Source organism: Pseudomonas frederiksbergensis (genome assembly GCF_900105495.1).
Lineage (GTDB): Bacteria > Pseudomonadota > Gammaproteobacteria > Pseudomonadales > Pseudomonadaceae > Aquipseudomonas > Aquipseudomonas frederiksbergensis.
The window spans coordinates 4,937,189-4,991,988 of the sequence record NZ_FNTF01000002.1 but is presented as its reverse complement, the minus strand read 5'-3'; the positions used below and the strand labels follow the sequence as shown (position 1 = coordinate 4,991,988).

General features: G+C 58.2%; 61 protein-coding genes (2 of these 61 running past the window's edge). 32 read left to right on the top strand and 29 right to left on the bottom strand.

Annotated elements, in window-relative coordinates; translation table 11 throughout:
* The 3 genes from BLW70_RS23365 to BLW70_RS23355 form a co-directional block, all read left to right on the top strand.
* Positions 1-88: the 3' end of a cupin domain-containing protein gene (locus tag BLW70_RS23365; RefSeq protein ID WP_074878040.1), read on the top strand. Its footprint begins 326 nt before the window's first position; 88 of the gene's 414 nt are visible here — the last part of the coding sequence; the start codon falls outside the window, past its left edge; its stop codon occupies positions 86-88.
* Between the two features lie 95 nt (positions 89-183).
* Entirely contained in the window at positions 184-1,281 is a 1,098-nt protein-coding gene (locus BLW70_RS23360; protein ID WP_074878038.1) for an HlyD family secretion protein, read from the top strand.
* Positions 1,278-2,873, top strand: a complete 1,596-nt coding sequence (locus BLW70_RS23355; protein ID WP_074878035.1) for an MFS transporter — start codon at positions 1,278-1,280, stop codon at positions 2,871-2,873. The genes BLW70_RS23360 and BLW70_RS23355 overlap by 4 nt, the downstream gene beginning before the upstream one ends.
* A gap of 45 nt (positions 2,874-2,918) precedes the next feature.
* On the opposite strand, the gene phnE is transcribed toward BLW70_RS23355, so the two are convergent.
* The 6 genes from phnE to BLW70_RS23325 all read right to left on the bottom strand — a co-directional run bounded on the left by phnE (position 2,919) and on the right by BLW70_RS23325 (position 7,980).
* Positions 2,919-3,686 carry a phosphonate ABC transporter, permease protein PhnE gene (gene phnE / locus BLW70_RS23350; protein ID WP_074878033.1) on the bottom strand — a complete coding sequence of 256 codons (768 nt, stop codon included), beginning with the start codon at positions 3,684-3,686 and terminating at the stop codon, positions 2,919-2,921.
* Positions 3,683-4,510, bottom strand: a complete 828-nt coding sequence (locus BLW70_RS23345; RefSeq protein ID WP_074878032.1) for a PhnE/PtxC family ABC transporter permease — start codon at positions 4,508-4,510, stop codon at positions 3,683-3,685. Before BLW70_RS23345 ends, phnE begins: the two co-directional genes overlap by 4 nt.
* Positions 4,504-5,301 (bottom strand): phosphonate ABC transporter ATP-binding protein, encoded by a 798-nt coding sequence (locus BLW70_RS23340; RefSeq protein WP_074878030.1) that lies wholly within the window; start codon positions 5,299-5,301, stop codon positions 4,504-4,506. The genes BLW70_RS23345 and BLW70_RS23340 overlap by 7 nt, the downstream gene beginning before the upstream one ends.
* Positions 5,298-6,149, bottom strand: a complete 852-nt coding sequence (locus BLW70_RS23335; protein ID WP_074878026.1) for a putative selenate ABC transporter substrate-binding protein — start codon at positions 6,147-6,149, stop codon at positions 5,298-5,300. Before BLW70_RS23335 ends, BLW70_RS23340 begins: the two co-directional genes overlap by 4 nt.
* Before the next feature lie 135 nt (positions 6,150-6,284).
* A complete protein-coding gene (locus BLW70_RS23330) occupies positions 6,285-7,088 on the bottom strand; it encodes a 2OG-Fe(II) oxygenase (RefSeq protein WP_074878024.1) in 804 nt (267 codons plus the stop codon).
* A gap of 82 nt (positions 7,089-7,170) precedes the next feature.
* A complete protein-coding gene (locus tag BLW70_RS23325; RefSeq protein WP_074878021.1) occupies positions 7,171-7,980 on the bottom strand; it encodes a glycosyltransferase in 810 nt (269 codons plus the stop codon).
* A 326-nt stretch (positions 7,981-8,306) separates the two neighbouring features.
* Between BLW70_RS23325 and BLW70_RS23320 the strand changes: the two genes are divergently transcribed.
* The gene (locus BLW70_RS23320) at positions 8,307-8,777 is read left to right on the top strand and encodes an anti-virulence regulator CigR family protein (RefSeq protein ID WP_074878018.1); all 471 of its coding nucleotides are present in this window, start codon (positions 8,307-8,309) and stop codon (positions 8,775-8,777) included.
* A 61-nt stretch (positions 8,778-8,838) separates the two neighbouring features.
* Here the strand turns inward: BLW70_RS23320 and BLW70_RS23315 are convergent, their stop codons facing one another.
* The gene (locus BLW70_RS23315) at positions 8,839-9,273 is read right to left on the bottom strand and encodes a GFA family protein (RefSeq protein WP_074878015.1); all 435 of its coding nucleotides are present in this window, start codon (positions 9,271-9,273) and stop codon (positions 8,839-8,841) included.
* Between the two features lie 42 nt (positions 9,274-9,315).
* Positions 9,316-10,257, bottom strand: a complete 942-nt coding sequence (locus BLW70_RS23310; RefSeq protein WP_074878013.1) for a carbon-nitrogen hydrolase family protein — start codon at positions 10,255-10,257, stop codon at positions 9,316-9,318.
* Between the two features lie 103 nt (positions 10,258-10,360).
* Between BLW70_RS23310 and BLW70_RS23305 the strand changes: the two genes are divergently transcribed.
* Complete coding sequence (locus BLW70_RS23305; protein WP_074878011.1) at positions 10,361-11,044, top strand: winged helix-turn-helix transcriptional regulator; 684 nt, start codon at positions 10,361-10,363, stop codon at positions 11,042-11,044.
* 89 nt (positions 11,045-11,133) lie between these two features.
* Entirely contained in the window at positions 11,134-11,646 is a 513-nt protein-coding gene (locus tag BLW70_RS30750) for a hypothetical protein (protein ID WP_074878010.1), read from the top strand.
* 96 nt (positions 11,647-11,742) lie between these two features.
* Here the strand turns inward: BLW70_RS30750 and BLW70_RS23295 are convergent, their stop codons facing one another.
* Together BLW70_RS23295 and arsN2 are read right to left on the bottom strand one after the other, a co-directional pair.
* Positions 11,743-12,756, bottom strand: a complete 1,014-nt coding sequence (locus BLW70_RS23295) for an acyltransferase family protein (protein ID WP_074878009.1) — start codon at positions 12,754-12,756, stop codon at positions 11,743-11,745.
* Positions 12,757-13,173: 417 nt separating this feature from the next.
* Positions 13,174-13,623 carry an arsenic resistance N-acetyltransferase ArsN2 gene (gene arsN2, locus BLW70_RS23290; protein WP_074878007.1) on the bottom strand — a complete coding sequence of 150 codons (450 nt, stop codon included), beginning with the start codon at positions 13,621-13,623 and terminating at the stop codon, positions 13,174-13,176.
* Between the two features lie 160 nt (positions 13,624-13,783).
* On the opposite strand from arsN2, the gene BLW70_RS23285 reads away from it, so the two are divergent.
* The 3 genes from BLW70_RS23285 (at position 13,784) to BLW70_RS23275 (ending at position 15,966) form a co-directional block, all read left to right on the top strand.
* Positions 13,784-14,134, top strand: coding sequence for an ArsR/SmtB family transcription factor (locus BLW70_RS23285; RefSeq protein WP_074878005.1), 351 nt, complete (start codon positions 13,784-13,786; stop codon positions 14,132-14,134).
* 37 nt (positions 14,135-14,171) lie between these two features.
* Positions 14,172-15,242 carry a flavin-containing monooxygenase gene (locus tag BLW70_RS23280; RefSeq protein WP_074878003.1) on the top strand — a complete coding sequence of 357 codons (1,071 nt, stop codon included), beginning with the start codon at positions 14,172-14,174 and terminating at the stop codon, positions 15,240-15,242.
* 379 nt (positions 15,243-15,621) lie between these two features.
* Positions 15,622-15,966, top strand: coding sequence for a cupin domain-containing protein (locus BLW70_RS23275; protein WP_074878000.1), 345 nt, complete (start codon positions 15,622-15,624; stop codon positions 15,964-15,966).
* Between the two features lie 59 nt (positions 15,967-16,025).
* Here BLW70_RS23275 and BLW70_RS23270 read toward each other — a convergent pair whose 3' ends face one another.
* Complete coding sequence (locus BLW70_RS23270) at positions 16,026-16,721, bottom strand: FMN-dependent NADH-azoreductase (protein ID WP_074877997.1); 696 nt, start codon at positions 16,719-16,721, stop codon at positions 16,026-16,028.
* 107 nt (positions 16,722-16,828) lie between these two features.
* Between BLW70_RS23270 and BLW70_RS23265 the strand changes: the two genes are divergently transcribed.
* Both BLW70_RS23265 and BLW70_RS23260 read left to right on the top strand, forming a co-directional pair.
* Positions 16,829-17,683 (top strand): LysR substrate-binding domain-containing protein, encoded by an 855-nt coding sequence (locus tag BLW70_RS23265; RefSeq protein ID WP_074877994.1) that lies wholly within the window; start codon positions 16,829-16,831, stop codon positions 17,681-17,683.
* A 48-nt stretch (positions 17,684-17,731) separates the two neighbouring features.
* Complete coding sequence (locus BLW70_RS23260; protein ID WP_074877992.1) at positions 17,732-17,974, top strand: hypothetical protein; 243 nt, start codon at positions 17,732-17,734, stop codon at positions 17,972-17,974.
* A gap of 67 nt (positions 17,975-18,041) precedes the next feature.
* On the opposite strand, the gene BLW70_RS23255 is transcribed toward BLW70_RS23260, so the two are convergent.
* Complete coding sequence (locus BLW70_RS23255; RefSeq protein ID WP_074877990.1) at positions 18,042-18,485, bottom strand: DUF6130 family protein; 444 nt, start codon at positions 18,483-18,485, stop codon at positions 18,042-18,044.
* A gap of 190 nt (positions 18,486-18,675) precedes the next feature.
* Complete coding sequence (locus tag BLW70_RS23250; protein ID WP_074877988.1) at positions 18,676-18,948, bottom strand: hypothetical protein; 273 nt, start codon at positions 18,946-18,948, stop codon at positions 18,676-18,678.
* A 632-nt stretch (positions 18,949-19,580) separates the two neighbouring features.
* Here BLW70_RS23250 and BLW70_RS30475 point away from each other — a divergent pair.
* From BLW70_RS30475 to BLW70_RS23240, 3 genes are read left to right on the top strand one after another with little or no spacing between them, the layout of a single operon-like run.
* Positions 19,581-20,255, top strand: coding sequence for a dual OB domain-containing protein (locus BLW70_RS30475; RefSeq protein ID WP_139273417.1), 675 nt, complete (start codon positions 19,581-19,583; stop codon positions 20,253-20,255).
* Between the two features lie 8 nt (positions 20,256-20,263).
* Positions 20,264-20,707: a DUF488 domain-containing protein gene (locus BLW70_RS23245; RefSeq protein ID WP_074877987.1), complete on the top strand. Its 444-nt coding sequence runs from the start codon at positions 20,264-20,266 to the stop codon at positions 20,705-20,707.
* Entirely contained in the window at positions 20,704-21,303 is a 600-nt protein-coding gene (locus BLW70_RS23240; RefSeq protein ID WP_074877985.1) for a DUF4326 domain-containing protein, read from the top strand. The genes BLW70_RS23245 and BLW70_RS23240 overlap by 4 nt, the downstream gene beginning before the upstream one ends.
* A 422-nt stretch (positions 21,304-21,725) precedes the next feature.
* Here BLW70_RS23240 and BLW70_RS23235 read toward each other — a convergent pair whose 3' ends face one another.
* Positions 21,726-23,525, bottom strand: a complete 1,800-nt coding sequence (locus tag BLW70_RS23235) for a hypothetical protein (protein ID WP_074877983.1) — start codon at positions 23,523-23,525, stop codon at positions 21,726-21,728.
* 417 nt (positions 23,526-23,942) lie between these two features.
* Here BLW70_RS23235 and BLW70_RS23230 point away from each other — a divergent pair, with 417 nt between their 5' ends.
* A complete protein-coding gene (locus BLW70_RS23230; protein WP_074877981.1) occupies positions 23,943-25,301 on the top strand; it encodes an MATE family efflux transporter in 1,359 nt (452 codons plus the stop codon).
* 38 nt (positions 25,302-25,339) lie between these two features.
* On the opposite strand, the gene BLW70_RS23225 is transcribed toward BLW70_RS23230, so the two are convergent.
* The 5 genes from BLW70_RS23225 to BLW70_RS23205 form a co-directional block, all read right to left on the bottom strand.
* On the bottom strand, positions 25,340-26,041 hold the full coding sequence (locus tag BLW70_RS23225) for a VIT1/CCC1 transporter family protein (protein ID WP_074877979.1): 702 nt from the start codon (positions 26,039-26,041) through the stop codon (positions 25,340-25,342).
* A 69-nt stretch (positions 26,042-26,110) separates the two neighbouring features.
* Positions 26,111-27,082 carry an FAD:protein FMN transferase gene (locus tag BLW70_RS23220; RefSeq protein WP_235865019.1) on the bottom strand — a complete coding sequence of 324 codons (972 nt, stop codon included), beginning with the start codon at positions 27,080-27,082 and terminating at the stop codon, positions 26,111-26,113.
* Positions 27,066-29,246 (bottom strand): PepSY domain-containing protein, encoded by a 2,181-nt coding sequence (locus tag BLW70_RS23215; protein WP_074877977.1) that lies wholly within the window; start codon positions 29,244-29,246, stop codon positions 27,066-27,068. Before BLW70_RS23215 ends, BLW70_RS23220 begins: the two co-directional genes overlap by 17 nt.
* A 25-nt stretch (positions 29,247-29,271) precedes the next feature.
* Positions 29,272-29,742: a DUF2271 domain-containing protein gene (locus BLW70_RS23210; RefSeq protein WP_074877975.1), complete on the bottom strand. Its 471-nt coding sequence runs from the start codon at positions 29,740-29,742 to the stop codon at positions 29,272-29,274.
* 92 nt (positions 29,743-29,834) lie between these two features.
* Positions 29,835-30,158: a PepSY domain-containing protein gene (locus tag BLW70_RS23205; protein ID WP_074877974.1), complete on the bottom strand. Its 324-nt coding sequence runs from the start codon at positions 30,156-30,158 to the stop codon at positions 29,835-29,837.
* A 132-nt stretch (positions 30,159-30,290) separates the two neighbouring features.
* Between BLW70_RS23205 and BLW70_RS23200 the strand changes: the two genes are divergently transcribed.
* Together BLW70_RS23200 and BLW70_RS23195 are read left to right on the top strand one after the other, a co-directional pair.
* A complete protein-coding gene (locus BLW70_RS23200) occupies positions 30,291-30,950 on the top strand; it encodes a response regulator transcription factor (protein WP_074877971.1) in 660 nt (219 codons plus the stop codon).
* A complete protein-coding gene (locus tag BLW70_RS23195) occupies positions 30,947-32,290 on the top strand; it encodes a sensor histidine kinase (protein ID WP_074877969.1) in 1,344 nt (447 codons plus the stop codon). The genes BLW70_RS23200 and BLW70_RS23195 overlap by 4 nt, the downstream gene beginning before the upstream one ends.
* Positions 32,291-32,326: 36 nt before the next feature.
* On the opposite strand, the gene BLW70_RS23190 is transcribed toward BLW70_RS23195, so the two are convergent.
* Positions 32,327-33,265, bottom strand: a complete 939-nt coding sequence (locus BLW70_RS23190; RefSeq protein ID WP_074877967.1) for a universal stress protein — start codon at positions 33,263-33,265, stop codon at positions 32,327-32,329.
* A gap of 227 nt (positions 33,266-33,492) precedes the next feature.
* On the bottom strand, positions 33,493-34,056 hold the full coding sequence (locus BLW70_RS23185) for a GNAT family N-acetyltransferase (protein ID WP_074877965.1): 564 nt from the start codon (positions 34,054-34,056) through the stop codon (positions 33,493-33,495).
* Positions 34,057-34,280: 224 nt separating this feature from the next.
* On the opposite strand from BLW70_RS23185, the gene BLW70_RS23180 reads away from it, so the two are divergent.
* The 3 genes from BLW70_RS23180 to BLW70_RS23170 all read left to right on the top strand — a co-directional run bounded on the left by BLW70_RS23180 (position 34,281) and on the right by BLW70_RS23170 (position 37,070).
* Positions 34,281-35,192 (top strand): universal stress protein, encoded by a 912-nt coding sequence (locus BLW70_RS23180; protein ID WP_074877963.1) that lies wholly within the window; start codon positions 34,281-34,283, stop codon positions 35,190-35,192.
* Between the two features lie 188 nt (positions 35,193-35,380).
* Positions 35,381-36,265 carry a universal stress protein gene (locus tag BLW70_RS23175; protein ID WP_074877962.1) on the top strand — a complete coding sequence of 295 codons (885 nt, stop codon included), beginning with the start codon at positions 35,381-35,383 and terminating at the stop codon, positions 36,263-36,265.
* Between the two features lie 103 nt (positions 36,266-36,368).
* Entirely contained in the window at positions 36,369-37,070 is a 702-nt protein-coding gene (locus tag BLW70_RS23170) for a phosphoribosyltransferase (protein ID WP_074877961.1), read from the top strand.
* Between the two features lie 52 nt (positions 37,071-37,122).
* Here BLW70_RS23170 and BLW70_RS23165 read toward each other — a convergent pair whose 3' ends face one another.
* Positions 37,123-38,490 carry an erythromycin esterase family protein gene (locus tag BLW70_RS23165; protein ID WP_074880780.1) on the bottom strand — a complete coding sequence of 456 codons (1,368 nt, stop codon included), beginning with the start codon at positions 38,488-38,490 and terminating at the stop codon, positions 37,123-37,125.
* 239 nt (positions 38,491-38,729) lie between these two features.
* Here BLW70_RS23165 and BLW70_RS23160 point away from each other — a divergent pair, with 239 nt between their 5' ends.
* The gene (locus tag BLW70_RS23160; RefSeq protein ID WP_074877959.1) at positions 38,730-39,761 is read left to right on the top strand and encodes an NAD-dependent epimerase/dehydratase family protein; all 1,032 of its coding nucleotides are present in this window, start codon (positions 38,730-38,732) and stop codon (positions 39,759-39,761) included.
* On the opposite strand, the gene BLW70_RS23155 is transcribed toward BLW70_RS23160, so the two are convergent.
* Positions 39,688-40,095 carry a MerR family transcriptional regulator gene (locus BLW70_RS23155; protein ID WP_074877957.1) on the bottom strand — a complete coding sequence of 136 codons (408 nt, stop codon included), beginning with the start codon at positions 40,093-40,095 and terminating at the stop codon, positions 39,688-39,690. The genes BLW70_RS23160 and BLW70_RS23155 overlap by 74 nt on opposite strands.
* Positions 40,096-40,254: 159 nt before the next feature.
* Complete coding sequence (locus BLW70_RS23150; RefSeq protein ID WP_074877955.1) at positions 40,255-41,010, bottom strand: SDR family oxidoreductase; 756 nt, start codon at positions 41,008-41,010, stop codon at positions 40,255-40,257.
* A gap of 205 nt (positions 41,011-41,215) precedes the next feature.
* On the opposite strand from BLW70_RS23150, the gene BLW70_RS23145 reads away from it, so the two are divergent.
* Positions 41,216-41,785, top strand: coding sequence for a YceI family protein (locus BLW70_RS23145; protein WP_074877952.1), 570 nt, complete (start codon positions 41,216-41,218; stop codon positions 41,783-41,785).
* A 487-nt stretch (positions 41,786-42,272) separates the two neighbouring features.
* Entirely contained in the window at positions 42,273-42,995 is a 723-nt protein-coding gene (locus tag BLW70_RS23140; RefSeq protein WP_074877950.1) for a GNAT family N-acetyltransferase, read from the top strand.
* 254 nt (positions 42,996-43,249) lie between these two features.
* On the opposite strand, the gene BLW70_RS23135 is transcribed toward BLW70_RS23140, so the two are convergent.
* Together BLW70_RS23135 and BLW70_RS23125 are read right to left on the bottom strand one after the other, a co-directional pair.
* Positions 43,250-44,380, bottom strand: a complete 1,131-nt coding sequence (locus tag BLW70_RS23135; RefSeq protein ID WP_074880776.1) for a DmpA family aminopeptidase — start codon at positions 44,378-44,380, stop codon at positions 43,250-43,252.
* Positions 44,381-44,590: 210 nt separating this feature from the next.
* Entirely contained in the window at positions 44,591-45,694 is a 1,104-nt protein-coding gene (locus BLW70_RS23125; RefSeq protein WP_074877948.1) for a polyamine ABC transporter substrate-binding protein, read from the bottom strand.
* Positions 45,695-45,805: 111 nt separating this feature from the next.
* Here BLW70_RS23125 and BLW70_RS23120 point away from each other — a divergent pair, with 111 nt between their 5' ends.
* A complete protein-coding gene (locus BLW70_RS23120) occupies positions 45,806-46,582 on the top strand; it encodes a helix-turn-helix transcriptional regulator (RefSeq protein ID WP_074877946.1) in 777 nt (258 codons plus the stop codon).
* Here the strand turns inward: BLW70_RS23120 and BLW70_RS23115 are convergent.
* Positions 46,566-47,507, bottom strand: coding sequence for a class I SAM-dependent methyltransferase (locus BLW70_RS23115; RefSeq protein WP_074877943.1), 942 nt, complete (start codon positions 47,505-47,507; stop codon positions 46,566-46,568). The genes BLW70_RS23120 and BLW70_RS23115 overlap by 17 nt on opposite strands.
* Before the next feature lie 203 nt (positions 47,508-47,710).
* Between BLW70_RS23115 and BLW70_RS23110 the strand changes: the two genes are divergently transcribed.
* The 6 genes from BLW70_RS23110 to BLW70_RS23085 all read left to right on the top strand — a co-directional run bounded on the left by BLW70_RS23110 (position 47,711) and on the right by BLW70_RS23085 (position 51,206).
* On the top strand, positions 47,711-48,331 hold the full coding sequence (locus BLW70_RS23110) for a cytochrome b/b6 domain-containing protein (protein WP_074877941.1): 621 nt from the start codon (positions 47,711-47,713) through the stop codon (positions 48,329-48,331).
* Entirely contained in the window at positions 48,328-49,113 is a 786-nt protein-coding gene (locus tag BLW70_RS23105; RefSeq protein ID WP_074877939.1) for a molybdopterin-dependent oxidoreductase, read from the top strand. Before BLW70_RS23110 ends, BLW70_RS23105 begins: the two co-directional genes overlap by 4 nt.
* A 68-nt stretch (positions 49,114-49,181) precedes the next feature.
* The gene (locus tag BLW70_RS23100; protein WP_074877936.1) at positions 49,182-49,463 is read left to right on the top strand and encodes a pentapeptide MXKDX repeat protein; all 282 of its coding nucleotides are present in this window, start codon (positions 49,182-49,184) and stop codon (positions 49,461-49,463) included.
* A 179-nt stretch (positions 49,464-49,642) separates the two neighbouring features.
* Positions 49,643-50,050: a response regulator gene (locus tag BLW70_RS23095; RefSeq protein WP_074877935.1), complete on the top strand. Its 408-nt coding sequence runs from the start codon at positions 49,643-49,645 to the stop codon at positions 50,048-50,050.
* A 163-nt stretch (positions 50,051-50,213) separates the two neighbouring features.
* Positions 50,214-50,426: a DUF1059 domain-containing protein gene (locus BLW70_RS23090; protein ID WP_074877933.1), complete on the top strand. Its 213-nt coding sequence runs from the start codon at positions 50,214-50,216 to the stop codon at positions 50,424-50,426.
* A 111-nt stretch (positions 50,427-50,537) separates the two neighbouring features.
* Positions 50,538-51,206, top strand: a complete 669-nt coding sequence (locus BLW70_RS23085; RefSeq protein ID WP_074877931.1) for an HAD-IA family hydrolase — start codon at positions 50,538-50,540, stop codon at positions 51,204-51,206.
* A 106-nt stretch (positions 51,207-51,312) separates the two neighbouring features.
* Here BLW70_RS23085 and BLW70_RS23080 read toward each other — a convergent pair whose 3' ends face one another.
* Complete coding sequence (locus BLW70_RS23080) at positions 51,313-51,972, bottom strand: methyltransferase family protein (protein WP_074877929.1); 660 nt, start codon at positions 51,970-51,972, stop codon at positions 51,313-51,315.
* Positions 51,973-52,027: 55 nt separating this feature from the next.
* Positions 52,028-52,975 carry a GlxA family transcriptional regulator gene (locus tag BLW70_RS23075; protein WP_074877928.1) on the bottom strand — a complete coding sequence of 316 codons (948 nt, stop codon included), beginning with the start codon at positions 52,973-52,975 and terminating at the stop codon, positions 52,028-52,030.
* A 123-nt stretch (positions 52,976-53,098) separates the two neighbouring features.
* On the opposite strand from BLW70_RS23075, the gene BLW70_RS23070 reads away from it, so the two are divergent.
* Both BLW70_RS23070 and BLW70_RS23065 read left to right on the top strand, forming a co-directional pair.
* Positions 53,099-53,890 carry an SDR family NAD(P)-dependent oxidoreductase gene (locus BLW70_RS23070; RefSeq protein ID WP_074877926.1) on the top strand — a complete coding sequence of 264 codons (792 nt, stop codon included), beginning with the start codon at positions 53,099-53,101 and terminating at the stop codon, positions 53,888-53,890.
* 67 nt (positions 53,891-53,957) lie between these two features.
* On the top strand, positions 53,958-54,800 hold the 5' portion of the coding sequence (locus BLW70_RS23065; protein WP_074877924.1) for a pyridoxal-phosphate dependent enzyme. The gene runs 90 nt beyond the window's last position; the window shows 843 of its 933 coding nt (coding positions 1-843); its start codon is at positions 53,958-53,960; its stop codon lies beyond the right edge, outside the window.

The window sequence follows — 54,800 nt, the reverse complement described above, 5'->3', positions numbered from 1 at the left end:
CGCCAGCGACACCGAACCCGCACGCCTGTTGGCCGTGTTTGTCCTCGACACCGATAAAACGCCGCTGGTTACGCCTATTAAAAAGTGAGCCAATCACGCGCTCATAAATGCTCGACAGCCGGGCGGCAGGTCACAGCCGCCCGTGGCTGCTGCAGTCCCAGGCATTGAACAGGAAAAGACAACATGAACGCGCTTCAGGACAAGGCCGCCATTGCCACCGGCGCAAGCGCCGAGATCCCTGATGGGGTGGCACGGCAAAGCAAGAAAAAGAAGATCGGCATCCTGCTGTGCATCAGTGCCGTGGTGGTCCTGGCTGGCGGATGGGCCATGGCGCTTTCGAGCGGTGCGACCTCCACCGATAACGCTTATGTGCGCGGCGACGTGACCTCGCTCGCCGCCAAGGTTGCCGGCTATGTCACTGCGGTCGAGGTCGAGGACAACCAAACCGTCCGGGCCGGTGACGTCCTGTTCCGTATCGATGATCGGGACTATCGCGCACGGCTGGCGCAAGCCGTGGCCAATGTCAGCGCTGCCCAGGCTCGCCTGACCCATGTCGATGCGGAAACCCAGCTTCAACGTGCCCTGATTCGACAGGCCGAAGCCCAGAGACGCTCGGGCGTGGCCGAGATGAATCTGGCGAACAAAACCCATGATCGCAGCCGCAAACTGATCCTCAGCAACGCGGTCAGCCAAGCCCTCGTCGATGAAAGCGACGCGGCACGATTGAGAGCCGAGGCGACGGTCTCCGGCGCTTCCGCAACGGTCGAGGCGCAACAGCAACGCATCGCCGTCCTCGTGGCGGAGCGCGAATCTGCCGTCGCTGCGGTGACGCAGGCGCAAGCCGCACGCGATCTCGCCCAGATTGATCTCGACAGCACCGTGGTACGCGCACCGGTTGATGGCGTGGTCGGTAACCGTCAGGTTCGCATCGGCCGCTTCGTTACGACGGGCGTTGCCTTGCTCGATATCGTGCCGGTCAACGACGTATGGGTTGTGGCGAATTTCAAGGAAACCCAGCTCGAACAGATCCGCCCCGGTCAGCGCGTGAGCATCACGGTCGACGGCTACCCCAGCGGGGCACTGGAAGGCGTGGTCGACAGCTTTGCACCGGGTAGCGGGTCGGCGTTCAGCCTGCTCCCCACCGACAACGCGACTGGCAACTTTGTGCGTGTCGTGCAGCGCGTTCCGGTGAAGATCCGGCTTGTCCACAACCCGTTGCCGGGCCGCATCGTGCCGGGCCTGTCCGCCCGTGTCGAGGTTGCGCACGGGGAGGGATCATGAGCGCGGATGCCAGCGCGATGCGGAGCAACACCAGCGTTATGACCGGTGTATTGCTCATGGTGGGCATCGTGCTTGCCACGCTGACGGAGGCGATCGCCAGCACCATTCTGTCGCTCGGACGCGGCGACATTATCGGCGACACCTATGCAACGCCTGATGAGTTCGCCTGGCTGGATATTGGCTACACCGCGCTCAAGCTGATTGGGTTCATGACCGCGCCTTGGCTGCTGACGCGATTTAATCCACGTCAGGTGATCATCGGCGCAACCCTGGCCATGGGCATGGCATGCGGTATTGCCGCCATCACGGCTCGGCTGGACCTGCTGGTCGCGCTTCGAATTATTCAGGGCTTTGCTGGCGGCACCCTGCTGGTCGGGGGGCAGGCGATCATATTTCGCACCTTTGCGCGATCCCGCCAGCCCATCCTCCAAGCCCTGTTTGCCATGGGCGCCGTTGTCGCGTCCGCGACGCTCGCCCCGGCCCTTCAAGGGTGGTTGATCGATAGCCAGTCCTGGACATGGATTTTCTTCAGTGTTGTTCCGCTGGCCCTGGCGGCGAGCGGATTTCTGCTGGTTGCAGACGGCCCGATGCCAGCCAAGGTCCGGCACCGTCCGTTTGATTGGGTCGGCTTCGCGCTGATCGCTGCCACGCTGTTCTGCTTCACGTACGTTCTCAGCCAGGGCAGCCGATGGGACTGGTTCGAAGAGCCACGCATTCTCTGGCTGAGCGTGATCGGCACAGCCGCGCTGCTGGCATTTCTCGGCCAACAAGTGTTGGCCAAAGGCCAAGGTCTGTTCGACTTCACCCTATTCAAATCGAGCGATTTTTCCTTCGCCTTTATCGTCAGTTTTGTCGCCGGCGCCGCCTTGTTCGGCAGCGCGTTTTTGATCCCGGCATTCGCCCTGTCGGTCCTCGCATTCAGGCCTACCGATGCCGGCCTGCTGCTGTTGCCCAGTGGCGGGTTTTTTATCGGTGGACTGCTCATATCGGCTTATCTCATGCAGGTTCGCCGCGTTCCGCCGGTCGCCACGGTGCCCTTTGGAATCCTGATGATCATGGTCGCGATGTGGATGCTGTCCGGTTCGACCAGCGAAAGCGGCACGGCCGACATGATGGCCGCCATCCTGCTGCGCGGTCTGGGCCTTGGCTTCCTGTTTCTATCGATCACGCTAATTGCATTCAGCGACCTCAACCGCCGAAACCTCGCCTGCGGAATAGGCCTGTTCAATACGGGGCGCCAGTTGGGTGGTCTGATGGGCGTCGCAGGACTCCAGACACTGATCGACCATAACGCCTTCGCCAATGCCGTGGTCCTCGGCGCCAACGTTACCCCGGGAGGGGCCGCGCTCATCGAAAGGCTGACGACCACGACAGCCATGCTGACGGTGAAAGGGATGGATGCAGCGGCCGCCGGCCGTGCAGCGGTGAGCCTCCTGGGCCGGGGCGTGTCAGGTCAGGCCACGGTGATTGCCTTCGACACAGCATTTATCGCTGTTGCCCTGCTTTTTGTAGTCGCCGCGCCCATCCTGGTTGGCATCAAGATCGGACTTTCGAAATACGCGAAAGCACGCGCAGCGCGAACCGTAGCGTGAGGCTTAGTCTGGACCAACGCTTTGCCATCCAGTTCTGCGAAGCCGTCAGGCCTTCACCCAGCGTTGCCGGCTCCAGCTGCTCAATGTGTCGACGGCCAATACCAGCAACAGCATCGCCACAATCACCGTGCTGGCTTGAGCTTCCTGGAACAGGCTGAGGCTGACATAGAGCATTTGCCCCAAACCACCGGCGCCGACGAAGCCGAGCACGCTGGCCATGCGGATATTGTTTTCCCAGCGGTACAGGGTGTAGGCCAGTAGCTGGGGCAACAGGTTGGGCAATGACCCGTAGCAGAACGCCGATAGGGCATTGCCGCCCTGCAAGCGGATGGCTTCGGCCGGTTCGGGTGGGGTGTTTTCCAGTGCTTCGGCGAACAGCCGGCCGAGTACGCCGGTGGTATGCAGGGCCAGGGCTAGGGTGCCGGCATTGGGGCCGAGCCCTGCGGCCAGGACCATCAGCGCAGCCCACACCAGTTCCGGAACCGCGCGCAAGGCGTTGAGCACCAGACGCGATGCGCTCTGCAAAGGCCAGCCAAAGCGCCCGGCCGCAGGCAATGCCAACAGCAGGCCAAATACCGCCGCGAGCAGGGTGCCCAGGGCGGACATGGCGATGGTTTCCAGGGCGCCGTGGCCGATGGCTTGCAGATGGCTCGCGCTCAGGTCCGGGCTGAGAAAGCGCTGCGCATAAGCGCCCATCTGCTTCAGATTACCGCTGCCACCGAGCTCGCCGAGGTCGATGCCCAAGTAGATGAACGAGGCGACCACCGCTGCGCCGATACACAGGAGCAGCACCAGGTTGATCAGGCGATTCATGCCAGCCTCCAGCGCAGCAGACGGCTGAGTTGATCGGCGAGCAGTACCAGCACGAGAAACGTCAGTAACAAACTGGCCACTTCACCGCCGGCGAACATGCGTAACGACAAATCCATTTGCTGGCCCAGACCGCCGGCACCGACGAAGCCCATCACCACCGAGGCGCGGATGGCGCACTCCCAGCGATACACGGTGTACGACAGCAGCTCGGCTGCGACATTGGGCAGGATCCCGTAGAAAAAGGCCGCGAGCCGACCGCTGCCAGCCTGCAATAGCGCGTGGGCCGGACGCTGGTCGACCGACTCGAAAATTTCCGCGTAGACCTTGCCCAACATGCCGCTGTAGGTAATGGCAATGGCCAGCACCCCGGCCGTCGGGCCGAGGCCGACGGCGCGCACGAACAAAAGCGCCCAGACGATCTCCGGCACGCTGCGCAGGAAGATCAGTAAACCGCGCACCGGCCATCGCAGCAGTTGGCCCCAATAACTCGGGTGGCCGGCTCGGGAGGCAGCAGACAGCGACAACGCCCGACTGGCCAGCAGGCTGGCGGGGACGGCCAACAGCAACGCCAGGGCCATGCCGGCGGTGGCGATGGCCAGGGTCTGCAAGGTGGCTTGCACTAACAGCTCAATGAATTCCTCGCCATGGGCCGGTGGCCAGAAGGCTGAGACAAACCGGCCCATCTCGCTCTGACTGTCGCTCGCCACCAGCACACTGAGGTCCAGCTCGCTGAAGTGGATGCCCGGCCACAGCAAGGCCAAGGCCAGCAAGGTGAGCAGCAGGCGGGGCCGGGTGGCCGGATCTCGGGTATCACGGGTCAGCATCGGGGAATCTGCACACTCAAGGGCGCCGGAGTAATCGGTGGAGATTGCAGTTGTTCGTTGGCGTAAAGCTTGTCGAGCAACTCGCGGTCGACTTCGCTGGCTGCAAGGTCGAACAGGATCTGTCCATCACGCAAGCCGATGATCCGCGAAAAGTGCGCCAGGGCCAGCTCCACTGCATGCAGGCTGGCGACCAGGGTGACGTTGTGTTGCCGGGCATGGCGACAGAGCACTGAAAGCGTGTGCTGGGCCAACACCGGGTCCATGGCCGATACCGGCTCATCGGCCAGCAACACCTCAGGCGCTTGATACAACACCCGGGCAATGCCTACGCGCTGTAGCTGTCCGCCGGACAGTTGCTGGCAATGGGCGAACAACTTGTCGCTGAGGTCGAGCCTGGCCAATGCCGCGCGTGCGCCCGGAATATCCACTGGACGCAACAGGTTCAGCAGACTTTTGCCCAGGCTCCACTGACCCAGTTTTCCAGCCAGAACCGCAGTGACCACGCGCTGGCGCGGTGGCAGCGGGGGCGCTTGATGGATCAGGCCGATGCGCGCGCGAAGACGCTGACGCTGACCGGCAGACAGCTGCCAGGCGCGCTCGCCGAGCACTTGCAGCTCACCGTTATCCGGTCGCAGGGCGGTGGCCAGCAGGTTGAGCAGGCTCGACTTGCCCGCGCCGGACGGACCGATAATGGCGACCTGTTCGCTGGCACCGATGTGCAGATCCACCCCACGCAATGCCTTGACGCCATTGGCGTGGGTAAGGTTGACCTGGGTCAGATGCAACGTCATTTGAGCAGGTCGGCAGCGCGTGCGGCTTCCTCGATGCCCTTGTAGTTCTCGGGTTTGGTTTCGATGAAGCGGCTGGCAGCCTGCAGATCCAGAATCTCCTTGTCCTTAGGGTTCGCCGGATCGAGGGCCAGGAACGCTGCCTTAATCTTGGCCGCCAGTGCCGGGTCAAGGGTCCCGCGCACCGTCCAGTTGTAGTCGAAGTAGGCTGGCGTGGTCGCAAACACCTTGACCTTGGTGGTGTCGACCTTGCCGGCGGCGACCAGTTTTTCCCACACGCTGGCGTTTAGAACCCCGGCGTCCACCTTGCCGGCCTGGACCCAGGCGACGGTAGCGTCATGGGCGCCGGAATAGCCCACGCGGCTGAAGTAGGTTTCCGGCTTGATGCCGTCCTTCAGCATGAAATAGCGCGGCATGAGACTGCCCGACGTGGATGACACCGAACCGAAGGCGAAGGTCTTGCCCTTGAGATCGGCGAGGGACTTGACGGCCGGGTCGGCGGTGATGAATTTGCTGGTGAACTGGGCGTCCTGTTCACGCTGCACCAGCGGAATGGCATTGCCGGTTTTCAGGCGCGCCTGCACGAACGTGAAGCCGCCCAGCCAGGCCATATCGATTCGGTCGGTCGCCAGCGCCTCGACCACGGCCGGATAGTCGCTCACGGGAACGAACTCGACCTTCATGCCCAATTGCTGTTCCAGGTAGGCGCCCAATGGCTTGAACTTGCGCAGCAGTTCGGTCGGGGCCTCATCGGGAATCGCACTGACTTTCAGGGTGTCGGCGGCCTGCGCCAACAGGGTGCAAAAAGACAGCGTCACGCCGACAGCCAATGCCAGGGTACGGTTGAGCATGAAAGATTCTCCGGTGCATTAAAGCAAAAATGTCGATACGCCAAGTGCAAGCCAATTGCTGCGTGGCGCCGTGTGAGGGTATACGAAATGGAGCGGAATTGACCGTTTCTGGCTGGCGCCAGCTGCTTTCGCAGCCTAGTTTTTCTTCTTGATCAGTTTGCCCAGGTAGTATTTCAGGCTTAAACGATCTTTGGGCCTTGGCTTGTAGTGGGTTTTATTTCTTTGTGCGGGATCGATCACCAGGGTGCCTGCGGTGTAGTAATACAGCGCGATGGACCGGCGCGTGATGTGCTCTGGAGTGGTTAAAGGCTCTGGGTGCCCATGGTTGCTGTCTTTGTCTGTATTGAAAATGACACACCGGTTGTAAATGGGCAGGACTTTTTTAAGGCAGGTCTTCATGTCGACATCCCAAAGTTCCAGGTTGCCGCCGTATTCCTCTCGCCAGTCTTCATTTAGATAAATGATGATGTTCAGTCTTCGCTCAACTTTAAGCTTTTTGTTAAGCCTGAAGTCCGAGTGTACCCCCAGGAAGCCGCCGCTTTTCGTTTCATGCAGGCCGCCACCCGTAAAGTAAGGGTCGGGTATCAAGCCTTCGATGCCTGTGAGCTTTTCAAGAAACTGCAACATGGGGGCCGAGTTGAAGGCGTTGAAAACCGTCTTCAAAAAGGGGGCGCATTCGTTGGGGCTGATTTGACGTTTTCGTTGACCTTTATAGCCGCGCTCATAAAGCATTTCGTTGTTGGTTGGCTCAACCGGGAAGTGCGAGCAGATACGCGCAATCAGCTCTTCATCCAGGAAATTATCGATGACGATGTGCGGGAATGGCGCAGCCTGAATATAGTGACTGGCCAACGAAGAACCCAAGGCACTGGCGGCGTTCTGATCGAAATCAAGCTCCGGGGAGAGGGTCATGGGTAGTGCTTGAGGGATGGGTGCCATTACCGCTCCAATACTTGATTTAAAGACCTGTGGGTGACTTTAGGCAGCGTCCGGTGCACTGCTCGTTGTGCCTCTTCGCGGCTTAACTTTTGCTGGCCTCTTTTTTCACGCGTGCAAGGATATCGTTGTACATTTTGGTTCGTCTATGGGTCTTTCCATAGCCGCCAGCCGCTGCGACAGTGCCAGACTGCATGTGGTCCAGATAACTGAAGATTTTACGCGGTGATAACATTTCAACGACATAGCCAAGCTCGGTCATGCGGTCCTGGAGGGTATAGCCCGGCACCCGATCATCCATCAAAAAATGCATGTTGTGCTGTTTGATGAGCTTGCAGTTCCACAGTGTGCAAAAACTCTTCAGGTAGACTTCTTTGTACGGTCTGGGGTCTCTGGAACGTAATCCCATGGAGATTTTCAAACGTCTGAAATGGTGTTGGAATAATCGTGAGCTAAAGCGCCAAAGTGTCCTGGTCGTGCCACGATTTATTTGCTCGACACAACCGACGGCTACAGTTTTCGGGTTTTTTAGACATTTGTTCAGCATCATCGAAAAAACATTTTTATCGAAAATAAAAGTGTCAGTGTGCAGAAGAAATAAATAATCAGTTTCAACTCGCTGTAAAACCAGGTCGAGCGCTTTGCCATGCGCGATGTGTCCAGGTTCTGGTTCGGGACTGGAACGCTCGATTAAGTTTATCCAGTCAAGGGTTCGTAAGTACTCAGTGCTTTCGTCGGCGGAATAGTTATCAACTACCCATATCGGGATGTTGTGGCTGCCCACATGCTGGTGCAATAGTTCCAGGCATATCTTGGTTATTTCTGGTGTTTTGTAATTGACTATAACTATGCTGAAAGTTTTAGAGTTATCGGCCAGAAAGCTCGTGGTGTTCATCGTTCAGGGCCCAATGATGTTGCATGTTGTTGTAGAAATATCCGGGCTTCATCGTATTAGGATCTGTTCTGAGGGTAAACCTCCGGGACTTAATTCGTTACATGTTCCCCGCTAGTTATCCCCCGTACGCACAGCCCGGTCAAGTACAGCCGTTGCTGTAGATGGGCGGCAATCGTTGCTTGCTACACGCCTTCACGGCTGTCATGCAAGGCCTCGATGATTGTCCTGATTTCCTGTGGCTTGGATGTCGATGTGAGGAAATAGAAGCTCACATCACCGATAGCGTCTAAATTACAGAGATGTCCCGCCACCCTGAAGGAACGACCATGCTCAAATCTCGCTCATTGATTGCAGCTATTACCTGCCTTGCGCTGGTTTCCGGTTCAGTGACTGCATTGGCTGATCCTGGTAATGGAAAAGGCCAGGGAAACGGCAAGGGAAACCCGCAAAACAGCCAGGATCATGGCAACCAGGGAGGTCAGGGCGGCAAAGGCAAAAACTCCGGGGGCGGCGATTGGGATAATGGCCCAAGCATTAATCACGGCAGTATTCTTGGCGTAATAGGCGGATATCGGGACTACTGGAGCCCCGGACCTGCATTGCCACCTGGCATTCAAAAGAACCTCGCGCGAGGCAAGCCGCTTCCCCCAGGGATTGCCAAAAAACTGGACGGTCGGTTGCTTGGCAGGCTGCCTCACTATGATGGGTATGAATGGCAGCAAGTCGGCACCGACTTGATATTGGTCGCGCTGGCGACCGGACTCATCTATGAAGTGCTCAACGGTGCTTTTGATTAATGGGCATGATCCCTATGCCCATGAAATGACCGAGTTGCTGCCTGAGAGGTGGCAACCGGCGCTATTCGTCCACGCTGATGCCCGAGCCCCCAAGTTCGTTGGGGACGTCCTTCAGCTTGGGCAGTCCATCCTTGATGCGCAGCACGGTCTCCTGATAGTGGACGTGAACCCCCGGCGAATACGCCAGATCAGGGATGACCGCGGCATACACATCGATCAGCCCCATCTCCGGGTGGTCAGTGAAGAGGTGCCCGCCGCAGGTCTTGCACCACTTGCGATAGCTGCGCGGTGTCTTGTTGTAGGTGCCGATGTTGTCAGCACCCCGAGTCACTTGCACCGCCTCGGGTTTCCACAGCGTGAAGGCATTGACCGGCCCCGCTGACCAATGCCGACACGACTCGCAATGGCAATAACCCATCCCAACCGGTTCGCCACTGACGGTGAACTCGACTGCGCCGCAAAAACAACTGCCCTGGTAAGACCGTTCAATGCTCATGGCATGACTCCTTGATCAATGGTCAGGCGATACCGCCTGCTTTCACTCATCGATGTAGCGCACCGCTGTCGTCGGCGTGCGCCGCACCTGCAGTTCGAAAATGTCAGGACGCGCGTAATGCCCGGTGACGTCGAGGGCCCGCCGCGCGGGTGCCACGAGTGAGACGTCGATGTCCGCATACAGAACGCCTGCCTCTTTGTGTAATGGACCGGCCACGACCCGGCCTTGAGGACTGACCACCACCGAGTCGCCGTCGTTGATCCATTCCTCCAAATCGGGAAACAGTTGCGCACGCGCCGGGAAGTCGTCGGGGATGTCACTGCCACGCAGCACGCTGCCGCTGCCGAGCACCCAACAGCGGCCTTCGAGCGCGATATGACGCATCGTGCTGATCCAACCCTCGCCTGTGTCGTACGTGGGAGCGACGTAGATTTCCACCCCTTGTGCATACAGAGAATAGCGTGCCAGTGGCATGTAGTTTTCCCAGCAGATGAGCGCACCCACGCGGCCGACTGGAGTGTCGACCGTACGCAAACCCGAGGCATCACCGAAACCATGCACCATGCGCTCGGGGTTGGTAGGCATCAGCTTGCGGTGGCGGTTGAGTACTTCGCCGTTGGTGCCGATAACGACTACGCTGTTGTAGAGCGTGCCGCCGCCATTGCGCCGCTCGCATTCATTGATGCCGCACACGATCGTCACGGCATGAACTCTGGCGGCCTCGCACAATTCGCTCAGGTCGCCGTTGCTGATATCGACGGCGTTGGCCAGCAGCCGTGTGTGCAGCTGGCCCATGACAGCCCCGTCTTTTCCCGCCGCCAGTCGCCAGATCCAGGACGGGTAACCGGGAATGTACGATTCGGGCAAAACGATCAGCGAGGCACCCGCTGCCGCCGCCTCGGCGACCGATTGCACGGCCCGGGCGATGGTCGCGCTGCGATCTAGCAGCACGGGCGGGCGCTGAATGATGGCTACCTTGGTCATGGCGTGCTCCTTTGGTATTTGGCTTTCGAGGTTTCAGCGTGCGCGTGGCGAAGTGGCAGCGCTAGTTCAGAATCTGAAGCGTTTTTAATTGCGGAGCGCAGGCATGGACGATAGCTACGGTCAGTTCTGCACGGTCGCACGCGGTGCTGAAGCCCTGTGCGAGCGCTGGACACCTTTGGTCGTGCGCGAGTTGTTGTGCGGCAGCAAACGTTTCAATGAACTGCACCGCGGCGTGCCACGGATGTCCACCAACCTGTTGGCCCAGCGCCTGCGGCATTTGGAAGAAATAGGCGTCGTGCGCCGCACGGCCACCGGTAAAGTCTGGGAATACAGCCTGACGGAGGCGGGCGAGGAATTGCGCCCCATCATCATGGCGCTGGGACATTGGGGCGCGCGCTGGATTGGCAGTCGCCTTCGCGATGACGAACTCGACGCGGGCCTGCTCATGTGGGACGTGCGCCGGTTCGTGCGCATCGAGACCTTCCCGTCCTGGCCGGTGGTCATCCAGTTCAAGTTCCGCGACGCGAGGCCCGGCGAGCAAGCGTGGTGGCTCGTGGTTGAGCAGGGCGTGGCAGACCTGTGCCGCGACGACCCCGGCCGCGAACTGACGCTCGTCGTCGACTCCAGCGTGCGCGCGTTGACCGAGGTGTGGACGGGCGATCGCACACCGCGCGAGGCTCTGCAGTCGCAAGAGCTGCGTGTGGATGGCGCGGTGAAGGATGCGCAAAGCTTGTGGCGCTGGCTTGGCACGAGCGCATTCGCGGGAACCCGAAGTGCTGCACGCTAGCGCCGCTTATATCCGTCGGTCGCAGGACTTGAACTGTCTGGGGCTTAAAGCGTCATAACCATTGCGATATCAACCCTATGGAAGCCATCATGCTTTTGAAGAATAAGAGTCTCATTGCTGTTATGTCCTGCGCCTTGATGCTGGCAGCCGCTCCATTACTCCCTGTTGACCTGTCCATCATGAGCTCCGCCTCTGCGAAAGACGGTGGTGGTGGTGGTGGTGGTGGTGGTGGTGGCGGCGGTAATGGCGGTGGAAATGGGGGAGGCAACGGCGGCGGTAATGGCGGTGGACACGGCGGCGGTACAGGCGGCGGCCATAGCGGTTCAGGTCACTCCGGCGGCGCTAACAGTAACGGCCAGGGCAAAGGACTGAGCAGCGATCATGCCGGCAAGGCTGTTCGCGACCATGGTGAAAGCGGAAACCACTATGGCAATGATCGCGGTGATCAGGGCCATGGCCAAACGACTTCAGGTATCGCTCAATCCAAAGATACTCGCGGCGTGACCAAGGCCAGTGCAATCTCGACCTCGACTCCAGGCGATCACAACACCAAAGGGTTGAGTAAAGCCGGAACGTCGGTATCGAAAAAATCCCATGATTAGCCATAACGGCTGACAAGAAAGTACACCCAAAACGGGCGCCCACAAGGCGCCCGTTTTCGTTTGTTCCGTTGCTTGAGCCCGCAATCGACTGTGGATTCAACTGACCGAGGTAACAGACTGACTAGCGACTTTCTTGGCAAATCGCTTACCAAAAGCAATCCACCATTTTTCATAATAAAAGGTCGAGATATGCGCGGTGATAAAAATGGCGGCGAACAACAAAGGGCGCTTCAAATATTTTATGACGGTGTCTCCGCTACCCAGCCAGGTATGTATTAGCAGCGGATGAACAACGTAGAGGGCATACGAGATAGTGGCGATATAAAATAGAGCGCGATTATTCAGAAGTTGGGCAATCAGTGTCCGGCTATTGAGTAACGTGCTCCCCACCATTGCTGCGGCAAGGTAGGGGCGCAAGTAGTTCATGAAGCCCGCATCGGGATGACAGGACAAAACAAATAGAAGGCCTAAAGATACTTGGGTGATCCAAGTTTGTGCCGGAAGTTTGACAAGGATATTGCCCAGTCTGTTGTTATATATCAGTGCCAGTATGCACCCGGAAAGTATTTCGTCGATGCGGTAATAAGTGTTGATTGCGACATGGACTTCATTCATGACTCGATACATCGTGACGGCAATGCAGAGAACCGGGATCAGCAGTACCCACTTGTTTCTCATCAAAACCACCAGCAAAGCGATGGCGAAATAAAACTGGACCTCCATGCACAAACTCCATAGGTGGCCGTTGACACTGCCAAGCCACATGGGCGGCCAGTTGGCGACGAACAGAAAGTTTGCGATGTAGGCATCCGGAGTGCTGTTCATGACGGGTAAGGCAATGAGCATGTACAACCAGGCGAGCGGCACAACCCGAAAGATTCTGCGGATTAAAAAATCAACGACGCTGCTGTTATTGAGCAGGAAATTTGTAATCAGAAAACCCGACAGGGTAAAAAATATAGCCATTCCCATAACGCCTGCGGCGGCATTGAATTGCCAAGCCTTTGGGCTGAGTGGTAGCAGGTGACACGCCAAGACAAGCAGGATGCTTATGCCGCGCCATCCATCAAGTACGCTGAATCGAGAGCCCGCTACGGAACTATTATTCATATTGGCATCCCGCTCTTGGGTCGATAGAGGGCATCCGATAAAGGCCGTGCTGCGACTGAAAACTGTCTGAATTCATATAAAAACCCAGTAGTTGCAGCAGTGAAGAACACATGAAAGCAGACCATTTAAGCCTGTAGTCTAGGACACCTTTTGCACTTCACCCTTTACGCCATGAAAAAATTCCAGCCGCAAGGAGTTGGTTAAATGACCGGGTTTTTGACGTTGCTTGTTTGACGTTGTTTAACAGCATGGCGATAAGTGAAGGCCCGCCTTTTTGGTAGGCGGCTTTTGGCCGATTTTTGCCTGTCGTGACTGACTGAACTCGACCCAAAGCTGCCGATCAGCAGAGGCAGAAACCGGCCAAGTGCGGACATACACTCACAACACGGATCCCGTCCATAAACGCGAATTTACGGGCTACTTCGTAACAACCGCGTTGCCTAACGACTTTCGTAGATAGGTTGCCGATGCAGGACACAAATGCTTGAACTGGACGGTTTGCCTGATAACGACCGGCGCATTACCCCTATCGAAAACTTCATACCCATTGGCTGTAAAAAATCCCGTAGCGCTTTGAGTTAACAAGTGCAACCGAAGCGCACCCTGGGAGGCAGCATTTCGTTCCAGTTCAGACAGCACAGCTTTGCCCAGTCCTTTCCCACGATGTAAATCACAAACGACCAGTGAGCGAAGCAGCATGTCCTGATTAGAACCCTCCAGCCCGCCGTACGCGATCCATTTTCCGTCTATCTCAAAACGGAAAAACTGCCGCCCCGGATCCCTTACATCATCAAAGGGCAATGCTGCTTGACTCAGAGCCTCACGGAGCTGACTCAATCCGTTCGCCTCGATTTTAAACATCTGCATTATCGGCCCTTCTATAGCTCCCAAAGCCCTCAAGGCTAGCAGACTTAGCCGCTGTAGCCTTGTCGCCTGTCCACGACGCGGTATTGGTCGCTTGGGATCTGTTGTTGACGTCTATTCGGCGAATTGACGTGTGCATAGATATGCACATATAGTCATCCGCATGACGAACCGAACCTCTATACGTTCCCGGGCAATTGATGCAGCAATCGACTCTCTCGATGGAGCCTTCTTCAAAGCTCTTTGCGAGCCGTCGCGGGTAGCTGTACTCAAGCGAGTCATGCTACTGGGGCGTGCGGATATCGCCGAGATTGCCGAAGGGGTACCTCAAGAGCGATCTGTGGTATCTCGTCATCTGCAAGTGCTATCAGAGGCGGGCATCGTCCGTGCTACCAAGGTCAGCCGGCAGATGTTCTATGAGGTGGATGGGGCGGCGGTGGTGACACGGCTCGAAGCTATTCTCCAGCATATGAAGAGTCTGGCCCCGTTTTGCTGCCCTAGTGGGTCAGAGTAGTTTTTTATTATCATAATATATGCATGAGTGCGCATACATGAATGTAATTAATGAGCCCATGGATGCCATCGTTATTGGTGCGGGCCAAGCTGGGCTCGCGTGCGGTTGGCATCTGCAGCAGCAGAGCCTCAGGTTTCTCATCCTGGATGCCGAGAGCCAGCCAGGTGGAAACTGGCGCAATTACTACGACAGTCTGAGACTTTTTTCCCCTGCTGCTTACTCATCGTTACCTGGGATGCCTTTCCCAGCTGAAGCCAAGCATTATCCGCTACGCGATGAAGTCGTACGTTACTTGGAGCAGTACGCGGACGCTTTCCAGCTACCCATTCGGCAGAACATACGAGTCCAGAAAGTGCGTAGGGAGGATGGACTATTTTTGCTTCAGGCATCTGATGGTCAGTGTTTCTGCTCAAAAGCATTGATCGTTTGCACTGGCGGATTCAATCAGCCGTTCATCCCTGATATTCAGGGGCTGGAGAGCTTTCGCGGGCAACGTTTACACAGTGCTGATTACCGAAATGTCGACGGCTTCAGTGATCAACGAGTTGTGGTCATAGGTGCGGCCAACTCAGCTGTACAAATTGCCCATGAGTTGGCTCAAGTCAGCAGCGTCGTATTGGCGACAAAGGAATCGATTCGATTTTTTCCGCAAAAGATCCTCGGTGTGGATTTTCATGCTTGGCTCAAGTGGACAGGGATGGAGAAGACTCGTTGGCTGAATGATCAAAGTACCCCCGTACTGGATGATGGCACCTATCGTCGAGCCATGAAGCAGGGACTTTTTGAGCGTAAGCTGATGTTCACGGAGGTAACGTCAACGGGTGTGATCTGGGCCGATGGGCAGCACACCGAAGTGGACAGTTTGGTTTTCGCGACCGGATATCGTCCGAACCTTGGTTTTTTGTCAGGCTTACACACGGGGGCCAATGGGAGCCTGGCTCAGCGCAATGGGCAGGCGGAGCACGTACCGGGTTTGTATTTTTTGGGATTGCCGAAACAGCGTAACTTTGCTTCGGCCACCCTCAGGGGCGTTGGGCCAGATGCTTCTCACATCATCTCCAGCTTGATGCGCTTCGTTCACAATACATCGCACCCAGTGTTCGCTTAATACCGGGTATCGACGTTTTTCAAATTGACGCTGCGTCTACGGGAACATCGTCATTGTTTGCCTTTTTGCGTAATCGGCAGACGCCAAGTGGCGATGAAGCACAGCAACAGAAGCCCACACAACACGCCAAGTAGTACCGATCCTCCGAAACTTTCCAAAACGAAAGCTGCGGGCCTAAACAGCGCCAATGGAAGAGTACCGCAAGCGATTGTGAGGATGCCGTTACCTGCCGGAATTGCCGATCATGAAATGTCCGCTCCTGGCCGATGACAGCCTGTCGCGCAGCAATGCAATCGACCCTTTGTCGCCTCCCGCCTGATCACGCCTTTTGGGGTCTCTACTTCTAGCTAGGCCCTGTACGTACAGAGGAGCGCGCGCGATGAGCAATAAACAGGCTGTACCTGAAACGAAAGGCGTTACGGTGCAGTTACTCGCAACGATTGACCTGGGGCCTGAGATCGAGGGGATGGCAGGGCGCCAACTCAGGATGCGTAAGGTGACCATCGAGCCCGGAGGTGTCTTCGGGCCGATTCACAACCATATCGACAGACCAGGCACCGTCTACATTCTGCAAGGCACGATCACGGACCATCGCAATGGCGTCACCACGGACTATGGACCGGGAGTGGGCTGGCCCGAGGACAGGAACACCACCCACTGGCTTGAAAACAGAGGCACGATTGCGGCGGTGGAGATCTCGGTCGATATCGTCAGGCAAGCGTAAGTACGCCTCACTTGAACTGCGCAACCCGTCAGTACTGACTCGGGCGGGGGGGGTGGTGGCTATTCAAGCTTTTCGGTTTGTAATGAATCGATGGGCAACCGTGAGGCCTGAGGCGTCGGCGACAAGCTGTCCGCCAGGCGCCTGGCCTGCTGAGTCGCGTCCTCACGCGCGCGCCGATCAACGTCTTCCCCCAGGATGGTTTTTTCCACAATCACCGAATGCACATCCGTGACGCCGATAAAATTCAGCCAGGCTTCCACGTAGGGCTTCTGGAAGTCGAAGCGCTCCGCCGGGGTGCTCGACTGCGCCGAAAAATCCAGGCCGCGGGCGTACATCACCACGGCGAGTTTGTTGTGCAGCATGCCTTCCAGACCGCGTTCCGGGTCAACGCTGAACAGGATGTCTTTCTGCGATACCAGGTCGATGAAGTGCTTGAGTTTGTACGGGATGCTGAAATTCCACAGCGGCACGGACATCACCAGCACATCCGCGCGGTGCAGGTGACTGGCCAACGCTTTCAACGTGTTCCAGGCGTCTTGTTGTGCAGAGGTCAACGGCGTGCCATTGAGCCCGGCGTACTTGGCCTCCATGGCCAGATCATCGAACTCCGGCAGCGTCATGTTCCAGAGGTCGAGGGTGATGATTTCGGTGTCCGGGGTGTTGGCTTGATAACGCGCAATGAAACTGCGGGCGACTTCAAAGGACGCCGAACGCTGTTTGCGTGGAGAACACTGAATATGCAGAAGAGTCGTCATGACACACCTTGAATGATGAGGAGGGCTGGGCAGGTGTGAGCATTGCAACATAGTTGAATTTGAAATATAAATCGTAAATTCAGACTCAATTGATCACGTATAAAACTATGTTCGACCCTCTGCTGCTCAAAACCTTTGTCACCGTCGTCGATGAAGACGGCTTCAGCCGTGCCGCCCAGAAGCTGCACCTGACTCAGTCGGCGGTCAGTGGCCACGTGCGGCGATTGGAAGAACAGATTGGCAAACCCCTGTTGACGCGCACCACCCGTTCCCAGCAACTGACGGCCGATGGCGAACGCCTGGTCTCTTATGCGCGCACGATCCTCGCGCTGAACCGCGACGCCTGGACCGACCTCACACGCACACCGTTTCACGGGCGATTGCGGATCGGCGTGTCCGAAGATTTTGTCGAGCCTCGATTACTGCGCACGGTCCAGGATTTCGCAGCGCAGTACCCCGGCATGAAGATCGAAGTGCAGGTGAACATTCCGGGTACGTTGCTGGCGTTGATGAAGCAGGGGCATCTGGACGTGGTCATCGGTTCGCTGTGCGAAACCAGCGAAACGGGGCTGTTGCTATGGCAAGAACCGCTGGTGTGGGCCTGGTCGGCGCAACCCGTCGCCGGGTTACCCACGCCGTTACCGCTGGCCCTGTTCCCCGAGCCGTGCCCTTATCGCGAGGCCGCGCTGACCAGGCTGGCACAGGCGGGAATCGCCCAACGCACGGCGATGTTGTGCAGCAGCACCGCCGGATTACGGGCGGCGGCCCTGGCAGGCTTCGCGGTAGCGCCCATGCCACTGAGTCAGTTGGGGCAAGGCTTGGCGGTTATTGGGGCAGAACAAGGGTTGCCGGATTTACCGGATGCGCAATGTCGGCTGTTCACCTCGCCTGACGCGGATCAGGCGATTGTGGCGGCGGTTACTCAGCTGATTGTGGAGTACTGCTCAAAGCGGAGGGTTTGATTGTGATTGTTTAAGTAGGTGTCACCTTTTATCCGACTGGAGATTCACATGTCCGAAATTACCCAACTGGTCATTGCCCTGGTGCTGTTCTTTCTGTTCGATCGGTTTCTCAAGCCGTATCTGCTGCGCAAGTGGCTAGGGATGGTGCTGGTGGTGGCTGGTGCGGTCGGCTGCGTTGCTGCAAGCCAGATCCGCGTGTTGGGCTTTGATCTGGGGTTGCTGTCAATCTTTGCCGTGGCGCTGGGCGTGGGGTTGTTCCTGAAGCGGCGGCGGTTCGAGCAGATCGGCTGAAGGGATGTAGGGGTTATCTCGGAGTTGGCAGACAAGGGCATGACCCAAACAAGTCAGTACCCGTTGATCATGGTTTTTTCTCCGGAACGATAAAACTCACTTCCGTACTGGTCAGGACCTTATGACTCGGATCAGCCACTTCAAGAAGAACCTTGTGAGGGCCGGGCGTCAGCCCGACCAAAATAATCGGGTCTTCACTGGTGTGCGCCCAAGTCCCTTTCCAATCGTCGACGGTCACGTGAAGGTGACTCAGACGTGGTGACACCTCAACCGCCTCTTTGCCAAATACCGGCATGATCCTCGCGTGCTCTGCCCGATACTGGATGATGACAACGCCCCGGGCGAGCGGCGCGGCGAGCGGCGGATAGGCCATGAGTGTTGGCCCCGCCTCGGATTCCAACGGGAGTATTGCCGGTGGGTGATCGGTATCGGCTACCTGTTGGCCCCACGCGGCAATGCAAACAAACAGGCCCAGAGCAAGGGCGGATAGATTTCTGAGAGCCAGGGGCATGGTGTTTATCTCCCGGGTGATCTTATTCAAGGCTAGATCAAATCGGGCAGTTGTCCTGGCTTCTGGAGAAACAGTGACTTCCTATGCGGTTTTTGCCTTTTTGAGGGAACGTCAGCCGTCTGTTGGGGGCTAGGGACCACTTTGATCATGGACACAAAAAAACGGGCGCCATTGAGGCGCCCGTTTTTACTTACTCCATCGCCTGCGCTCGCAAGCGTCGACCGATAACGTCCATCAAGTCACAGCCGTCGCGTAACGGAATGGCCAGCAGTTTGGAGAAGTCTGACAGCACTACCGTGTCACAACCGAGTTCGGCGCGGAAGGCGATGTTTTCCAGCACCTGCGTGACCGTGCGAATGCGGTAATCGGCCATGGCTTGCAGGACGTCGAGTGGGGCTTGGGTGTCGATGAGCAGGGAGGCCGGGATCAGGTCGATTCCGGTGAGGGGCATGTATCTTTCCATAGGTGAGATATCCGTTCAGTTAGATGAGACCGCCAACAGTTCGTCGCCAAACGAATAGGGTGGCAGTTGCGCGCAGGTTGGCGAACCGGGAACGAAAACCGGCAGACCCGAAGGTCTCCCGCGCGCAACCGCCATAGTACAGCGGTTTTGCAGTTGCGACGACGCCTACAAATGAGCAGGCGGCCCTCGCATTCGTATCCCGGGTCGCCAAACCCGTAATCGCCATTTTGGGCGACGAGATGGACTATAGGCCTCATCGGAACGGCGGGAAAGGTGAGGGATTCCGAGGTTTGTGTAGGAATTTTTATGGTGGTCCTAGGACTGTTGCGCCCCTTCCGCGGGCGACTGCTATCGGCCGATTGAGTTGAAAAAGTCGGCTATGGCTTCCACGGCAGAAAAGTAAGCGTTTGAGATTGAAATTTTTACTTTGAGCAGAGGATAGAGAGGGGTTGATCTCGTTGGCATAGCACGCGCGAATTCGCGTTGAAAGCTCATGCGTTGCTAAGAGGATCGTCCTATGCGCTAATCAGTGTGGAGCACGGTATTGATCAACCAAAGTAGGGCTTGCCTCCGCAATAACCAAAGGAGAGGATGTTGAGCGGCATATCGCCATCATGGAAAGGACACCAGCAATGCCATATCAAGCTCAAATTGTCTGCTTGGCTAATTCACGGAAACCCCACGGCAAGTGCATTGCCGGGAAGATTTGGGGAGGTGACAACCACGGAACATGGGTTCGTCCTGTGAGCAATCGTCAACATGACTCGATCTCCGACCTAGAACGAACATGCCAAACGGGACAATATGCCCAGCTGCGTGACCTTCTCTCTATTTCGTTTTCTAATGCTCACGGACACGTCTTCCAGCAAGAAAATCACGTGATTCAGCACCCGCCTGTGTGGGTTCACAATGGGCAGGCCTCCATAGCTGACCTAGCAAATCTGGTGGATAACCCGCTCGTGCTATGGGAAAACAGTCATCACAGCTACTCAGGCTGCAATGACAAGGTTCCGGCTGAAATCCTTCTCCATCAGCGCCATAGCCTCTACTTAATTCGTCCGCAAAATATTCGGATCAGAGTTTCTGCTGAGGGGGCGTATCGTGGGGATGGAACGCTAAAGGCACGGGCAACATTTTCGTATAACAGGATTAACTATTCGCTGATTATCACCGATCATGATGTAGAGCGATATTATCAGCAACAAGGAGCAGGCCAATATCTACCAGAAGGTATAAACTATTTTACGATTAGCCTTGGTGACGTAAGCAACGGTTTTGCTTATAAATTGATAGCCGCTGTGATCTGAGGGTAAACATGAAAATTTTCACTATAGGTTTCACTGAGAAAAAAGCCGAGCGTTTCTTCGCGCTCATAAAATTGTCAGGGACGAAGCGAATTGTCGATGTTCGTCTTAACAACTCTTCGCAGCTTTCAGCTTTCGCCAAAAAAGATGATTTGAAATACTTTTTGAAGGAGTTGTGCGATGTGGATTATGTACATTTGCCCGACTTAGCACCAACGAAGGAAATTCTTTCGCCATATCAGAAAAAAGAAATCACCTGGCCTCAGTATGAAGAAAAGTTTTTAACACTCATGTCAAAAAGAAATGTTGAGAAATATGTGAATCCTGAAATAATTGATGAGGGATGCCTGCTTTGTAGTGAGCACCAGCCACACCAGTGTCATAGGCGCTTGGTCGCTAATTATCTTAAACAGGCTTGGGGTAAGACTGATGCGATTGTCAAAGATCTAATATGAGCAACAGGGCCAAAGTCTTAGTCGCATATCCTGTTGACTTCCTTTCATATTCTAAATTTGAAAGAAAAGTCGATAAAATTATCAGCTCTCTTGAAAAAGTAGAGTTGATTTATGTGAGTGATGAAAACGAATTTATTGAGAAGTATTCAAAGTCTAGGGGGGTTCAGGCAGTCCCATTTTACTCCGATGATGACGCTCTGAAGGAAGTTACGCACGCGATTCTTTTTCAAGATGAAGAAAGAAATTGCTTTTTTGTTCTTTACAATAAATTGCTCGATAATGAAATACCCACAAGAACTTTGAATTTAAAGATAACTAAAGTATCTAATAAAGACAAGGGCGATAGCTATGACGTTTACATAGGTCGAGGAACCCTCTGGGGGAATCCTTACCAAATGGGTCAAGAAGGCACGCGTGATGAGGTAATAGCTAAGTTCGCTTACGACTTTGAAAAGCGTTTTTTGAAACTTCCTGAGCAATTCGATGTAAATATTGAAAAATTACGAGGCAAGACGCTTGGTTGTCACTGCAAACCAGCAGCTTGTCACGGCGATGTAATCGCAAAGTATCTAAATTCACAAGACGATGGAAAATAATGGCCTGCGGGCCTGAGAATCAACCATTGTGCATGTCCCCTCCTAGCATTTGATTTAGGCGGCGTGGAGTGCAGGGACTTGTGCCCAGGAAAAAAAGCGACCAACTCTCTATATAACTTCGCTGAGCGATTTGAATCGCCTCAATTTTTAAACCCTCTCCAAGCTCGCTGTGTAATCTTTTTCAAGCTCTACCGGCTGCCGCTGCATAAATCGAACCACTATTAACGTTTCATGTCGACGGACAGCCCATCGCAAAACGAGATTCCAATATAAAATGCGCGTCTTTGGATATGTCCAAAAAAAGTAACTTCCCTTTATTTTCGCCAACCCATTGAAACTCTACTCTTGGCCGCTAGCGGCTGTTCAATCCCGCTTGTGGCCGAAAGTAGTTGATTAGAAATCTTGAGGCGGCCGCATAATTATTAGTTTTCTTTTGTTCTGCGCAATTCTTCTTTCAAAACATCGATCTCAGCGAGCAGTTTTTTATTCTCTTGCTTTAGAAAGTTTTTTGATGGGCTCTCAGGATTATGATACGAAGGAATAACGTAGAGTAATTCCAATTCATCCTTGTAAGGCATCAAAGGTTGATATAACTGATAAAAAGCGCGCCCAACCGCCCCTCGAAATAATTCGAGCATTGGTTTTTTTGCACCAACAGAAAGAATGTGATCAGTGGCGATACCCGGATAGGGGTCGATATATATAATTTTCACAATGCCAAGCTGATAAGCTTTTTTTGCACAAAGCTCACAGGGGCTAGCAGTAGTAAACAAAATTCCGCCAAAAAGCTTTTGCCCACCATTTTTTGCTATTTGTAAAAAAGCATTTTCTTCCGCATGCAGCGACCTAGTATGAACCTGGTTTTTTTCACCCTCAATTTCATTTTGTATAGCTTTGAAACAAAATGGGATATTTCGTTTTTTAGTAGCGCCTGACTTTATCAAGTCAAAATATTTGTCGCTTAACGCTTTGCGGAATACATTGTCGTTTTTTTCATATTCACTATAATCAACACCATTAACTCCGCCTAGCAAGTCTTCAGCACTTCTCAGCAAGCATGGGGTTTGTCCTTGTGGGGTGCTATTCCAACCGACACACTTCACACTGTAACTATCATCAGTTACTACAGCCCCAACCTGTCGCGATATACAACCTGAACTTTGTTTTACTGTGTAAGCTATTTGCATACAGTTTTCAACCGACGTAGGCATCACTAAGCCTGGATGCATCATAAGTGCCAGATACCATGCTAGCTGACTCACCAGATCATTCTGATGAAACTCACTGGTTTTTGAATTGTGAATGTGGATGTCAGCGATTTCGATGCAAGCTTGAATGTTTTGAGCAATAAATTTACTGGCCCCGGAAATCTTCCCGGGATACTCTTTATTGTCGAGGTCGGATATTTCTTTTATCGAAAGCTTTCTATACTCATGTAGGCTGCTCAGCCTTTTTTGGTTTGATGTGTTTATCGATATTAGGTAGAAATTCGCATACCTTCTTTTCAGAAAGAATGCCTCGTACGGGTTTCTAATTGCATCTATAACAATTCTGCACGGAACTCCTTTTGTCTTTGTAGATTTGCGAACAAGCTTAATTAAAAAATTCAAGTGTTTAGGGAAGTTGAACAGCTTCTCGATGTCGAAAATTTTGCTATTTGCAAAGCCAGAAGATCTGATATTGTCTCCCGATTCTTGATAGAGCTTGGTAAAGGAAGCTCCTCCTAAGTTGTTTTTTAATCTCTCAGTGACAGAGGGCAATGTTGAAAAGTATAGCTCCATCCATGAGTCAATTTCGCTTAGCTCAACTCTTCCGTTAAATGAGTGAAGTCGAAGAAGCTCTTCTCTTACGCTATTTAAATCATCATAACTTACAGCTGCGTTTTCTTGAACGATCTCTGTGCCTGCGATACTTGACAGGTACGTTATAAAGGTTTCTCTATCCAGCAGTAATAGATGATATGTTATTATCGAGCGCGCCTCCAGCTTATAAAAAGGGGTCCATTCGTCACCTTTTAAGTATTTGTGCATTATTTTATGCTTTTTAAGTTCGTTTTCTGTAAGGCCTTCATAGCCTTCGGCTGGAAAATCGAAACTCGTAGCGCCCAATTTACTTGCCGCGGTGGAACAGCCTGAACCAGTGCGCCCCGTAAGACCAATTATCAGGAAGTTCTTTGCTTCGTCATAAACACCATTTATCGCCTCGCCGGTCTTTGTGGGCATTCTTTCTTCCTTTTAAACGCTGTCGCCAATGAACGGAAAGTAGGGTCGTATATCAATTTATAAGGCAGATTCAGGTAGCTATAAATCAAGCAATCGGTACTGCCTGCTTGCTACAAATAATGTAGCTGGCTTTTTGACGCTCACTAGAGTTTTGCGCGGCTGAAGCACCACCAAACCTCCGAGAATTATCGACTAGCTGCGTTTTGCCGAATCATCCTGTACCACACGCTATCTATGACAGGTGGCGGCTTTGCTCTGAACAACTGCTTTTAGCCGCTTTCTGCCTTTCCTAATGACCGCTTTTTGGCCGAAAGTAGACATTACTCACACGACCCAAATCTGCGAAATCGAACGGGTGGTACCGAGTCCCCTAGCGTAGAATTTCCAACACGAGCCCACCCCCGAGACGGACCCTCAATGCAAACCCCCGCCACCCAACACCCCCTCTGGAAAACCTACCTACTTTTCCTCGCCCCCATGGTCCTCTCCAATTTCCTCCAATCCATGTCGGGCACCATCAACAGCATCTACATCGGCCAAATGCTCGGCACTCAAGCCCTGGCTGCCGTGTCCGGCATGTTCCCCATCGTCTTCTTCTTCATCGCCCTGGTCATCGGCCTCGGCGCGGGTGCGGGTGTGCTTATCGGTCAAGCGTGGGGCGCGCGGGAGCCGCATTTGGTGAAAACCATCGCCGGCACCACTTTGCTGTTAGGCGCGATGATCGGTCTGACAGCGGCCGTGCTCGGCAGTGTGTTCGCAAGGCCTGCCCTGGAAGGCTTGGGCACACCGGCCGACGTTATCGATGACGCCGTGTCCTACGCCCACGTGATGATGTGGATCATGCCGTCGCTGCTGGTCTACGTGCTCTTCACCCAACTGCTGCGCGGGGTGAGCGATACGATGTCGCCGCTGATTGCGTTGGTGGTGTCGACGTGTATCGGGTTGGCGCTGACGCCGGCGTTGATTCGGGGTTGGTTCGGGTTGCCGATGATGGGGATTCAGAGTGCGGCGTATGCGGGGTTGGCGGGTAATTTGTCGGCGATGGGGTGGCTGGCGTGGCGGTTGATTCGCAAGGGGCATCCGTTGGCGCCGGATCGGGAGATGTTTGCGGCGATGCGGCTGGACCTGGTGATTCTCGGCAAGGTGTTGCGCATCGGGTTGCCGACCGGGTTGCAGATGGTGGTGTTGTCGGTGTCGGAGCTGGTGATTCTGGCGTTGGTGAATCAGCACGGTTCGCAGGCGACGGCGGCGTATGGGGCGGTGACGCAGATCGTCAATTACGTGCAGTTTCCGGCGCTGTCGATTGCGATCACGGCGTCGATCCTCGGTGCTCAGGCGATTGGGGCTGGGCGGCTTGAGCGGATGGGGCCGATTCTGCGCACGGGGCTGTTGATCAATGTGTGCCTGACCGGTGGGTTGGTGGTGTTGGGTTATCTGTTGTCGCACTGGTTGCTGGGGTTGTTCCTCACGGATGATTCCACCCGGGCGAAGGCGGAGCATCTGTTGCACATCATGCTGTGGAGCCTGTTGGTGTTTGGCTTCCAGGCGATTGTCGGCGGCATCATGCGCGCCAGCGGCTCGGTGCTGGTGCCGATGGCGATTTCGATTTTTTGTGTGGTCGGGGTGCAGTTGCCGGTGGCGTATGTGCTGGACGGGCACTTCGGGTTGCAGGGTGTGTGGATGGCGTTTCCGGTGGCGTATCTGGGGATGCTGGTGTTGCAGACGGCGTATTACAAAATGGTCTGGCAGCATCAGAAGATCGAGCGGTTGGTCTAGGGGCACGGGCGCCCCTTTGTTTTTGCAGGGCGCCCCCGCTAGACCACTGCGCCAAACAAGTGCCCCACCAGTGCCGTAATCCCCATGGCCAGAGCCCCCCAGAATGTCACCCGCCAGGCGCCGGTCAGAACCTTGGCCCCGCCTGCCTTGGCGGCAATGGCGCCCAATGTCCCAAGAAACACCAATGACATGACCGATATCCAGGGCCCGACGCTGTGCTGCGGCGCGAAAAAAGTCACGGCCAGAGGCAACGCGGCACCCACCACGAAACTGGCGGCGGAGGCCAGGGCGGCCTGCAAGGGTTTGGCGGTGAGGGTGGCGCTGATGCCCAGCTCGTCCCGGGCGTGAGAGCCCAATGCGTCATGGGCCATCAATTGATCGGCCACTTGATGCGCCAATTCGGGTGATACGCCGCGATGCATGTAGATGTTGGCGAGTTCGATGTGTTCGGCTTTCGGGTCGCTCGCCAGTTCTGCCCGTTCGCGGGACAGATCGGCGCGCTCGGTATCGGCCTGGGAGTGCACGGAAATGTACTCGCCAGCGGCCATGGACATGGCGCCGGCCATCAGCCCAGCCATACCGGTGACCAGCAACGTGGCGTGGCTGGCGTTGGCGGCCGCGACGCCGATCAGCAGGCTGGCGGTGGAGACGATCCCGTCGTTGGCGCCCAGGACAGCGGCGCGGAGCCAGCCGATACGATCGCTTCGGTGTGCCTCGGTGTGCCTGTGCATGAATTTCATTGTTTAACGGGACTCCCTGTCATTGGGCGGTTCAAGTAGGACGGGTTCCGAGCGGTCCGGCAATCGGCGTCAGCGGGTTTCAATCTGCGCCTGCAACTGGCCGCCGACAATGGATATTTCTTTGAACTGTTCACCCTCGCGCAGCACGAACAACGCATCCATCCCGCGCTCCTGAGCCAGACGCGGGCCCTCGGTTTCGCCCAGGACCATCAGCGCCGTGGCCCAGGCATCGGCGAGCATGCACGAGGCCGCCACCACGGTGACGGCGGCGAGCGGGTTGCACAGCGGCGCGCCGGTGGCCGGGTTCATGGTATGAGCATAGGACTGACCGGCCACGTCCACCCAATGTCGATAGTCCCCGGAGGTCGCGATAGCGGCATCGCCAAGTTCCATCACGCCCATGACTTCCCGCACGCCCCGGTTGGGCTTTTCCAGGGCCACGACCCAGCACTGGCCGTCAGGTTTGACGCCCCGGGCGCGCATCTCGCCATCGATGCCGACCAGGTATCGGGTGATGCCCAAACCCTCCAGGCAACGCGCCAGTTCATCCACGCCAAAACCTTTGGCGATGCCACTCAAATCAAGGTTCAGCGGCATGCGCTTGCGCACCTGATTGCGTTGCGGGTCAACCACTAACGCGGCGCTGGCTAACAGCCGGGCGTGGGACGCAATCGTGCCAATCGCCTGCTCTGTGACCGTCTGCTCCCCGGGGCCGAACCCCCAGGCGTTAACCAGATCACCGACAGCGATGTCGAAGGCGCCGCCGGATTGCTGACTGACACGCAACGCAGCAGACAGCACCGTGGCCAGTTCCTTGGGCACGGCCACCCATTCCTGCTCGGGGGCGGCGTTGAGGCGGTTGAGGTCCGAGTCGGGTTTCCAGGTGGACATTTGCTGGTCCACCCGGGCCACGGCGTGCGCCAGGCGATGGCCAACGTCGTCGGTATCGATCCCGGCCCCGGCATAAAACAGGGCGGTGTAGCGGGTGCCCATGGTTTCGCCGCTCAGGCTATAGCGCTGCAACTCAGTAAACGTCTTCACGGTAGCGTCCTTGTGCCTTGAGCGTCAGCACACTCAGGTTCAGAGGTGCCAGCACTTCATCAAGGGCTTGCATCACGCCTTTGGCCATTTCGCGGCTGCCGCACACCAGCACCTGGGCACCTTTTTCAATCAGTCGGCGCAAGGCCAGGGCATCGCCGATCAACCGGTCTTGTACGTAGCTGCGGTCCTGAACCTGAGAGAAGGCGGCGCGCAGTGCCGTGAGGCGTCGGTCCGACAGGTATTGGTTGAGCTCCGGTTCATAGAGGAAGTCCGAGTCAGGGTTGCGCCCGCCCCAATACAGGTGCATCGGGTGTCGGGCCTTGTTGTTGCGGATAAAACCGGCCAGGGGACCGATGCCGGTACCGGCGCCGATCAAGATCACCGGGTGCGTGCCCGATGCCGGCCGAAATTGCGGGTTGGGCTGGATAAAGGCTTCGATCTGCGCGCCGATGTCCAGGCCATGAAGGAATTCCGAGCACATGCCGCCGTTGTGTTTACGCACACAGATCTCCAGCACGCCATCCTGCGAACCGCTGGCCAGCGAGTAGAAGCGAGGGATCGGGCTGCCCGGAGGCAGAATCCCGATCAGGTCGCCGGCCAGAAACTCCGGCAGCTCGCCGCAGGCTTTGAAGCGCAGTACGTGGGTTGGCGCATTCACCTGTTCGCCATAGGCAATCCGCTCTGTCAGCTGCAATGGATGCGTATGCGGCTGCTGCGGGGTGTGAACCAGCGTCAGGTCCTGCCCCAACACTTCGCCCAACGCGTGGCCCCAGCGCGCAAACTCCTGAGAGGATTGGCGGTTGACGGTTTCCAGCTCCAGCAATGACGAGCCACCGGCCTGCAACATCGCGTCCTGCACCTGATGGGCGTACTGACAGAACTGCGCAAACTGGCGGTCGCCAAAGCCCAGCACGGCAAAGGGCAGGCCAGGCTTGAGGCCGGTTTTGCCCAGCCGGGCCAGGAACTGCGAAGCCGAGGCCGGCGCATCGCCGTCACCATGGGTCGCGGTGAGGATGAACACCCGTTGGGCATTGCGGTAATCGCCAACCCATTCATTCATCGCCGCGCTATGCACCTGATGGCCGCTTTGGTGCAAGGCTTCATGCAAGGTGTTGGCAAAGCCCCAGGTGCTGTTGTTTTCACTGCCCACCAGAATCACGCTGTCGGCGCAGTGGGCAGGGCTGTTGTGGCGGATGTTCGGGCCAGCCTTGCGGCGGCGCCACCACAACAGGATGCCGGTCACGCTCATCAATGGCACGCAGAGGGCGCAGAGCCCCAGCGGCAGACCCAGCCACCAGAGGCCTTCGCCGGTGTGCAACTGATAGATCAATTCGTAGAGGTTGTGCATCGAGTCATGGGCTTGATAGGACAGCAAAGCGCCGCTGGCCTGATCCACGTAGCCGTCGCCCTGGGCCGTGCGCAGGGAAAACACATCGTGCGGGTTGCCAGGGCTTGGGTAGACCAGCTCGCGCAGGTCGTTCAGGTCGGTGGCCTGCAAGGCTTGCAGCTTCGCCACCGGCAAGGCCGGGCCGGCGCTGACGTGGGCGGGGAAGGCGGGCTCACTCTGACTGCCGTCGGCGATAAAACCAAAGGTGGTGGCGGACATGTAGAGCCCGCTCAATGCCGACAGCAGCAGCCCGAGCAAGGCCAGTCGCCCGACTTCAGCATGCCAGCGCTGGCTGAAGGTGCCCCGCAGTGGCCGCAGCAGGTTGCGCCAGCCACCCAGGCGCCGGGCCAGCAATAGCGCACCGGACACCGACAACATCAGCATGAACAGCGCGCCGACACCCGACACACCATGGCCCGGCGTACCAAGGAACATCGAGCGGTGCAGGTCTTTCACCCAACGTGAGAACGCGGAGGGCTCGTAAGGGGCGAGGCCTTGGCCGGTCAGTGGGTCGACCTTTTGCGCCCCAGCCTGGCCGTTCTGGTTGTAGTAGACGATGACCGTCCCGGACGCTGTGCGCTGGATCTGCTCCACGCCGGGAAAGTGGCTGGCAACGCGCCCGGCCAGTTGGCCGACGTTGAGTTGTCCGGCAGGAGTGGACGTGCTGTGCAGGCGTTCCAGCGCCGGGTCGACAGACAGGATCGCGCCGCTGATGGCCAACAACATGACCAACAGGGCGGCGATCAGGCCAGGTAGGGAATGGAACTGGCGAAGCATGTTCAGCCTCCAGTAATGGCGGGTGCTACAGATCGTAAGTAAAGGAGTCGACGTAGGTACTGCCGGTCGCTGGCTTGCCTGCACCCTTGGACGTCAGGGGTACGCTGACATCGGCGCGGGCGTCACGTTTGTCCTCGACGGCGCTGTCGATGCGGATCTGATACCCCGCATCAATCAGGGTGTCTGCCAGTTCGACGCTGACTTTGAGCGTGCGCCCACTGCCGACACTGGCGCCGCTGACCCCGTCAAACTCGCTCCGGTTCATCCCGCTGCCACGGGCCCAGTCACCCAGGTGCTTGTAGTACTTGGCCTTCTTGCCGGCCACCCAGAGGGTTTTCTGGTATTGGCCATTGGCGTCGGTGACGTAGATCGCCAGGTAGGCATCATTGCCGCCGTAGTCCTTGAGCTGTGTGGTCAAGGTCACTTCACGGGCCTGGGCCAGCCCCGGCAGGGCAATGGCGCCGACGAGGCAAGTTGCTGCGATGATCTTTTTCATGGCGGTGTCCTTTTGATCGTTAGGTCGAGAGCCTGGACCTGCTTGCTGACAGCAACCTGAAGCGCAGGAAAAACTCATCGACAGGTGAGGCGTCATTCGCTGAGCGGAGTGCCGAGGTAGTCCCTGGCATCGCCGTCGTCCCGGAAATGGATCTCGAGGGTGTGCAGGCGCAGCGATGCCGGTGAATAGCTGGCTTCGATGGCATTGCCCTTGCGGTCCAAGCCCTTGAGCTCGTAACAACCGTCGTCGACCTTGATCCGCTGCACGCTCCAGCCGTATTGCCGCTCAACCTGCTGGCGCAAGGTTTCGCGCGGTTGCCAGTCGCTCACCGGGTCGCTGCAGTCGTCATCGGCCAGGGCGTAACCGCTGAGCAGCAGGCTCAACAGCGCGGCGTTGGCAATAAAACCTGATTTCATGATCTGTCTCCTGCCGAGGTCGGCGTCTGTGACATACCCTAAGGTGCATTCCTGACAACCAGCTGAATCTTCAGATTCACGTCAGGTAAGGCGTTTAAGGTGCTGCACGACAACCATCACAGGAGGTGCCAGATGCGGGTTTTATTGGTCGAGGACGCACCCGGGTTGGGGGAGGCGGTGCGCGAGCAGATCGCCGATGACGGCCACGCAGTCGATTGGGTGCAGCGCCTGGACCATGCGCGCAACAGCGTGCGCACCACGCCTTACGACCTGATCCTGCTGGACCTGATGCTCCCGGACGGTCGCGGGCTGGATTTTTTGCGTCAGCAACGCTCGGCAGGGGACGTGACCCCAGTGATTATCCTGACTGCCCAGGATCAGATTTCCGAACGCATCGCGGGCCTCAACGCGGGCGCCGACGACTACTTGGTCAAACCGTTCGACCTGTTTGAACTTTCGGCCCGTGTGGCGGCGGTGGCCCGGCGCTATAGCGGCAACCCCAATCCGCAGATCAAGCTCGGTGATTTGCAGGTCGACATGAGTGCCCGTACGGTTCAGCGGGCCGGTGCGACAGTGGACCTCACGGCGCGGGAATGGGCGCTGTTCGAGGCGTTTGTGCAGCGCCCCAGCGCGCTGCTGTCCAAGTCGCAGCTAGAAGAACGGCTGTATGCCTTCGGCGCCGAAATCGAGAGCAATACCATCGAGGTCTATATCAGCCGTCTGCGTAAAAAACTCGGGCGCGACCTGATTGAAACCGTGCGGGGCATGGGCTATCGGTTGATGTCCGCATGAAGCCGTCGTCAAGCCTGCAAAAGCGTCTCGGCCTGGGATTGACGTTGGGCACGACCTTACTGTGGCTGGCGGCGACCGTCGGCGCCTGGCTGGTGGTGCAACATGAATTGAACGAGGCGTTCGACAGTGCGCTGGAAGAGACCGCGCAGCGCATCCTGCCCCTGGCCGTGCTGGAAATCAGCAACCGGGAAAACCCCCGTGAAACGCAGCATGTCGCCACCCTGAAAATGCACAAGGAATACCTGACGTATCTGGTGCGCGATGCCAAGGGCGAGATCCTGATGCAGTCCCACGACGCCAACCCGAAGATCTTCAACAAACAACCGGCCGAAGGCTTTTCAACCACTAAAAAATACCGTCTGTACGGCGCCAGTGCGCTGCGTGAGACGGTGTTCATCGAAATCGCCGAACCTCTGAAACATCGCCGTGAAGCCGCGCGGGAAGCGTTGCTTGCCTTGTTGTTGCCATTATTGGCGCTGATTCCCATCAGCCTGTTTGGCACCTGGATGTTTGTGCGCATCAGCCTGCGCAGTGTATTGGCCTATCGTCGTGCCGTGGAGGCTCGCGGCGTGGGTGATCTGTCGCCGATCCACGTGGCGCGACTGCCGGCGGAAATCGCGCCGTTGGCCGAGGCGGTCAATCATCTGCTGGAGCGCTTGCGCAAGGCCTTGGAGACCGAGCGCAGCTTTACGGCCAACAGCGCCCATGAACTGCGTACGCCGCTGGCCGCGACCCTGGCGCAGATCCAGCGTTTGCGTCACGAAGCGCCTGAAGGCCCGTTGCGGTTACGCGCGGCTAAAATCGAAACCTCGTTGCGCGAACTGGCGCGGCTCTCGGAAAAACTCATGCAGCTGGCCAAGGCCGAGGGAGGAGGGCTGTTGTCCGAAACGCCCCAGGACCTCATTCCGTTGTTGGCCCATGTGGTCGATGAGTGGAACCACAACAGTGGGCACCGGATCGAGTTGCACCTGCCAACCCAGACGAGCGTGTACTCGACGATTGATCCGGACGCCTTCGCCATCCTGTTGCGCAACCTGATCGAGAACGCGCTCAAGTATGGCGCCGCGGATCAACCGGTCGAAGTCAGCCTCACCGACCAGGCGCTGCTGCGTGTGGTCAATGGTGGCCCGCCGGTGCCCGAGCCGGTGTTGCAGCGCCTTACCGAGCGCTTTGTGCGGGGCAACAGTGAAACCAGCGGTTCAGGGTTGGGGTTGGCGATTGCCAAAACCATTGTGCAGGGCGTCAACGCGAAAATACGGCTGGTATCGCCGGCGACAGGTCGAACGGATGGATTCGAAGTCTGCGTCGGGTTTGCGCTCGCGTCGACGGTCGAAGGCTGAGGGCGGTGCCGGACAGTGACATTAACGTGCTGAAATTTATGACACTCCCCAATCAGCCAGTTCTTCCGGCGCCACCACCCAGACGCTGCAGGGCATTTTGTACAGCAGGTGTTCCACCGTGCTGCCAATCAGCCGCTCCAGGCCGTTATGGCCGACGCGTCCCATGACGATCATGTCGACGTTATAGGCATCGGCGTAACTGGCCAGAACCTTGGCCGGGTTGCCCATGACCATGTGGCGTCGCTCTGGTGGGATGCCGTTGCGCTCGGCCAAGTCATTGAAGACCTCGCCCTGTGCATCGAACAGGGTCTTGGCGTTGCTCGAGGAGAAGAACGCGGAAGCGTTGTCGAAGCCGAATTCATCGGCGCCGATTGAAGACAGGTCATAGGCGTAGAGGACGTCGACCTGTGCGTTGCACGCCGTCGCCAGTTTCACCGCTTCATGCAGGATGCGGTCATTAAGGCCTTTGTATTGACCGTCGCGATGGAAGGGGTCGACTGCCGCGACGATCCGGCGCGGCAAGGCATGCTGTACATGGCTGACAAAATGCAGCGGTACCGGGCATTCGCGCAGCAAGTGGATGTCCAGGGGCGTAAACATCATCCGCGACAGCCGCGACGAGGGTTCCAGCGCTTTGATCAGCACGGCCATCGGCTGCTCTTTGAGGTGGATCAGGATTTCCTGCAAGGGGCGTTCAACCCAGACCACTTCCGTGGTGACGGTCACGCCGATTTTGCGCAACGGGCGAGCCTGTTCTTCCAGCCACTGACGATGGCGCTCGACATACCCCAGGCGCATCTGCTCCAAGGCCTGTTCATTGACCATGCCGGCGGTCGCCAAGCCTTCCAGGTAATCGAAGGCCACGATGTGCAGCGCTGCATCTTCAGCCTTGGCCAGCGCGGCGGCGCGGTCGAAAGCGGGGCTGTTTTCCATCAGGGGCGAAGCGACCAGCATGAAACGTGATTGCTCGGACATGACACCTCTCCTTTAAATCAAACGCTGGCCCGAATGGCCTTGGATGTGGGTACTTGATGCCGATGCTGCCGCTGGCCGGGATTTGCGGTTTGATCTGCATCAAACCGGCGTGTGACGGCGCGGGCTGCCCGACGTGTGGTCACCCGGTTTGGCTGGCGCTGAGGTTGGGCGCGCATTAGTGGGCACCCCGCGATGAACCGTTGGCCGAATCATCACGGGGTGCTTTTTTACAGGGACAGACGATGGATGACCTGACAACTGTCATCGGGATCATTGTGTGTCTCGAAACCCAGGGCTTTGGCCAGGTCGCGCATCGGCGCGTTGCTGGAGGCATCCACCGAATACATCTGGCGAAAACCGTTCTTGCGGGCGGCTTTGATCAGATGCTCCATCAGTACCGTGCCCAACCCCAGGTGCTTCCATTCATCGGCGACCGTTACGGCGCATTCACATTCGTGTTCGCCGGTGGCGGCGTAGCGGCTGACGCCGATCTCGATCAGTTGACCGTTTTCATGAACCAGCGCGATGTAGGCCAGGCGCTGTTTGTTGTCGGTGTCCATCAACTGGTTGAGCATGGCGGTGCCCGGTTCGTTGATCCGCGCGAGAAAGCGCATATGCCGGGACTCGGGGGACAGGCGTTTGATAAAGGCGTATTCACGTTCGCGGTCTTTTTCCGCCAGCGGCCGGATCAATACATGGCGGCCATCCTTGAGCGCTTCAATCCAGTATTGTCCGGTCACTGCCGCGTAGGCAGCTGCAGCCCGATCATTGTGGTCTTTGACAGTGAGCATGGGGTGATCCTCCGTCCGGTTTGAAAGGCTGGCGCGCGGTGTTCACCACGCGGTTCATTCCTTTTTACCCCGCCTGCGGCGCTTGAATCTGATCTGGATCAGGGAGTCGTGACACCAGGCACTCATTTGCTCGTGTTTGATGTAAATCAACCCGGGGCAGGGGGCAACGGGCGCAGTCTTGGATTTGCCGGCGCTTGAGGGCCGGTGTCGAGCCGAGGTGTGTGATGGGTCAATATCAACGTTTGTTGCTGATCGCCGATCAAACCCTGCACCAGTCTCCAGCCATGCTCCGTGCCGTCGCGCTGGCCAAGGCGAGCGGGGCTGCGCTGGACGTGCGGGCCTTTGTCGAACCGGTGCCGATCGTGCATTTGTGGGAAGAGAAAACCGACGACGCAGGCTATCAACGCTATTTGCGCCGCTATCGCCGCTGGGTGGCCGACGAGATCGAGCAGCTCAGCGGTCAGGGGCTGGAGGTGACGGTCGAAGTGGTCTTCACGACCCATCCACTGCCCGACATCTTGAAAACTGTCGAAGAGCTCAAGCCGGACCTGTTGATCAAGGATGTCACGTTGGAACCGGTACTCAGGCGAGTGTTCATCACCCCGCTCGATTGCCACTTGCTGCGCGAATGCCCGGTCCCCGTGCACCTGGTCAATCAGACCCGTTACAGCTTGCCGCACCGGGTTGTCGCCGCGGTGGACCCGCTCGACCCCTCGACCCAGATCAGTGGCCTGAACGACACCATCATCCAGACCGCCAACGCATTGGCGCTGCAATGCGATGCGCCGCTGCACCTGCTTTATGCCTATGACTTGTCGCCGGCTTTCAATGGTGATGCACCGTTGATCAGCGGTGGCTGGGGGGCGGATTTCGTTGAGGAGCTGCGCCAATCCTTGCACCTGGCGTTTGTCACCCTGGCGGATCGATACGGTGTGCCGCCGGAGCGACGGCATTTCGTCATGGGCCTGCCGGTGCCGGTGATCAGTGAGTTTGTCGAGCAATACCTGGCGGATGTGGTGGTGATGGGCACCGTGCATCGGGTGGGTGTCGACCGGTTGATCGGCAGCAACACCGAGCGGGCGTTGTACTCGGTGCCGGGCAGCATTCTGGCGGTCAGGTCGAACGTCAAGGGGTGAGCGCGATCACGCCGTTTCGACGGGTGTCTATGCTTTATACAGGTGTTTGATGTAGATCAACGCCAGGGGAATGCTGGAGGAGGAATCTGGATTTAATGCCGGTGCTCGATCCCGCGGGATCAACCACTGGCCTCGGCAACGGTCGATGGGCAGCGAGCGCCGAAGACCCACCCCACTGGAGGCAGATCATGAGCCAGTATCAACGGTTGTTACTGATCATCAACCCGGCCCTGCGCCATTCCCAGGCAATAAACCATGCCGCCGCGCTGGCCATGACCTGCGGTGCAAGTTTGCATATCGCCGCCTTGATTCCATCGTTGGATATGTTGTCGCTGCTCGAATCTGGCGATCGGGAAAGTGCTCGAGAGCGCTATCGGCAGGATCATGAGGACTGGCTCAAGGCTCAGGCAAAAACTCTGCGCAGCGGGGGCATCAACACCACCACTGAGGTGGCTTGGGCTGATGGTATGCGCGAAGCCATTCTTGATCACGTCATGGAAATGCAGCCTGACCTGTTGATCAAGGAGGTTCAGCACGAATCAGCGCTTAAACGCGCTTTTTTCACGCCTCTGGATTGGCATTTGCTGCGTCATTGTCCGATACCGCTTTATCTGTTGGGCGGCGGCGGTTACGTGTTGCCACGCAAGGTCATCGCAGCGGTGGAAGTGTCGGATGCTGCGTCTTGCGACGATGAACTGAATGACCGGATCATCCAGCAAGCGTGCGGTCTCGCCCTGCAGTGTGATGCCGAGTTGCATTTGCTGTACGCCTGCAATATTTCGGCCGCGTTCCTGGCGGACATGGGCGGTTTGACCCTGGCTGAGCTCACGAAAGCGCTGCGCAAAGACCTGGAAAAATCATTCCTCAAGTTGGCCGGTCGATTCGGTGTGCCCTCTGATCGTCGGCATTTCATCGAGGGACATCCCGTTAAGGTCCTGAGCGAGTTCGCCAACGCCCATCAAGTGGATGTGATTGTGATGGGCAGAGTCCAGTCCCATGGGGTGGGCAAGCTTCTGGGCAGCACGACCGAACATATTCTGTATCAGGTGCCTTGCAGCATTTTGGCGGTCTAGAGGGCCTTCAGACTGAACTTGATGTCAGCTCCGTCAGACCGACACTTCGCTAGTGACCCTGTGATGCGAACCGACAGGTGTGATCGCCTGAGGAGGTTTTCAAATGAGTCCCTCATCGCCCACCATCCTGCAAGACCGGGCCGCTGCCGGTCGACGGCTGATAGAACCGTTGCGCCAATACGCCCATCGCCCCGATGTCATCGTCCTCGCCTTGCCCCGTGGCGGTGTGCCGGTGGCCTATGAAGTGGCCTCGGCACTGGATGTTCGTCTGGACCTGATGCTGGTGCGCAAACTGGGTGTTCCGTCTCATCAAGAGTTTGCGATGGGCGCCATCGCCAGCGGCGGCATACAAATCCTCAATGAACAGGCGCTGCGGGTTCACCCGATTGATCCGGCCACGTTCGATGAAGTGGTTGCACGGGAAACCCGCGAGCTGTTACGCCGCGAGCAGGTTTACCGGGGAACGCGCGCGCCTTTGCAACTCAAGGATCAGGTGGTGATCCTGATCGACGACGGCCTGGCAACAGGCGCCTCGATGATGGCGGCAATCCATGCGGTACGTGCGCAGGCGCCGTCGCGTATCGTCGTCGCCGTGCCGGTGGCGCCGATCGAGACGGCGGAGGCGTTGCGCAGTGAGGTGGATGAGCTGATATGCCCGATCATTCCCGACTGGCTGATGTCGATCGGCCATTGGTACATGGACTTTACCCAGACCTCGGATGCCGAGGTCATCAAGCTGTTGCAGCGGGCGTGGCAGCGAGAATCCGCCAGCGACGCCACAGCTCAGGGGCGTTCCGATACGTGAGCCCAGGTCGCGAAAGCGAAAACGCACTGCCTGACAGGTGATACTCCCGGTGTTACACACCAAACGGGAAGGTGTCGTCTTCGGGCTCCAGTTCCTGGCTTCTCGGCAGCGCCAGTGCCGTCACCGGACGGGTCTGTTCAATCCAGACCATTGCATCAAACTGTTCGGCCAGCACCGCTTCGAAGTAATGACTGCTGCGCTCGCTGTCGGGGCGGTAAATCACCCCGATGGCCCGCTCCAGCAAAGGTTTGGACAGGGCTCGAAGCAGGTCTTTTCGCTGCGGATCTCGCCAGTCGGTCAATGAAGCCGGGACACCAGCCTTGAGGAACTGATGCTCCCAGCTGTCTGGACGAGAGGGCCGGATGTCCTTGATGTGCATCTCGCCATCCCAGTCATCGGCGGCTGCTACCTGGCCGCGGTCGGTGCTCATGCCGATCAGCACGACATGGCGGCCATATGCATTGCGGCACAGCTGACCGATATTGAACTGACCTTTCCAGCCCATTTCCGTGGCCGCCGCATTGCCGATATGGGAGTTGTGGGCCCACACCACCGCTTTGGCTTTTGGGCCGCGATGCTCCAGCAGGGCCTGTAAGGTGTCGAACATGTGGCGGTCACGCAGGTTCCAGGAGGCGGTCGAACCTCGATAAATCGCTCGATAGTATTGCTCCGCCGCCCGCACGACCCGGGCGTTTTGCGCCGCATTGAAGAACGCCTCGTCGGATTGGACAAGCCCGGCCAGTTGTTCGGCCAGCATGACATTGAGTTGGTCGACCACGGCCTGCTCGCAGGGCATCAGGCCATTGCGTTCGACAAAATGGCCGTACAACGCAGGATCATCCTGCCAAGGGGTCAAACAGCCATAACGACGCCTTGCTTCGTGTGCCAGGTGCGGGTCAGTCCTTTCCAGATAACTCAGCACCTCATGAATGGAGTTTCGCAAACTGTAAACGTCCAGACCGCGAAACTCGACGCGAGATTCAGGAGCTTGCTGGTGGTTGTACCGATGGAGCCAATGGGCGAACGCTCTCACATCGGTGTTGCGCCACATCCAGGTCGGAAACCGGCTGAAGATATGCCGTTTCCAGGCCGAGGGCACCAGCCCCCGCACATATCGGTCGACATGACCTGCGTCTGGCCAGTCGGCTTCAACCGCCACGATATTGAAGCCGTGCTGCTCGATCAGCCTTTGGGTGATCGCAGCCCGGGCTCGATAAAAGTCGCAAGTGCCATGGCTGGCTTCACCGATCATCACCACCCGCGCATCAGCGTAGCGGTCGAACATTTCACCAAAGGTTTTGGCCTCCAGATCCGGCAGGGGCTCGGCGTATTGACGCAGCAGCGGGGCGATGGCGGCCTCGTCAATGTGGCTGTGTGAGCCATAAAGGGTGTCCGGTATGTCTTGGGAAGTGGTGTTCATGGACGTCATCCCCATGAGGGTGGATTGCCCAATGCGCAGTGCGTCGGTTTTGATCGGCACGACTGAGCGGTCTGTGTCTTATTTGAGTCAGAAACAGGAGGAAAATTCTTCGTCGGTGACCCGTTGATTCGGCAATCCAATGGCCGCGTGATCGCGTACTGCTTGACTCTGTCCCACGGGACAGAGCCTAAGGTCGTCTTCGCCAAAACGGATGTTGTTCAAGCGAGAGGGAGGGTTGTATGAGTCAGTTATGTCTGGTCACAGGGGCCAATGGGCATTTGGGCAATACCTTGGTCAGAGCCTTGCTCGATCAGGGTTACCGAGTCCGCGCAGGGGTTCGTGATGTGAACGAATCGGCGGCGTTCGAGGGGCTGGATTGCGAAAGGGTGTATGCCGAACTGCTCGACGAAGCGGCCATGCTCGAGGCGTTGAACGGGGTGGACCTGTTGTTTCAGGTCGCGGCGGTGTTCAAGCACTGGGCGAGGCATCCGCACGCCGAGATTATCCAACCGAATGTGGAAGGAACACGTCGCGTTTTGCAGGCGGCGGCTAAGGCCGGGGTCAAGCGCGTGGTGTATGTCAGTTCCGTTGCGGCCATCGGTCAGAACGGGCAGAAGCTCGATGAAGAGCACTGGAACGACGAGGACCAGAATGCCTATTACGCGTCCAAGATCCTGTCGGAGAAAATGGCCTGGCATACGGCGCAGGCCCTGAACCTTTGGATGGTCTCGGTGTTGCCCTCGGCGATGATCGGCCCCAACGCGGCCAAGCTGACTGACACCATGAAGTTTGTCGATTCGGTCAGGTTGCGACAAATGCCTCTGGACCCAGGCTTTCATTTCAATTTTGTCGACGTGCGAGATGTCGCCCTCGGGATGATCCTCGCGGCAGAAAAAGGCCGGTCAGGGCAGCGCTACATTCTGGCGAATGAACGGTCCTCTTCACTGGCCGAGATCATTGATGGCGCGAACGAGGTTTCACCGGGCTATCGCCTGCCACCGCTGGCGCCCAAATGGTTGTTGGTCGCGGTGGCGTGGATGCAGGAGCGTTGGGCCGGCTTGACCGGTCGGCCAGCGCAACTGTTGCTCAGTCAGGTCAGGATGTTCCACGGCGTCAAGCAGGAATACGCCATCACCAAGGCCAGGACCGAATTGGGCTTTTGTCCACGAGCGCCACAAGATGCCTTGCAATCGACGTTTATCTATCTAGGCCAGCGCTCGACGCATCGCTATGAGGCGTTATCACTGTGCCCGGTTCAAAAAGGCAATTGATCTCGCTTTTGAGTTCGCTGAGGTGATCAGCCAAGGCCTGCATGTCGGCTATTTTCGCGAAAATTTGTTGGCGTTTGAGGTCGATCGCCTCGTTGGCCAGTACCAAGGGAAAGGCTTGCAATGTGGTCTTCGCCGCGATGAGTGGCACCATTTCGGCGAGCTTGAAACCGGCGATCTGCGCCCGGCGGATCAGGCGCACGAGCGTGAGGTGATGTGAGGTGTAGATGCGATATCGACCCTGACGATCCGGTTCCGGGATCAACCCCATCTGTTCGTAAAGTCGAATGGCTTTCGGGGTACAACCGGTGAGCCCGGCGAGTCGTCCAATGAACATCAGCAATCCTTCTCGCCATGCGAGTCGCTATCGAAAATCCGCAAGCCATCCTATCGCAGCCCGATTTGCTTGCAAGCCGTTGCCTGTGAAGAACTGATACCTGAACGATGAGAGCGGGTTCAGTTCCTGGACCCGCTGGTCATCATCGCCACTGGCGACTCAAGAGGGATGTGCAGTCTCTAGCCAATCTTCAAACCGGGTCGCTCCGACGATAGGGTTATCGCCGGGCGTGAGGGACTTGTCATCGATCGGGGCGCCGAAGTAAGGAACCGTGTCATCCGGGACGGCTTCGCGCGGGTCCTTGGTGTGTTTCAGGTACTCATTCACGAACTCGACAATGGGCCGGCGATCCGGCCCGGCCACTTCCACGGTCTGATGGGTCGGCGCTTTTTGAGCGATAGCCGTCAGAGCAGCGGCGACATCCACCGAGGCCACAGGTTGCAACGCGGCGGACGTTAAATGGATGGTGTTGCCGTCCTCGCGACCCGAGTAAGCAATGGCACCAATGAACTCGAAGAACTGCGTGGCCCGCAGGATGGTGTAGGGAACGCCCGAGGCCTTGACGAGTTTTTCCTGGGCCATTTTGGCCCGGAAGTAACCACTGTCGAGCATCCGTTCGGTGCCCACGACGGACAGGGCGACATGGTGTTTGGTGCCGGCTACCTTCTCGGCAGCGAACAGGTTATGCCCGGCGGTTTCAAAGAAATGCAACGCCGCGTGATCCTCGAATGAAGGGGAGTTGGCCACATCGACCACCACATCGGCGCCCTTGAGCGCGTCCGCCAGGCCTTCGCCGGTGATGACGTTGATGCCGGTACTCGGTGACGCCGAGATGACTTCATGCCCCAGGTCCTGGAGGTTCTTGCAGACTTTGCTGCCGATCAGCCCGCTTCCTCCGATGATGACGAATTTCATGGCCGGTCTCCCGATGCGGTGAGGTGGGACAGTCATTAAACACCCTGGTAGCGGCCGTATCGGACGGTATTGGCATGGGGCCGACAGGTGGTCGGAAGTGTGAGCGGCAGGTGGAATTAACGGTGTTTGTTTGCTTTAGTCCACCTATCGCTGGCTCACGTGTGCGGCGCCTCTGCTCATAACGGGAGCCCAACCGGAGAGTCCCATGAAGCACCGATTCCCGACCTGCGCCGTGCTGGTGGCCGCCCTTGCATTCGGCGCGTTGCCTTGTGTCCAGGCGGTTGAATACACCCAGGTCAATGAAATCGCCAGCACGATTTCCTTCACCTATAAACAGTTCTCTTCGCGGGTATACGGCACCTTCCGCAAGTTCGAGGCCACGCTTGATTTCGACACGGCCAACCCGTCGGCAGGCCGCGCCGCGCTCACCATCCAGCTCGACAGCATCGACGCCGGAAGCAGCGACGCCAACAGCGAACTGCAAAAACCAGCCTGGTTCAACACGGCAACGTATCCAGTGGCGACGTTTGAATCGACCGGCGTGAAAGTCATGGGCGACAACCGTTACTCGATCACCGGCAAACTCACGCTCAGGGGGATCACCCGTGAAGTGGAGGTGCCGGTGCTTTTGAAGGCCGAGAACGCCATCGGGATTTTCGACGGCAAGTTAACGCTCAAGCGCAGCGACTTCAAAATCGGCGAGGGGGAATGGGCCGACGGTGTTGTCTCCGACAAGATCAATATCCGGTTTCGCATGGTTGCGCCGGAGCAGTAGCACGGTCGTCGCGAGTCATGAGGTTGGCGCATCAGTGGCGGTCGATGATCGTTCCCACGCGGAGCGTGGGAACGATCATTAAGGGGTATCGCGAGTCATGAGGCTGGCGCATCAGTGGCAGGCGACGATCGTTCCCACGCTCCCGCGTGGGAATGCCGCAACGGACGCTCTGCGTTCGGCTCCGGAAGGGACGCGGAGCGTCCCGGGCTGCATTCCCACGCAGAGCGTGGGAACGATCATTAAGGGGTATCGCGAGTCATGAGGTTGGCGCATCAGTGGCGGGCGACGATCGTTCCCACGCTCCCGCGTGGGAATGCCGCAACGGACGCTCTGCGTTCGGCACCGGAAGGGACGTGGAGCGTCCCGGGCTGCATTCCCACGCGGAGCGTGGGAACGAGCGTCATACCACCTTCGGCCACGTCAGCACGTTATGATAGGCACGTCCGCGAACACACTCTTCACGTCCGCCCCAGAGTCAGAGCCACGAATGCCCCAGATCACCCATTTCAAAACCCCGTGCCCCGAGCACATCAATAGCCAGATCCTGCAGATGGTGGTCGATTACCTGACCGACATCAGCATGGTCGCTATCGCGCCGAGCAACCTGTTGTACAACGTTTACCAGTACGCGATTGGCTACGAGGTTCACCTTTATCTGGAGGCGTTGAACGGGGTGAAAGGGATGGCGGTGGAGTTGCTCGTCGCGACCGACGAAGACGACCCCGAGAAGGTCATCGGCTTTCTGTTGTACCTGCCGGTCAAGGACGATCCCGATGCATGCGGGGTTGCGTACATGGCGGTGAGTGCCAGCCATCGGCGCCAAGGCATTGCCCGGCGGATGTTGCAGGAAATGGTCGGCCGCTATCCGCATGCCGAGTTGACGTGCGCGGTGGCCAAGGTTCCGTATTTTGAGGCAATGGGGTTTCAGGTGGTGGGCGTGCGCGCGACTCAAGTGCTGATGAACACCCGCGACCACGGCACCGATGGCTTGATGGCCGTGCTGGACGTGGCGCCGATCTACAGCTCGCTGGAGGTGCGGCAGATTCATACCTACCTGCTGCAAAAACACGGCAAGCGGGCCATGCTCGATGCGGAGAAACAGCGTGACCGGCATCTGGACCAGATGACGCGCAAGGCCAATGAATTTGTTCGGGAGCGGCTGGGTGAAGGTGCAGCGCCAGCCCCGTCCCCTAGACTGCGATTGGTCTAGTCGCTTCGACTCAACGCAAAAAAAAGCCCTTGGTGCGAACAACGTGCCAAGGGCTTTCTTGTGTCTGGAAATCATGCAGATAAAAAAAGAGCCTCAAAGCTCTTTGATGGGGAGGAAGTAGAGCCCTCGAGGCTCAAGATGCGCGTGAAACAAGTGGCGAGCTTGGTAGGGGTTCATTTCACTCACCACTTACGCAACGGCTTGAGTCAACAAGCGGCTGCGTAGATTTATCGTAGAAAGTTGGGGGTTTGCGCTCAAGTACCGCTAGTCGAATCCCCTGGCCACCCGGCCCGACGCAAGGCGTTGAGCAGCGTCCCGGCATCCAGACCCGGTACCGCATGGCCGTTGCCTTCGGCGGTGTCCGAGGCCAGCAAGGCATTGATGATCGCTTCCTCCACGGCTTCGGTGGCGGCCAGGAACAACTCGCTGATGTGGTCGTTGTTGACCATGCTCAGGTTGTCGGTGGTCGGCGCACGCTTGTTCTCGTAAGCGGCCGGCGGCACGTGCTGATTGCCGGTGGCGAAGGCGATGAAGATGTCACCGCTGTGGTCTTCATTACCACCGCCCGTGCGGGCCAGGCCGAGGCTGGCGCGCTGCGCGAGGCGCGTGCACTGGTGCGGCAACAACGGCGCGTCGGTGGCCAGGCAGACGACAATCGAGCCCATGCCCGGATGCGGCAAGGATGCCTTGAGGAACGGCGAGTCAGCCTTTTCCATGTAGCGCCCGACCGGGTAACCGTCGACGCGCAGTTCGTTGCGGATGCCATGGTTGGCCTGGACGATGGCGCCGACGGTCCAGCCGCCCTGAGCACTGTTCAGACGCCGCGAAGCGGTGCCGATCCCGCCCTTGAATTCATGGCAGATCATGCCGCTGCCACCGCCGACGGCACCTTCGATCACCGGACCACCCGCGGCCGCGCTCAGGGCTTCGGCCACATGTTCAGGCTTCACGTGGAAACCGTTGATGTCGTTGAGCAGGCCGTCGAAGGTCTCCAGCACCACGGGCATGTTCCAGTAGAGTCGCCCGTCATCTGGCTGCTGTTCTCGGTCCAGCACAACCAGCGCATCGCGCACCACACCCAGGCTGTGGGTGTTGGTGAAGGCGATCGGGCTGGTCAAGAGGCCTGCTTCGCGAATCCATTCAAGACCGGTCGCATCACCGTTGCCATTCAGCACATGGACGCCGGCAAAGCACGGTTGCAGGCTGGTAGAACCGGCACGCGGTTCGATCACGGTGACGCCGGTCAGGATGTCGCGACCGTTTGCCGTGCGTCCTCGCACATTGCTGTGACCGACCCGGACGCCGGGCACATCGGTGATGGCGTTGAGTGGGCCGGGTTGCAGTTGGCCGAACTGGATATTCAAGTCGCGGGCACGTGGTTTCATCGTTTCTCTCATCTTCAATTCATTAAAAAATTATTGCCTAACGCAATCCCCGTAGCAGCTGTCGAGCTTGCGAGGCTGCGTTTGGCTGCGAAGCAGTCGCAAACTCTGAGTACGCGGTGCTTCAGGAGGATCGCGTTAACCGGATTTACGACTGCTGCGCAGCCGAACGCAGCCTCGCAAGCTCGGCAGCTGCTACAGATTTCATCGCGGTTACTGACCGTTTTTGACTTTGCTCCAGATCCTTGTGCGCACGCGCTCGGTGGCGGGCGGCAGAGGCTGGAGGGTGAATAACGTGGCCATGGCTTCGGCCGACGGATACACGGCCGGATTGTTGCGGGTCGCTTCGGCCACCAGTGGCGTCGCGCTGCGGTTGCCATTGGGGTAGGAGAGGTGATCACTGACCGGCGCGATGACTTCAGGGCGCATCAGGTAGTCGATGAAAGCCAAACCCTGTTCCGGGTGCGGCGCGTCCTTGAGCAACACCAACGTGTCGAACCACACCGGCGCGCCTTCTTTGGGCAGGCTGTAGGCGATCTTCACGCCATTCTTCGCCTGTTCGGCAGTGGTCTTGGCTTCCAGCATCGCGCCGGACCAACCCACCGCCACGCAGATGTTGCCGTTGGCCAGGTCGCTGATGAACTTGGACGAGTTGAAGTAAGCAATGTGCGGACGCAGCTTGAGCAGCAGTGCCTCGGCCTTTTTGTAGTCTTCGGGGTTGGTGCTGTTGGGTGGCAGGCCGAGGTAGTGCAGGGCGACCGGCAGCATCTCGGCCGGCGAGTCGAGCATGGCCACGCCGCACTCGCCGAGCTTGGCCAGGTTGGCTTCGTTGAACACCAGGTCCCAGGAATCCACTGGCGCCTTGTCGCCCAGCGCGGCGCGGACCTTGTCGATGTTGTAGCCGATGCCGTTGGTGCCCCACAGATACGGCACGGCGTACTGGTTGCCCGGGTCGTTCTTGGCCAGTTTCGCCAACAGGTCAGCGTCCATGTTTTTGAAATCGGGCATCTGCGCGTGGGGCAGAGGTGCCAGGGCGCCGGCCTTGATCAGGGTCGGCAAGCTGAAATTGCTGGCCACCACCACGTCGTATCCGCTGCGGCTGGTGAGCAATTTGCCCTCCAGCACTTCGGCGCTGTCGAAGGTGTCGTAGACCGGGACAATCCCGGTGTCACGCTTGAAATCCTGCAGGGTCGTGGGGCCAATGTAGTCATACCAGTTGTAGACGTGAACCGTCGGGCCGTCGGCGGCAACCGCCGATAGCGAGACCGACAGACAGGTGCCCAGTCCAAGATTGATATACGAGCGGTGACGACTCATGATGCGGCACTCCTGGCCTGCTGCAGGCCGGTGATGATCAGGTGCTTGCAGCGTATCGACCGGGAGTGGACTCACCCATTCCCATCATGGGTTACTCGAAAGGGGTAGGGCGTGGACGCGTTGTTGAAAGAGTTACCGGTGCACCAGGGGCTGGCGCGGGTCTTTGGTGCGGTGGGGCAGGACGGGTTCTGGCGTGCGCTGGTTGATACGCTGCGGCTGCTGGTGCCGATGGACAACGCGTTGGTCGCAGTCATGAGGGCCGGGCGGGTGCCGCGTCTGCTGATCGATTTCGACTCGAAGGGCGGTGCTGCCGAGCATGAAGACCTCGCGGACTACAGCGCTGGCATGTACTTGCTCGATCCGTTTTATCAGGCCGCCTGTGCCGGTATTGCCGACGGTTTGCACAGCCTCGATTCGGTGGCCCCCGACCAGTTTCAGCAGAGCGAGTACTACCTGAGCTACTTCCGCAGCGTGGTGGGCGGCGACGAGTTGCAGTTCATGGTCAACGTCGAGGGCGCCGTGCTCGGTTTGTCGTTGGGACGCTCGACGCGATTCACGCTTGAAGAGCAGGGCCGCCTGCTTTGCGTGCGCGATTGGGTGCTGGCGGCGATGCGCCGTCACCTGCAACTGATGCCCCCGGAAGGACCGGCCACCGAGGCGGTGGCCGGGGATCTGGCGACCCTGCTGGATCGTTTCGACGCGCGTCTGTCGGTGCGGGAAATCGAAACGGCGCGCCTGATTCTCCAGGGCTTCTCAAGCAAGGCGATCGCCCAGCAGATGGGCATTTCCCCCGAGACGGTGAAGGTGCACCGGCGCAATCTCTATCACAAGCTCAATGTGAATGGGCATGGTGAGTTGTTTGCCCTGGTGCTCAATCCTCCCGCTTGAACACCAGCGCCTTCAACCCGCATTCAACATCGGCATCGGGAAATTCCGGCGGGTTGTCCAGCCGTTGCTCGAACCGCAGGCTCGGTGCTTCGCGGGTGACGCCGTCGATGAGGAAGTCCGCACCAAACGCCGGATCGTTCATGCACGCCAGTACCGTGCCCTGCGGGCTGAGCAGTTCCGGCAGTCGGCGCAGCACGCGCTGGTAGTCCTTGGTCAGCAGGAAACTGCCTTTCTGAAACGACGGCGGGTCGATGATCACCAGGTCGTAAGGGCCCTTGCCGATCACCTTGCCCCAGGACTTGAACAGGTCATGACCGAGGAACGTCACCTTGCTCAGGTCGTGGCCGTTGAGCCGGTGATTGTCGCGGCCACGGCTCAGGGCCGGGCTGGACATGTCCAGATTGACCACGTGCGTCGCCCCCCCTTCGATGGCCGCTACCGAAAAGCCGCAGGTGTAGGCGAACAGATTCAGCACGCGCTTGCCCTGGGCATTGGCCCGCACCCAGTCGCGGCCGTAACGCATGTCGAGGAACAGGCCGGTGTTCTGCTTGCGGCCCAGGTCCACCCGGTAATGCAGGCCGCCCTCGGTGATCGTCATCTCGTCGATCGCGTCCCCCAACAACCACTCGGTGGTGCTTTGCAGCAGGTAGCGATGTTGCAGCAAGAGGGTATGCGCGCCGGATTGCGTCCACGCAGGCGATTGCGTGAGGTCCATCAGTTTGTGTTTCAACGCCTCCAGCTGCGAGGCTTCGGGTTCCTTGAACAGCGACACCAGCACCACGCCCTGCAACCAGTCGACCGTCAATTGCTCCAGCCCCGGCCAGCACCGGCCCCGGCCGTGGAACAGCCGGCGGGTTTCGGCGGGGGCGGTGGCCAGGGCTGTCAGCAGATGGTCGTGGAGGGTGGAAAGGGCGTCAGCGTTCATCGGGCAGGGCCAGCAATTTGTGGGGGCGGCATTTTAACCACAATTGAGCCAAGGGCGGACCACGCAAAAAAAACTGTGGGAGCAGGCTCACTCCCACAGGTTATAGGTGGGTAGTTATCACGTTTAATTTAACTTTACGTGAGGATTTGGCGATCTGTCGGCTCGCATAATCGGCTCCAACGATCAACCGCCGGGAGCCCATCATGTCGCAGTTACCTGCTACACCCACGGTCAGCAGCCATCCCCGCTGGTTACGGCTGACCCATTGGCTGAACGCCCTGGCGGTGCTGGTCATGGTCACCAGCGGTTGGCGAATCTATAACGCCTCCCCGCTGTACGACTTCAGTTTTCCCAAAGAAATCACCTTGGGTGGATGGCTCGCTGGCGCGTTGCAATGGCATTTCGCGGCGATGTGGCTTCTGGCCGTCAACGGTCTTGTCTACCTGATCATCAACCTCGTCAGTGGTCGTCTGAAACGGCGCTTTTTCCCGGTTTCGCCCAAAGGGGTTTTGCATGACTTGTGGGCGGCATTGCGCGGTCGATTGGGGCATGCCGACCTGAGTCATTACAACCAGGTGCAACGGGTGGCGTACCTGTTCGTGATGGTCGACATCACGCTGCTGGTGATCTCCGGGCTGGTGTTGTGGAAATCCGTCCAGTTTCCGCTGTTGCGTGAGCTGATGGGTGGCTACGAAAGCGCGCGGCACGTGCACTTCATCGCGATGGCGCTGTTGGTGGCCTTTGTCGCGGTTCATTTGGTGATGGTCGCGCTGGTGCCCAAAACGTTGTGGGCCATGATTGTCGGTCGCAAGGAGGTCGTATGAAAAAGCGCATTCAAGGCTCAGGGCTGGACGAGTCGTCCATCCTGACGGATGCCAGAAAGATCCTCGCACCGCAGATCGAGGACCGCTCGCGACGCTCGTTCCTGATGCGCGGCCTGACCCTCGGCGGCGTGGCCATGTTGTCCGGCTGCAACCTCACCGACAACGAGAGCGTCGAAACCGCGTTGTCCTCCATGTCCCGGTTCAACGATCGGGTCCAGGGCTGGTTGTTCAACCCCAATACCCTGGCACCGACTTATCCCGAGTCAATGATCACCCGGCCGTTTCCGTTCAATGCCTTCTACGGCATCGAGGAGGCGCCGACGGTGGAGGAAGAGGGTTATCGACTGGAAGTGACCGGCATGGTCGCCGACAAGCGCAGCTGGCGCCTGGAAGAACTGCGCGCCATGGCCCAGACCGAACAGATTACCCGGCACATCTGCGTCGAAGGCTGGAGCGCGATCGGGCGCTGGGGCGGCTTACGGTTCAGTGACTTCCTGAGACGGATCGGTGCCGACACGGATGCCAAATATGTCGGCTTCAAATGCGCGGACGACTACTACACCAGCATCGACATGGCCACCGCACTGCATTCGCAAACCTTACTGGCGCTGACCTATGACGGCGCGGTGCTGCCGCGCGAATACGGCTTCCCGATGAAGCTGCGCATGCCCACCAAGCTGGGCTACAAGAACCCCAAACATATTCAGGCGCTTTTCGTCACCAACACTTATCCGGGTGGCTACTGGGAAGACCAGGGCTACAACTGGTTTGCTGGTAGCTGATGGCGCCTGGCCACTTCACTGCGCAGCACCCGCTGCGCTTCGCAACCTGTGCTTCAAGGAGTTTCATCATGAAAAAGTTAGCGACCACCGTACTGTCCATGTGCCTGGCGTTTAGCGCCGCCAGCGTGTTTGCCGCTGATGCAGCAACCAGTAACAGCATGAGCAACGACAGCATGAGCAAGGGCTCAATGTCCAAAGACGCGATGCACAAAGACACGATGAAAAAGGACGCCATGTCCAAGGATTCCATGAGCAAGGACGCGATGAAGAAAGACGCCATGTCCAAGGACGGAATGAAAAAGGATGCGATGTCCAAGGACAGCATGAAAAAAGACGCATCGTCGTACTGATCCGCACACCCCTGGTCGAGACCAGAACCTGGTTGGCAGGCGCCCTGCAGCGCTGTATGCGCCTGATTTCGCCTCCCGGTTGTATCAAAAATGAATTTCCGCGAAGTCCGCTGCTCATACCTGATAGGTAGCGGATTTGAACCCGCGAAATCATTGATGCGATCAGGGAGTGGCAAATCATGTGTCCAGAATCGATAGCAGGTGATCACCTTGCTGGCGGGTTGATTCTCGTGGTTGAGGACGACCCGCTGATCCTGGAATTTCTCTGCGAAATTCTTCAGGAAGAAGGCTTTGTGGTTGAACCGCATATCAGTGCAGACGCTGCATCGGAATATCTGGAATTGCATGCACGACAGGTTAGCTTGTTGCTCACGGACATCACCATGCCAGGCAAGCTCAACGGCGCCGATCTGGCCAATCTGTTTGGCGACCGTTGGCCCGAAAAACCGATCATGATCATGTCCGGTTTTGAAACCCCGGAAAGCTCCGGGGTCAGGCATTCGGTGTCGTTCATCAAGAAACCGTGGGCGCTCGGGCAGTTGCTGGACTGTGTGGAATTTGCCTTGAAGTCGAAAGACACCCTATAGAACCTGAACCCATCCCACCTGTGACAATGGGCCTTGTGGCGGGCCTATACTTCAAGAGTCGGCACACTCGGTGCGACATGCAATCGTGTTTGATGTCTGGGGGCGCGTCGAGTGACCATTCGCGCAGGCCGCGGCCTGCGTTCGTCGCAGGGAGGAGAAGATCATGGCGCGTAAATACATCGACTGCCGCGAGTTTCCAAGTGATGCCAAATGCTCGGTCGCTCTGTGCGCAGACTCTGAAAACGAACTGCTCGAGGCTGCTGCACAGCATGCGGTCAGTGTTCACAAGCACACCGATTCACCGGAACTGCGTGCTCAATTGAAAACAATGTTTCACGACGGCACGCCGCCTGTTGAAGCACCGCGCACCGCTTAGCAAGAAAAACCTCTGCTGGAGTTGCCGAAGGCTCGGGTAGCGTTCGGCAGCTCCTCGCAAATGCTACATTGTTCGGCGAACCCGCCTGGCACTTGCGAGAGGTACCTCCCCTTGTCTGCTCAAAAATCTGTCCTCAACACCTCATACCGCGCTTTTCTGTTTGATATGGACGGCACCGTCCTCAACTCCATCGCCGCTGCCGAGCGGATCTGGGCGGCCTGGGCCTTGCGTCACGGCGTCGATGTCGTCTCATTCCTGCCCACCATCCATGGCGTTCGCGCCATCGACACCATCAATCGCCTGGCGTTGCCGGGGGTGGATGGCGAGGCGGAAGCGGCGTTCATCACCGAGGCGGAAATCGAGGATGTCGAGGGGATCATCGAGGTGCCTGGCGCGGCGAATTTCCTGAAATCGCTGCCCGCCAACCAATGGGCAATCGTCACCTCGGCGCCGAAGGCATTGGCGCTGCGGCGGATGGCCGCGGCGGGCATTCCAGAGCCTTTGGTGATGGTCACTGCCGAAGACGTGAGCGCCGGAAAGCCTGATCCCGCGGGCTATCGACTGGCAGCCAGGCGTTTGGGCGTTGAACCGGCCGATTGCCTGATTTTCGAAGACGCCACCGTGGGCATTCTCGCCGCCGAGGCAGCGGGAGCGGGCCTGATCGTGGTGACCGCGACCCACGACCATCCGCTCCAGACTCCGCATGCCACATTAGCCAGCTACGACTCGGTCGAGGCCCATGTGGATCAAGACGACCAAATCCGCCTACACACAATCTAATGTGGGAGCGAGCCTGCTCGCGATGGCGTCAGCACATTCAGCGTTGATGTGACTGAAAGATCGCAATCGCGAGCAGGCTCACTCCCACAGGGGATAGGTGAATTGGCTAATAAACCCCGGGAATCAACCGCCAACTGCGGGCGCAGTAAGCCTCGTATTCGCTGCCGAACTGCGCCCTTAACAGCGCTTCTTCGGCGTGAATGCGGGCGATCAGCGGGATTAGCGTCAGCGCGGCCAGCAACAGGCCAACGCCAGAGCGAAAGGCCAGGGCCCAGCCCACGGCAGTGATCATCAGCCCCAGATAACTGGGGTTGCGCAAGGTGCGATAAATCCCGTCGGTGACCAGCGTGTGCCCCGGCTGAATCGCCACCAATCCGCTGAAACGCTTGCCCAGCACAAACACCGGCCACAGCCGCAGCGTGCCGCCGATGATGAACAGCAACGCCCCGAGCCAGCGCACCCCTTCGCCGCCAAAGGTCCAGAAATCGATCCGGTCGGTGTACGCCGGCAGGTACCCGCTCAATAAACCGATCACCCCGAACGCCGGCAGTACCCAGCGATTGGCCCGGTCTTCACGTTCGCCGGGACTCAGGTTGACCTCGGTGAACCAGGACGCGATGACCATCACCAACGTGGCAAGCACGATGACCACCAGCGGTGCATGAGCGAAAAACGCCGAGAACCCGCCAAGCCCCCACACCGCAAGCCCAAGGTAGGCGAGGGTGGAAACAATGGCGAAAAACGCCAGTTTGGCCGAGATTTTCATCTGCACCTCCACAAACGGACCTGACACCGTTCAGTGTAGGAGCCTGCGGCAGCTCCTATGTGGCGCTGTCGGCCCTGGCATTTCGCCGAATCACTTGCGGCGGCTGTCCGAACGCCCGCAGGAAGGCTTCGCGCATACGACGGCAGTCGCTGAAACCGGATTCTTCGGCGATCTGGTCGAGGGTCAGGCGTCCGCGCTCGAGCATCTGCCGTGCCGTTTCCAGGCGCAGGTTCTCGATGGCTTTGGCCGGTGATTGACCGGTTTCCGCCCGGAAGGCCCGGCTGAACTGCCGAGGGCTGAGGCGCGCGACGTCCGCCAGTTGCTCCACCGACAAGGTTTCGGTGAGGTGTTCTCGCGCATAGCCGAGGACGGTTTGAATGCGGTCGGATTTCGCCTCCAGTTCCAACAGCGCCGAGTGCTGCGACTGGCCGCCCGCGCGGCGGTGGTACATCACCAGTTTCTGCGCCACGGAACGGGCCAGTGCGGCGCCGTGATCCTTTTCCACCATGGCCAGCGCCAGGTCGATGCCGGCGGTCATCCCGGCGGAGGTCCAGATCGAACCGTCGACGACGTAGATGCGGTCTTCTTCGACCTTGATCGACGGGAACCGCGCTTGCAGCTCCCGGGCATAAGCCCAGTGGGTGGTGGCCCGCCGTCCGTCGAGCAAACCCGCCTGGGCGAGGACGAACGCCCCGGAGCAGATCGACGCCGTGCGCCGTGCGGTTTTAACGCTGTGGCGCAGATACGTCAGCACGCCCTCGGGCGCCTGCTCGAGGATGGCATCGCCGCCGACTACGATCACCGTATCGAACACTCGTTCACCAAAGGCTTCGGTGCCGACGCTCAGGCCACCGGACGCACGCAATGTGCGGCCGTCTTCGGACACTACGCTGACGTCATAAAGCGCTTCGCCCGCGCTGAAATTGGCGTACTCGAACACCGGCATGGCCGCCAGCGCCATGGACTGAAACCCTTCAAACACTACAAACGCTACGGAAGTCATTGAGGTGTCCTCAAAAGGTCATGTCCGAAAAACGTACTTTAAACGTCATTTGAGACGAGCGTTAGACCCTTTATAACGGTTCGCACCCGGCGACGTTATCGCCTCACTGTGAAGGTAATCGACATGGCTCTCTCATCCAAAGGCACCGCACTGATCACTGGCGCTTCTTCGGGCATCGGCGCGGTGTATGCCGACCGCCTCGCGCGGCAGGGTTACGACCTGATTCTGGTCGCCCGCAACCAGGCAAAACTGAACGCCCTGGCCAACCACCTGAGTAACGAAACCGGCCGCGCCGTGGAAGTGGTCGCCGCTGATCTGAAAGACAAGGCCGACGTGCGGCGGGTTGAAGAGATTCTACGCAACGACGCCAGTATCACCCTGTTGGTCAACAACGCCGGGGTCGGTGCTGTCATGCCGCTGCTCGGCAGCCCGGTGGATGACATGGAAGACATGATCACCCTCAACGTGACCGCGTTGATGCGCCTGGCTTACGCGGTGGTGCCAGGCTTCGTCGCTCGCGGCACCGGGACGGTGATCAATATCTCCTCGATCGTTGCCATCGCCCCGGAAATTCTTAACGGCGTGTATGGCGGGACCAAGGCGTTTGTCCTCGGCCTGAGCCAGTCGATGCACCGCGAGTTGGCGGACAAAGGCATTCGTATCCAGGCCGTATTGCCCGGTGCTACCGCTACTGACTTCTGGAGCGAGGCCGGCAACCCAGTGGAAAACCTGCCGCAAGAGATCGTGATGTCTGCCCAGGACATGGTCGATGCCGCGTTGACGGGCCTGGCGCAAGGCGAAGTGGTGACCATTCCCGGCCTGCACCAAGGCGACCAGTGGGACACTTACGAAGCCCAGCGCCAGACGCTTTCGGGGTTGTTCGGTAACTCCACGGCAGCACCGCGTTATAGCTGAAGCGGTAGCCGCCGGGCAGGGTGAACTAAGCTTGGATAAGGACCGTTCACCCTTAAGGAGCACCACCATGCTTCACATCAGAACGCCCTTGATTCTGCATCCGGATCTGTCGACCCCGTCCCGACGAATCTGGCTCAAGCTGGAAAACCTGCAACCGAGCGGCTCATTCAAACTTCGCGGCATAGGGCTGTTGTGCAGCCAGGCGGCGGAGCAAGGGAAACGCAAAGTGATCTGTCCTTCCGGCGGCAATGCCGGGTTTGCCACCGCCGTGGCTGCCGCCAGCCTGGGGTTGAAAGCCTGCATCGTGGTGCCGAACACCACGCCGGAAACCACCCGTGCACGGATCAGGAAAACCGGTGCCGAGGTGATCGTCCATGGCAAGGTCTGGGACGAAGCCAATCTACGGGCCAAGGAACTCGCCCAGGGCGCGGACACCGAATACGTGCCAGCCTTCGATCACCCGGTGCTGTGGGAAGGGCACAGCACGATGGTCGATGAAATCCTCGAGGACTGTCCTCAGGTCGATGCACTTGTGATGTCGGTAGGGGGCGGAGGCTTGCTGGCGGGGATTCTCACCGGATTGATCCGCCACAAGCGCATGGACTGCCGGATCATTGCGTGTGAAACCCAGGGTGCCGCGTCTTTTGCCGCCGCTGTCAGCGCCGGACATCCGGTGGTATTTCCCCGGATCGATACGGTCGCCAAGTCGCTCGGCGCTACGTTGGTGGCTGCCTGGCCGGTGCAGCACATCCTCGATTTCCCGCATGAATGTGTCGTGCTCAGCGATGACGAGGCGATCATGGGCGTGGTGCGTTACGCCAACGACCTGCGTCAGTTGGTCGAGCCGGCGTGCGGCGTTTCGTTGGCGATTGGATACCTGGACCATCCGGCGATTGCCGATGCCCATGAT

Coding starts and splice junctions, on each gene's coding strand:
- BLW70_RS23360 (WP_074878038.1), top strand. CDS start 184: ATGAACGCGCTTCAGGACAAGGCCGCCATTGCCACCGGCGCAAGCGCC.
- BLW70_RS23355 (WP_074878035.1), top strand. CDS start 1,278: ATGAGCGCGGATGCCAGCGCGATGCGGAGCAACACCAGCGTTATGACC.
- phnE (WP_074878033.1), bottom strand. CDS start 3,686: ATGAATCGCCTGATCAACCTGGTGCTGCTCCTGTGTATCGGCGCAGCG.
- BLW70_RS23345 (WP_074878032.1), bottom strand. CDS start 4,510: ATGCTGACCCGTGATACCCGAGATCCGGCCACCCGGCCCCGCCTGCTG.
- BLW70_RS23340 (WP_074878030.1), bottom strand. CDS start 5,301: ATGACGTTGCATCTGACCCAGGTCAACCTTACCCACGCCAATGGCGTC.
- BLW70_RS23335 (WP_074878026.1), bottom strand. CDS start 6,149: ATGCTCAACCGTACCCTGGCATTGGCTGTCGGCGTGACGCTGTCTTTT.
- BLW70_RS23330 (WP_074878024.1), bottom strand. CDS start 7,088: ATGGCACCCATCCCTCAAGCACTACCCATGACCCTCTCCCCGGAGCTT.
- BLW70_RS23325 (WP_074878021.1), bottom strand. CDS start 7,980: ATGAACACCACGAGCTTTCTGGCCGATAACTCTAAAACTTTCAGCATA.
- BLW70_RS23320 (WP_074878018.1), top strand. CDS start 8,307: ATGCTCAAATCTCGCTCATTGATTGCAGCTATTACCTGCCTTGCGCTG.
- BLW70_RS23315 (WP_074878015.1), bottom strand. CDS start 9,273: ATGAGCATTGAACGGTCTTACCAGGGCAGTTGTTTTTGCGGCGCAGTC.
- BLW70_RS23310 (WP_074878013.1), bottom strand. CDS start 10,257: ATGACCAAGGTAGCCATCATTCAGCGCCCGCCCGTGCTGCTAGATCGC.
- BLW70_RS23305 (WP_074878011.1), top strand. CDS start 10,361: ATGGACGATAGCTACGGTCAGTTCTGCACGGTCGCACGCGGTGCTGAA.
- BLW70_RS30750 (WP_074878010.1), top strand. CDS start 11,134: ATGCTTTTGAAGAATAAGAGTCTCATTGCTGTTATGTCCTGCGCCTTG.
- BLW70_RS23295 (WP_074878009.1), bottom strand. CDS start 12,756: ATGAATAATAGTTCCGTAGCGGGCTCTCGATTCAGCGTACTTGATGGA.
- arsN2 (WP_074878007.1), bottom strand. CDS start 13,623: ATGCAGATGTTTAAAATCGAGGCGAACGGATTGAGTCAGCTCCGTGAG.
- BLW70_RS23285 (WP_074878005.1), top strand. CDS start 13,784: ATGACGAACCGAACCTCTATACGTTCCCGGGCAATTGATGCAGCAATC.
- BLW70_RS23280 (WP_074878003.1), top strand. CDS start 14,172: ATGAATGTAATTAATGAGCCCATGGATGCCATCGTTATTGGTGCGGGC.
- BLW70_RS23275 (WP_074878000.1), top strand. CDS start 15,622: ATGAGCAATAAACAGGCTGTACCTGAAACGAAAGGCGTTACGGTGCAG.
- BLW70_RS23270 (WP_074877997.1), bottom strand. CDS start 16,721: ATGACGACTCTTCTGCATATTCAGTGTTCTCCACGCAAACAGCGTTCG.
- BLW70_RS23265 (WP_074877994.1), top strand. CDS start 16,829: ATGTTCGACCCTCTGCTGCTCAAAACCTTTGTCACCGTCGTCGATGAA.
- BLW70_RS23260 (WP_074877992.1), top strand. CDS start 17,732: ATGTCCGAAATTACCCAACTGGTCATTGCCCTGGTGCTGTTCTTTCTG.
- BLW70_RS23255 (WP_074877990.1), bottom strand. CDS start 18,485: ATGCCCCTGGCTCTCAGAAATCTATCCGCCCTTGCTCTGGGCCTGTTT.
- BLW70_RS23250 (WP_074877988.1), bottom strand. CDS start 18,948: ATGGAAAGATACATGCCCCTCACCGGAATCGACCTGATCCCGGCCTCC.
- BLW70_RS30475 (WP_139273417.1), top strand. CDS start 19,581: ATGCCATATCAAGCTCAAATTGTCTGCTTGGCTAATTCACGGAAACCC.
- BLW70_RS23245 (WP_074877987.1), top strand. CDS start 20,264: ATGAAAATTTTCACTATAGGTTTCACTGAGAAAAAAGCCGAGCGTTTC.
- BLW70_RS23240 (WP_074877985.1), top strand. CDS start 20,704: ATGAGCAACAGGGCCAAAGTCTTAGTCGCATATCCTGTTGACTTCCTT.
- BLW70_RS23235 (WP_074877983.1), bottom strand. CDS start 23,525: ATGCCCACAAAGACCGGCGAGGCGATAAATGGTGTTTATGACGAAGCA.
- BLW70_RS23230 (WP_074877981.1), top strand. CDS start 23,943: ATGCAAACCCCCGCCACCCAACACCCCCTCTGGAAAACCTACCTACTT.
- BLW70_RS23225 (WP_074877979.1), bottom strand. CDS start 26,041: ATGAAATTCATGCACAGGCACACCGAGGCACACCGAAGCGATCGTATC.
- BLW70_RS23215 (WP_074877977.1), bottom strand. CDS start 29,246: ATGCTTCGCCAGTTCCATTCCCTACCTGGCCTGATCGCCGCCCTGTTG.
- BLW70_RS23210 (WP_074877975.1), bottom strand. CDS start 29,742: ATGAAAAAGATCATCGCAGCAACTTGCCTCGTCGGCGCCATTGCCCTG.
- BLW70_RS23205 (WP_074877974.1), bottom strand. CDS start 30,158: ATGAAATCAGGTTTTATTGCCAACGCCGCGCTGTTGAGCCTGCTGCTC.
- BLW70_RS23200 (WP_074877971.1), top strand. CDS start 30,291: ATGCGGGTTTTATTGGTCGAGGACGCACCCGGGTTGGGGGAGGCGGTG.
- BLW70_RS23195 (WP_074877969.1), top strand. CDS start 30,947: ATGAAGCCGTCGTCAAGCCTGCAAAAGCGTCTCGGCCTGGGATTGACG.
- BLW70_RS23190 (WP_074877967.1), bottom strand. CDS start 33,265: ATGTCCGAGCAATCACGTTTCATGCTGGTCGCTTCGCCCCTGATGGAA.
- BLW70_RS23185 (WP_074877965.1), bottom strand. CDS start 34,056: ATGCTCACTGTCAAAGACCACAATGATCGGGCTGCAGCTGCCTACGCG.
- BLW70_RS23180 (WP_074877963.1), top strand. CDS start 34,281: ATGGGTCAATATCAACGTTTGTTGCTGATCGCCGATCAAACCCTGCAC.
- BLW70_RS23175 (WP_074877962.1), top strand. CDS start 35,381: ATGAGCCAGTATCAACGGTTGTTACTGATCATCAACCCGGCCCTGCGC.
- BLW70_RS23170 (WP_074877961.1), top strand. CDS start 36,369: ATGAGTCCCTCATCGCCCACCATCCTGCAAGACCGGGCCGCTGCCGGT.
- BLW70_RS23165 (WP_074880780.1), bottom strand. CDS start 38,490: ATGAACACCACTTCCCAAGACATACCGGACACCCTTTATGGCTCACAC.
- BLW70_RS23160 (WP_074877959.1), top strand. CDS start 38,730: ATGAGTCAGTTATGTCTGGTCACAGGGGCCAATGGGCATTTGGGCAAT.
- BLW70_RS23155 (WP_074877957.1), bottom strand. CDS start 40,095: ATGTTCATTGGACGACTCGCCGGGCTCACCGGTTGTACCCCGAAAGCC.
- BLW70_RS23150 (WP_074877955.1), bottom strand. CDS start 41,010: ATGAAATTCGTCATCATCGGAGGAAGCGGGCTGATCGGCAGCAAAGTC.
- BLW70_RS23145 (WP_074877952.1), top strand. CDS start 41,216: ATGAAGCACCGATTCCCGACCTGCGCCGTGCTGGTGGCCGCCCTTGCA.
- BLW70_RS23140 (WP_074877950.1), top strand. CDS start 42,273: ATGCCCCAGATCACCCATTTCAAAACCCCGTGCCCCGAGCACATCAAT.
- BLW70_RS23135 (WP_074880776.1), bottom strand. CDS start 44,380: ATGAAACCACGTGCCCGCGACTTGAATATCCAGTTCGGCCAACTGCAA.
- BLW70_RS23125 (WP_074877948.1), bottom strand. CDS start 45,694: ATGAGTCGTCACCGCTCGTATATCAATCTTGGACTGGGCACCTGTCTG.
- BLW70_RS23115 (WP_074877943.1), bottom strand. CDS start 47,507: ATGAACGCTGACGCCCTTTCCACCCTCCACGACCATCTGCTGACAGCC.
- BLW70_RS23110 (WP_074877941.1), top strand. CDS start 47,711: ATGTCGCAGTTACCTGCTACACCCACGGTCAGCAGCCATCCCCGCTGG.
- BLW70_RS23105 (WP_074877939.1), top strand. CDS start 48,328: ATGAAAAAGCGCATTCAAGGCTCAGGGCTGGACGAGTCGTCCATCCTG.
- BLW70_RS23100 (WP_074877936.1), top strand. CDS start 49,182: ATGAAAAAGTTAGCGACCACCGTACTGTCCATGTGCCTGGCGTTTAGC.
- BLW70_RS23095 (WP_074877935.1), top strand. CDS start 49,643: ATGTGTCCAGAATCGATAGCAGGTGATCACCTTGCTGGCGGGTTGATT.
- BLW70_RS23090 (WP_074877933.1), top strand. CDS start 50,214: ATGGCGCGTAAATACATCGACTGCCGCGAGTTTCCAAGTGATGCCAAA.
- BLW70_RS23080 (WP_074877929.1), bottom strand. CDS start 51,972: ATGAAAATCTCGGCCAAACTGGCGTTTTTCGCCATTGTTTCCACCCTC.
- BLW70_RS23075 (WP_074877928.1), bottom strand. CDS start 52,975: ATGACTTCCGTAGCGTTTGTAGTGTTTGAAGGGTTTCAGTCCATGGCG.
- BLW70_RS23070 (WP_074877926.1), top strand. CDS start 53,099: ATGGCTCTCTCATCCAAAGGCACCGCACTGATCACTGGCGCTTCTTCG.